64 protein-coding genes, 3 pseudogenes and 1 riboswitch (2 of these 68 cut by a window edge) are annotated in these 55782 nt (G+C 69.9%); of the genes and pseudogenes, 5 read left to right on the top strand and 62 right to left on the bottom strand.

Features of this window, described 5'->3' with window-relative positions:
* From ACXN5W_RS03535 to ACXN5W_RS03520, 4 genes and pseudogenes are all read left to right on the top strand, one after another.
* Window positions 1-551: the end of a pyridoxal phosphate-dependent aminotransferase gene (locus ACXN5W_RS03535; RefSeq protein ID WP_473156663.1), read on the top strand. The gene continues 643 nt to the left of window position 1, outside the view; 551 of the gene's 1194 nt are visible here — the last part of the coding sequence; its start codon lies off the left edge, out of view; it ends in the stop codon at window positions 549-551.
* A 119-nt stretch (window positions 552-670) separates the two neighbouring features.
* Window positions 671-883: an RNA polymerase subunit sigma-70 gene (locus ACXN5W_RS03530; protein ID WP_473156662.1), complete on the top strand. Its 213-nt coding sequence runs from the start codon at window positions 671-673 to the stop codon at window positions 881-883.
* A pseudogene (locus ACXN5W_RS03525) lies at window positions 883-1083 on the top strand (Clp protease N-terminal domain-containing protein); the annotation flags it as partial. The gene ACXN5W_RS03530 and the pseudogene ACXN5W_RS03525, both read left to right, overlap by 1 nt.
* 180 nt (window positions 1084-1263) lie before the next feature.
* A pseudogene (locus ACXN5W_RS03520) lies at window positions 1264-1482 on the top strand (Clp protease N-terminal domain-containing protein); the annotation flags it as partial.
* 293 nt (window positions 1483-1775) lie between these two features.
* Here ACXN5W_RS03520 and glmM read toward each other — a convergent pair.
* The 6 genes from glmM to ACXN5W_RS03490 form a co-directional block, all read right to left on the bottom strand.
* Window positions 1776-3131: a phosphoglucosamine mutase gene (glmM, locus tag ACXN5W_RS03515; protein ID WP_473156661.1), complete on the bottom strand. Its 1356-nt coding sequence runs from the start codon at window positions 3129-3131 to the stop codon at window positions 1776-1778.
* Between the two features lie 107 nt (window positions 3132-3238).
* The gene (gene rpsI / locus ACXN5W_RS03510; RefSeq protein ID WP_473156660.1) at window positions 3239-3718 is read right to left on the bottom strand and encodes a 30S ribosomal protein S9; all 480 of its coding nucleotides are present in this window, start codon (window positions 3716-3718) and stop codon (window positions 3239-3241) included.
* A 20-nt stretch (window positions 3719-3738) separates the two neighbouring features.
* A complete protein-coding gene (gene rplM / locus ACXN5W_RS03505) occupies window positions 3739-4182 on the bottom strand; it encodes a 50S ribosomal protein L13 (RefSeq protein ID WP_473156659.1) in 444 nt (147 codons plus the stop codon).
* A 167-nt stretch (window positions 4183-4349) separates the two neighbouring features.
* Window positions 4350-4643 carry a type II toxin-antitoxin system PemK/MazF family toxin gene (locus ACXN5W_RS03500; RefSeq protein ID WP_473156688.1) on the bottom strand — a complete coding sequence of 98 codons (294 nt, stop codon included), beginning with the start codon at window positions 4641-4643 and terminating at the stop codon, window positions 4350-4352.
* Window positions 4633-4905 (bottom strand): DUF6364 family protein, encoded by a 273-nt coding sequence (locus ACXN5W_RS03495; protein ID WP_473156658.1) that lies wholly within the window; start codon window positions 4903-4905, stop codon window positions 4633-4635. Before ACXN5W_RS03495 ends, ACXN5W_RS03500 begins: the two co-directional genes overlap by 11 nt.
* A 145-nt stretch (window positions 4906-5050) precedes the next feature.
* Window positions 5051-5458: a roadblock/LC7 domain-containing protein gene (locus tag ACXN5W_RS03490; RefSeq protein ID WP_473156657.1), complete on the bottom strand. Its 408-nt coding sequence runs from the start codon at window positions 5456-5458 to the stop codon at window positions 5051-5053.
* A gap of 348 nt (window positions 5459-5806) precedes the next feature.
* Here ACXN5W_RS03490 and ACXN5W_RS03485 point away from each other — a divergent pair, with 348 nt between their 5' ends.
* On the top strand, window positions 5807-8296 hold the full coding sequence (locus ACXN5W_RS03485) for a DNA polymerase III subunit gamma/tau domain-containing protein (protein WP_473156656.1): 2490 nt from the start codon (window positions 5807-5809) through the stop codon (window positions 8294-8296).
* Window positions 8297-8435: 139 nt separating this feature from the next.
* Here the strand turns inward: ACXN5W_RS03485 and thiC are convergent, their stop codons facing one another.
* From thiC to rplA, 56 genes and pseudogenes are all read right to left on the bottom strand, one after another.
* Window positions 8436-10019: a phosphomethylpyrimidine synthase ThiC gene (gene thiC / locus ACXN5W_RS03480; RefSeq protein ID WP_473156655.1), complete on the bottom strand. Its 1584-nt coding sequence runs from the start codon at window positions 10017-10019 to the stop codon at window positions 8436-8438.
* Window positions 10020-10036: 17 nt separating this feature from the next.
* A complete protein-coding gene (gene thiD, locus ACXN5W_RS03475) occupies window positions 10037-10825 on the bottom strand; it encodes a bifunctional hydroxymethylpyrimidine kinase/phosphomethylpyrimidine kinase (protein ID WP_473156654.1) in 789 nt (262 codons plus the stop codon).
* A 248-nt stretch (window positions 10826-11073) separates the two neighbouring features.
* Window positions 11074-11643 (bottom strand): annotated as a pseudogene (locus ACXN5W_RS03470) (thiamine phosphate synthase); the annotation flags it as partial.
* Between the two features lie 185 nt (window positions 11644-11828).
* Complete coding sequence (locus tag ACXN5W_RS03465; protein ID WP_473156653.1) at window positions 11829-12602, bottom strand: thiazole synthase; 774 nt, start codon at window positions 12600-12602, stop codon at window positions 11829-11831.
* Between the two features lie 5 nt (window positions 12603-12607).
* Window positions 12608-12808, bottom strand: a complete 201-nt coding sequence (gene thiS / locus ACXN5W_RS03460) for a sulfur carrier protein ThiS (protein WP_473156652.1) — start codon at window positions 12806-12808, stop codon at window positions 12608-12610.
* Complete coding sequence (gene thiO, locus ACXN5W_RS03455; protein ID WP_473156651.1) at window positions 12799-14028, bottom strand: glycine oxidase ThiO; 1230 nt, start codon at window positions 14026-14028, stop codon at window positions 12799-12801. The genes thiS and thiO overlap by 10 nt, the downstream gene beginning before the upstream one ends.
* The gene (locus ACXN5W_RS03450) at window positions 14022-14648 is read right to left on the bottom strand and encodes a thiamine phosphate synthase (RefSeq protein WP_473156650.1); all 627 of its coding nucleotides are present in this window, start codon (window positions 14646-14648) and stop codon (window positions 14022-14024) included. The genes thiO and ACXN5W_RS03450 overlap by 7 nt, the downstream gene beginning before the upstream one ends.
* Window positions 14642-14750: riboswitch (TPP riboswitch) on the bottom strand. It overlaps the preceding gene by 7 nt.
* A gap of 195 nt (window positions 14751-14945) precedes the next feature.
* On the bottom strand, window positions 14946-15890 hold the full coding sequence (locus ACXN5W_RS03445; protein WP_473156687.1) for an aldo/keto reductase: 945 nt from the start codon (window positions 15888-15890) through the stop codon (window positions 14946-14948).
* A 104-nt stretch (window positions 15891-15994) separates the two neighbouring features.
* Window positions 15995-17674 carry an ABC-F family ATP-binding cassette domain-containing protein gene (locus ACXN5W_RS03440; RefSeq protein ID WP_473156649.1) on the bottom strand — a complete coding sequence of 560 codons (1680 nt, stop codon included), beginning with the start codon at window positions 17672-17674 and terminating at the stop codon, window positions 15995-15997.
* 160 nt (window positions 17675-17834) lie between these two features.
* Window positions 17835-18440 carry a class I SAM-dependent methyltransferase gene (locus ACXN5W_RS03435; protein ID WP_473156648.1) on the bottom strand — a complete coding sequence of 202 codons (606 nt, stop codon included), beginning with the start codon at window positions 18438-18440 and terminating at the stop codon, window positions 17835-17837.
* A gap of 26 nt (window positions 18441-18466) precedes the next feature.
* A complete protein-coding gene (gene truA, locus ACXN5W_RS03430; protein ID WP_473156647.1) occupies window positions 18467-19297 on the bottom strand; it encodes a tRNA pseudouridine(38-40) synthase TruA in 831 nt (276 codons plus the stop codon).
* Window positions 19298-19646: 349 nt separating this feature from the next.
* Window positions 19647-20204, bottom strand: a complete 558-nt coding sequence (rplQ, locus tag ACXN5W_RS03425; protein WP_473156646.1) for a 50S ribosomal protein L17 — start codon at window positions 20202-20204, stop codon at window positions 19647-19649.
* 33 nt (window positions 20205-20237) lie between these two features.
* A complete protein-coding gene (locus ACXN5W_RS03420) occupies window positions 20238-21260 on the bottom strand; it encodes a DNA-directed RNA polymerase subunit alpha (protein WP_473156645.1) in 1023 nt (340 codons plus the stop codon).
* A gap of 216 nt (window positions 21261-21476) precedes the next feature.
* Window positions 21477-22103 carry a 30S ribosomal protein S4 gene (rpsD, locus tag ACXN5W_RS03415; RefSeq protein WP_473156644.1) on the bottom strand — a complete coding sequence of 209 codons (627 nt, stop codon included), beginning with the start codon at window positions 22101-22103 and terminating at the stop codon, window positions 21477-21479.
* A 14-nt stretch (window positions 22104-22117) separates the two neighbouring features.
* A complete protein-coding gene (gene rpsK, locus ACXN5W_RS03410) occupies window positions 22118-22525 on the bottom strand; it encodes a 30S ribosomal protein S11 (RefSeq protein WP_007073011.1) in 408 nt (135 codons plus the stop codon).
* 54 nt (window positions 22526-22579) lie between these two features.
* A complete protein-coding gene (rpsM, locus tag ACXN5W_RS03405) occupies window positions 22580-22960 on the bottom strand; it encodes a 30S ribosomal protein S13 (RefSeq protein ID WP_473156643.1) in 381 nt (126 codons plus the stop codon).
* A gap of 234 nt (window positions 22961-23194) precedes the next feature.
* Window positions 23195-23308, bottom strand: coding sequence for a 50S ribosomal protein L36 (gene rpmJ / locus ACXN5W_RS03400; RefSeq protein ID WP_012184307.1), 114 nt, complete (start codon window positions 23306-23308; stop codon window positions 23195-23197).
* Between the two features lie 86 nt (window positions 23309-23394).
* Window positions 23395-23616, bottom strand: coding sequence for a translation initiation factor IF-1 (gene infA, locus ACXN5W_RS03395; RefSeq protein ID WP_007073013.1), 222 nt, complete (start codon window positions 23614-23616; stop codon window positions 23395-23397).
* Between the two features lie 228 nt (window positions 23617-23844).
* Complete coding sequence (locus tag ACXN5W_RS03390; protein ID WP_473156642.1) at window positions 23845-24432, bottom strand: DUF1707 SHOCT-like domain-containing protein; 588 nt, start codon at window positions 24430-24432, stop codon at window positions 23845-23847.
* 215 nt (window positions 24433-24647) lie between these two features.
* Window positions 24648-25499: a type I methionyl aminopeptidase gene (gene map, locus ACXN5W_RS03385; RefSeq protein ID WP_473156641.1), complete on the bottom strand. Its 852-nt coding sequence runs from the start codon at window positions 25497-25499 to the stop codon at window positions 24648-24650.
* Between the two features lie 86 nt (window positions 25500-25585).
* Complete coding sequence (locus tag ACXN5W_RS03380) at window positions 25586-26239, bottom strand: adenylate kinase (protein WP_473156640.1); 654 nt, start codon at window positions 26237-26239, stop codon at window positions 25586-25588.
* Window positions 26240-27571 (bottom strand): preprotein translocase subunit SecY, encoded by a 1332-nt coding sequence (gene secY / locus ACXN5W_RS03375; RefSeq protein ID WP_473156639.1) that lies wholly within the window; start codon window positions 27569-27571, stop codon window positions 26240-26242.
* 240 nt (window positions 27572-27811) lie between these two features.
* Window positions 27812-28255, bottom strand: a complete 444-nt coding sequence (rplO, locus tag ACXN5W_RS03370; RefSeq protein ID WP_473156638.1) for a 50S ribosomal protein L15 — start codon at window positions 28253-28255, stop codon at window positions 27812-27814.
* Window positions 28255-28437 carry a 50S ribosomal protein L30 gene (gene rpmD, locus ACXN5W_RS03365; RefSeq protein ID WP_473156637.1) on the bottom strand — a complete coding sequence of 61 codons (183 nt, stop codon included), beginning with the start codon at window positions 28435-28437 and terminating at the stop codon, window positions 28255-28257. The genes rplO and rpmD overlap by 1 nt, the downstream gene beginning before the upstream one ends.
* The gene (rpsE, locus tag ACXN5W_RS03360; RefSeq protein WP_473156636.1) at window positions 28437-29051 is read right to left on the bottom strand and encodes a 30S ribosomal protein S5; all 615 of its coding nucleotides are present in this window, start codon (window positions 29049-29051) and stop codon (window positions 28437-28439) included. The genes rpmD and rpsE overlap by 1 nt, the downstream gene beginning before the upstream one ends.
* Before the next feature lie 69 nt (window positions 29052-29120).
* A complete protein-coding gene (gene rplR / locus ACXN5W_RS03355) occupies window positions 29121-29510 on the bottom strand; it encodes a 50S ribosomal protein L18 (protein WP_473156635.1) in 390 nt (129 codons plus the stop codon).
* On the bottom strand, window positions 29507-30049 hold the full coding sequence (rplF, locus tag ACXN5W_RS03350; protein WP_473156634.1) for a 50S ribosomal protein L6: 543 nt from the start codon (window positions 30047-30049) through the stop codon (window positions 29507-29509). Before rplF ends, rplR begins: the two co-directional genes overlap by 4 nt.
* A gap of 16 nt (window positions 30050-30065) precedes the next feature.
* A complete protein-coding gene (rpsH, locus tag ACXN5W_RS03345; protein ID WP_473156633.1) occupies window positions 30066-30473 on the bottom strand; it encodes a 30S ribosomal protein S8 in 408 nt (135 codons plus the stop codon).
* Window positions 30474-30568: 95 nt separating this feature from the next.
* On the bottom strand, window positions 30569-30754 hold the full coding sequence (locus tag ACXN5W_RS03340; protein ID WP_007073023.1) for a type Z 30S ribosomal protein S14: 186 nt from the start codon (window positions 30752-30754) through the stop codon (window positions 30569-30571).
* A 4-nt stretch (window positions 30755-30758) separates the two neighbouring features.
* Entirely contained in the window at window positions 30759-31328 is a 570-nt protein-coding gene (rplE, locus tag ACXN5W_RS03335) for a 50S ribosomal protein L5 (RefSeq protein ID WP_473156632.1), read from the bottom strand.
* Complete coding sequence (rplX, locus tag ACXN5W_RS03330; RefSeq protein ID WP_473156631.1) at window positions 31328-31648, bottom strand: 50S ribosomal protein L24; 321 nt, start codon at window positions 31646-31648, stop codon at window positions 31328-31330. Before rplX ends, rplE begins: the two co-directional genes overlap by 1 nt.
* Window positions 31645-32013 (bottom strand): 50S ribosomal protein L14, encoded by a 369-nt coding sequence (gene rplN / locus ACXN5W_RS03325; protein ID WP_007465279.1) that lies wholly within the window; start codon window positions 32011-32013, stop codon window positions 31645-31647. The genes rplX and rplN overlap by 4 nt, the downstream gene beginning before the upstream one ends.
* Before the next feature lie 82 nt (window positions 32014-32095).
* Window positions 32096-32377 carry a 30S ribosomal protein S17 gene (rpsQ, locus tag ACXN5W_RS03320; RefSeq protein ID WP_473156630.1) on the bottom strand — a complete coding sequence of 94 codons (282 nt, stop codon included), beginning with the start codon at window positions 32375-32377 and terminating at the stop codon, window positions 32096-32098.
* On the bottom strand, window positions 32374-32610 hold the full coding sequence (gene rpmC, locus ACXN5W_RS03315) for a 50S ribosomal protein L29 (RefSeq protein WP_473156629.1): 237 nt from the start codon (window positions 32608-32610) through the stop codon (window positions 32374-32376). Before rpmC ends, rpsQ begins: the two co-directional genes overlap by 4 nt.
* Complete coding sequence (rplP, locus tag ACXN5W_RS03310; RefSeq protein ID WP_473156628.1) at window positions 32610-33035, bottom strand: 50S ribosomal protein L16; 426 nt, start codon at window positions 33033-33035, stop codon at window positions 32610-32612. Before rplP ends, rpmC begins: the two co-directional genes overlap by 1 nt.
* Window positions 33036-33039: 4 nt before the next feature.
* Window positions 33040-33906, bottom strand: a complete 867-nt coding sequence (gene rpsC, locus ACXN5W_RS03305; protein WP_473156627.1) for a 30S ribosomal protein S3 — start codon at window positions 33904-33906, stop codon at window positions 33040-33042.
* On the bottom strand, window positions 33906-34409 hold the full coding sequence (gene rplV, locus ACXN5W_RS03300) for a 50S ribosomal protein L22 (protein ID WP_473156626.1): 504 nt from the start codon (window positions 34407-34409) through the stop codon (window positions 33906-33908). The genes rpsC and rplV overlap by 1 nt, the downstream gene beginning before the upstream one ends.
* Before the next feature lie 40 nt (window positions 34410-34449).
* Window positions 34450-34731: a 30S ribosomal protein S19 gene (gene rpsS / locus ACXN5W_RS03295; RefSeq protein ID WP_473156625.1), complete on the bottom strand. Its 282-nt coding sequence runs from the start codon at window positions 34729-34731 to the stop codon at window positions 34450-34452.
* A gap of 12 nt (window positions 34732-34743) precedes the next feature.
* A complete protein-coding gene (gene rplB / locus ACXN5W_RS03290) occupies window positions 34744-35583 on the bottom strand; it encodes a 50S ribosomal protein L2 (RefSeq protein WP_473156624.1) in 840 nt (279 codons plus the stop codon).
* A 12-nt stretch (window positions 35584-35595) separates the two neighbouring features.
* Entirely contained in the window at window positions 35596-35898 is a 303-nt protein-coding gene (gene rplW, locus ACXN5W_RS03285) for a 50S ribosomal protein L23 (RefSeq protein WP_473156623.1), read from the bottom strand.
* Window positions 35895-36572, bottom strand: a complete 678-nt coding sequence (rplD, locus tag ACXN5W_RS03280; RefSeq protein WP_473156622.1) for a 50S ribosomal protein L4 — start codon at window positions 36570-36572, stop codon at window positions 35895-35897. Before rplD ends, rplW begins: the two co-directional genes overlap by 4 nt.
* Window positions 36569-37231 carry a 50S ribosomal protein L3 gene (gene rplC / locus ACXN5W_RS03275; protein WP_473156621.1) on the bottom strand — a complete coding sequence of 221 codons (663 nt, stop codon included), beginning with the start codon at window positions 37229-37231 and terminating at the stop codon, window positions 36569-36571. The genes rplD and rplC overlap by 4 nt, the downstream gene beginning before the upstream one ends.
* Before the next feature lie 11 nt (window positions 37232-37242).
* Window positions 37243-37551: a 30S ribosomal protein S10 gene (rpsJ, locus tag ACXN5W_RS03270; RefSeq protein WP_007073037.1), complete on the bottom strand. Its 309-nt coding sequence runs from the start codon at window positions 37549-37551 to the stop codon at window positions 37243-37245.
* A 371-nt stretch (window positions 37552-37922) separates the two neighbouring features.
* Window positions 37923-39116 (bottom strand): elongation factor Tu, encoded by a 1194-nt coding sequence (gene tuf, locus ACXN5W_RS03265; RefSeq protein WP_473156620.1) that lies wholly within the window; start codon window positions 39114-39116, stop codon window positions 37923-37925.
* 269 nt (window positions 39117-39385) lie between these two features.
* The gene (gene fusA, locus ACXN5W_RS03260; protein ID WP_473156619.1) at window positions 39386-41482 is read right to left on the bottom strand and encodes an elongation factor G; all 2097 of its coding nucleotides are present in this window, start codon (window positions 41480-41482) and stop codon (window positions 39386-39388) included.
* A 36-nt stretch (window positions 41483-41518) separates the two neighbouring features.
* The gene (gene rpsG / locus ACXN5W_RS03255) at window positions 41519-41989 is read right to left on the bottom strand and encodes a 30S ribosomal protein S7 (RefSeq protein WP_473156618.1); all 471 of its coding nucleotides are present in this window, start codon (window positions 41987-41989) and stop codon (window positions 41519-41521) included.
* Window position 41990: 1 nt separating this feature from the next.
* Window positions 41991-42365 carry a 30S ribosomal protein S12 gene (rpsL, locus tag ACXN5W_RS03250; protein WP_007465318.1) on the bottom strand — a complete coding sequence of 125 codons (375 nt, stop codon included), beginning with the start codon at window positions 42363-42365 and terminating at the stop codon, window positions 41991-41993.
* 464 nt (window positions 42366-42829) lie between these two features.
* A complete protein-coding gene (locus ACXN5W_RS03245; RefSeq protein ID WP_473156617.1) occupies window positions 42830-43720 on the bottom strand; it encodes a DUF4190 domain-containing protein in 891 nt (296 codons plus the stop codon).
* Between the two features lie 424 nt (window positions 43721-44144).
* Window positions 44145-44504 (bottom strand): hypothetical protein, encoded by a 360-nt coding sequence (locus ACXN5W_RS03240; RefSeq protein WP_473156616.1) that lies wholly within the window; start codon window positions 44502-44504, stop codon window positions 44145-44147.
* 108 nt (window positions 44505-44612) lie between these two features.
* On the bottom strand, window positions 44613-48500 hold the full coding sequence (locus tag ACXN5W_RS03235) for a DNA-directed RNA polymerase subunit beta' (protein ID WP_473156615.1): 3888 nt from the start codon (window positions 48498-48500) through the stop codon (window positions 44613-44615).
* Between the two features lie 126 nt (window positions 48501-48626).
* Entirely contained in the window at window positions 48627-52067 is a 3441-nt protein-coding gene (gene rpoB, locus ACXN5W_RS03230) for a DNA-directed RNA polymerase subunit beta (protein ID WP_473156614.1), read from the bottom strand.
* A 510-nt stretch (window positions 52068-52577) separates the two neighbouring features.
* Window positions 52578-52961 (bottom strand): 50S ribosomal protein L7/L12, encoded by a 384-nt coding sequence (rplL, locus tag ACXN5W_RS03225; RefSeq protein WP_473156613.1) that lies wholly within the window; start codon window positions 52959-52961, stop codon window positions 52578-52580.
* A gap of 54 nt (window positions 52962-53015) precedes the next feature.
* The gene (rplJ, locus tag ACXN5W_RS03220; protein WP_473156612.1) at window positions 53016-53585 is read right to left on the bottom strand and encodes a 50S ribosomal protein L10; all 570 of its coding nucleotides are present in this window, start codon (window positions 53583-53585) and stop codon (window positions 53016-53018) included.
* 382 nt (window positions 53586-53967) lie between these two features.
* Window positions 53968-54663 carry a hypothetical protein gene (locus ACXN5W_RS03215; RefSeq protein WP_473156611.1) on the bottom strand — a complete coding sequence of 232 codons (696 nt, stop codon included), beginning with the start codon at window positions 54661-54663 and terminating at the stop codon, window positions 53968-53970.
* Window positions 54664-54780: 117 nt separating this feature from the next.
* Window positions 54781-55524, bottom strand: coding sequence for an ATP-binding cassette domain-containing protein (locus ACXN5W_RS03210; protein WP_473156610.1), 744 nt, complete (start codon window positions 55522-55524; stop codon window positions 54781-54783).
* Between the two features lie 79 nt (window positions 55525-55603).
* A protein-coding gene (gene rplA / locus ACXN5W_RS03205) for a 50S ribosomal protein L1 (protein ID WP_473156609.1) crosses the window boundary here: on the bottom strand, window positions 55604-55782 show its 3' portion. 532 nt of this gene lie beyond the right edge of the window; only the last 179 of its 711 coding nucleotides appear in the window; its start codon lies beyond the right edge, outside the window; its stop codon occupies window positions 55604-55606.

The following is a 55782-nucleotide window of genomic DNA, read 5'->3' as shown; positions in this document are numbered from 1 at the left end:
CGGACGCCGCCGCGCCACACATCCCGCTGGCCACCCTGCCCGGAATGCGCGACCGGACGTTGCGGGTGTCCTCGGCCGGCAAGACGTTCTCGTGTACCGGCTGGAAGATCGGCTGGGTCAGCGGCCCCGCCGCGCTGGTCGGGGCGACGCTGCGGGTGAAGCAGTTCCTGACCTACGCCGGCGGTGCGCCACTGCAACCCGCGGTAGCGGTCGCGCTGGGCCTGCCGGACAGCTACTACGCCGACTTCCTGGCCGGTCAACTGGATCGGCGGGACCGGCTCGTCGCCGGACTGCGCGACGCGGGCTTCGAGGTGCTGCGACCGGAGGGCACCTACTTCGTGACGGCTGGCATCGGCGGGCTCGGCGGGCGGGACGGCATCGAGTTCTGCCGGGAACTGCCGGCCCGCTGCGGCGTGGTGGCGGTGCCCACCCAGGTCTTCTACGACGACGCCGAGGCCGGTCGCCGGCTCGTCCGGTTCGCCTTCTGCAAACGCCCCGAGGTGCTCGCCGAGGCCGTCATGAGACTCCGCGGACTCCGCCAGCCCAACTGACCCGCCGGCCACCGCCCCCACCCGATGCCCCCATCGCAGCACCCACCGACCAGCCGCGCGCACGTCCAATAGTCAACTTAGGTTGACGAATCTCCTCCGGGTCAACTAAAGTTGACGACATGGAGAACGCATCCGAGGTTGCCGCGGCGGCCAGTAGCGCCGACCCTCAGGTCGGGTTACGCGCCGTCGTCGCCCTGCACCGGCTCGCCGACGCGCTTGAGACGCTCCAGGTCGACAACGCCCGACGGCACGGCTGGTCCTGGCAGGAGATCGCGGACGCGCTGGGGGTCAGCAAACAGGCCGTACACAAGAAGCACTCTGGGAGGTTCTGATGTTCCAACGGTTCAGTCAGCCGGCCCGGACGGTGGTCGTCGAGGCACGGGGCGCGGCCGAACGGTGGCACCACCGGCGGATCGGCACCGAGCACCTGCTGCTCGCACTGTCCCAGGGCGACGACGGCGCCGCCACGGCGCTGCGCGATGCCGGAGTCACCGAGCAGGCCATCGAGGCGGCGATCGTGCGCTATCACAGCGACGCACCCGGCGCTCTCGGCGCGGAGGACGCCGCCGCGCTACGGACGATCGGGATCGATCTGGCCGCCATTCGTGATCGACTCGAACACACCTTCGGCCCCGACGCCCTCACCCCACCGGACGAGGAGCCCCGCCGGTGGTTCGGGTTGCGCCGGTCCGGTCGAGTCGAGCGCTCGGGCGGGCACCTGCCGTTCGCTCCCCGCAGCAAGAAGGTGCTGGAGCTGTCCCTGCGCGAGTCGCTGCGGCTCGGGCACAGGTTCATCGGGTCCGAGCACATCCTGCTCGGGCTGCTGCGAGAGAACGGCGGTCTGGCGGCGCGCATCCTGGCGGACGCCAACGTCGACTTCGCCGCCCTCCGCCACCGCGTCGAAACGACGCTGCAGGCCCCCGCCGCCTGAGCCCCGAGGCCTTCCCAGCCAGCCCACCTCGCCCCGGCCGCCCAGAACCGCCCGGCACCGTGCCCGAGGTTCGCCGCTGCCCACCCACGACGGGATCAAGCCTGACCGCCCAGAGTGGGTGGGCAGCGGCGAACCCCCAACCACGCCACGCCGCCAACCCTGACCGCCCAGAGTGGGCGGGCAGCGGCGAACCCCCAACCACGCCACGCCGCCAACCCTGACCGCCCAGAGTGGGCGGGCAGCGGCGAACCCCCGACCGCGCCACCACGCAGCGGCGAGCCCAAAACCGCGGTTCAGCCGGCCGGGCTCGCCTTACCAACCTCGGCGGCGATCCGCTCGGCGGCCGTCCGGGCCTCCTCTTCGGTGGCCGCCTCGACCATCACCCGTACCAGTGGCTCGGTGCCGGACGGACGGAGCAGTACCCGGCCCGTCTGGCCCAGCTCCGCCTCGACCGCCGCCACGGCCGCCAGTACGGCGGGCGCCTCGGCGCCGACTGCGCGGTCACCGACCGGCACGTTGATCAGGACCTGTGGCAGCTTGGTGACCACCGAGGCGAGTTCGGCGAGCGGCCGGCCGGTGGCCGCCATCCGGGCCATCAGGTGCAGTCCGGTCAACACTCCGTCCCCGGTGGTGGCATGGGCTGCGATCACGATGTGCCCGCTCTGCTCACCGCCGAGCGCCAGGTTCGCGGCGCGCAGCTCGTCCAACACGTACCGGTCACCGACCCTGGTCTCGACCAGGCGGATCCCTTCCGCGGACATCGCCAGCCGGAGGCCGAGGTTGCTCATCACGGTGGCTACCAGGGTGTCCTCGGTGAGGGTGCCGGCCTCCCGCATGGCCAGGGCGAGGATCGCCAGGATCTGGTCGCCGTCCACCTCGGCGCCGTCCGCGGCGACCGCCACGCACCGGTCGGCGTCGCCGTCGTGTGCGATGCCGAGGTCGGCACCGTGGCGCAGGACGGCTTCCCGCAACCCGTCGAGGTGGTTGGACCCGCAGTTGTCGTTGATGTTCAGACCGTTGGGTTCGGCGTTGAGGGCGATCACCTCGGCGCCGGCCTCCCGGTACGCCACCGGGGCCACCTCCGAGGCCGCGCCGTTGGCGCAGTCGACGACCACTTTCAGGCCGGTCAACGGCTGGTCGATGGTGCCCACGAGGTGCTGGATGTAGTGCTCGGCGCCGTCCAGCAGGTCGTGTACCCGTCCCACGCCGGCACCCGTGGGCCGCTCCCAGGTCGGCGTGCTGTTGGCCTCGATCGTCGCCTCGATCCGCAGCTCCACGTCGTCGGGAAGCTTCTGCCCGCCGGCCGCGAAGATCTTGACACCGTTGTCCGGCATCGGGTTGTGCGACGCGGAGAGCATGACGCCGAAGTCGGCCTTCGCCTCGCTGACCAGGAACGCGACGGCCGGCGTCGGCAGCACACCGACCCGTACCACGTTGGCTCCGGCACTGGCCAGCCCGGCGACGACCGCGGCCTCCAGCATCTCGCCGCTGGCCCTCGTGTCCCGGCCGACCACCGCGAGCGGCGAGTGGCTGTGGTCCGTCTCGGCCAGGGTGTGCGCGGCTGCCACCGCGACCGCCATCGCCAGTTCGGGTGTCAGGTCGGCGTTCGCCCGTCCGCGTACGCCGTCAGTGCCGAACAACCGCCCCATGCGCGCGAACCTCCGCCGGTACGTGAAAGGAAAAAGCGAAACGGCTGGGACCGCCACTGTGGGAGGGGGACCCAGCCGTTTCGTCGTAGCAGAAGAAAGCGCTCGAATCAGCGCTTCGAGTACTGCGGAGCCTTACGAGCCTTCTTGAGACCGTACTTCTTGCTCTCCTTGACCCGGGCGTCCCGGGTCAGGAAGCCGGCCTTCTTGAGCGACGGACGGTCGTCCGGCTCGTTGATGATGAGCGCGCGGGCGATGCCCAGCCGCAGCGCACCGGCCTGGCCGGTGATGCCGCCACCACGCAGGTTGGCGATCACGTCGAATGCCTCGGCCTTCTCGGCGGTCACCAGCGGCTCACGGATGAGCTGCTGGTGGACCTTGCTCGGGAAGTACGCCTCGAGGTCCCGGCCGTTGCAGGTGATCTTGCCACTGCCCGGGACGATACGGACCCGGACGATGGCCTCCTTGCGGCGGCCGACGGTCTGGATCGGGCGGTCACCGCGGGGGCGGGTGACCGGGGCGGCCGTGACGGCGGGCGCCGGGGCCTCGGCCTCGGTCTCGGCGGTGGCGGTCGCGCTGATATCGGTCATGCTGGTTCCTTCGTCCGCGCTCACTGCGCGATCTGCTTGATCTCGAACGGCACCGGCTGCTGCGCGGCGTGCGGGTGCTCGGCACCGGCGTAGACCTTCAGCTTCTTGATCAGCTGGCGGCCGAGCTTGTTGTGCGGAAGCATGCCCTTGACGGCCAACTCGACCGCCCGGTCGGGCCGCTTGCTCAGCAGCTCCTCGTACCCGACCTGCTTGAGGCCGCCCGGGTAACCGGAGTGCCGGTAGGCGATCTTCTGCTGCCGCTTGTTGCCGGTCAGGGCCACCTTGCCGGCGTTCACGATGACAACGAAGTCACCGGTGTCGACGTGCGGCGCGAAAGTCGGCTTGTGCTTGCCGCGCAGGAGCGTTGCGACGTGAGTGGCCAGACGGCCCAGCACGACATCGGAAGCGTCGATCACGTGCCACTGACGCTCGATCTCACCCGGCTTCGGGCTGTACGTACGCACAGGTCTACCTTGTCTCGTCGTCGGTCTGGAGGTCGCGCGCCGGAACACACCAGGCACGCCGAGGCGACCAAGCGTACCGGATGAGCACGCTCTGGGTTTTGCACACCAGCAGGCAACGATACCCGGGGGTGCGCCGCTGGGTCAAAACGGGGTGGGCGGGGGGTCGGTCACAGGTTCTGCAGTGTCCGCAGCGCCCGAGAGACTCGCGCCATCGTACCGCCGTCCGCGACATCCACGACCTCGGTGAACCATTTCTTCATCGGCGAGGAGATCCGGTCGGGCATGATCACATAGTCACCCATCGGTACGGCGAGCGGGGAGTCGCGCAGCAGCTCCTCCGCCACCACCTCGACCACGATGACGATCGGCACGTCCGTGGCGTTGTACACGTCCGAACTGATCACCAGGCCGAGGCGCTTCCGGGCCCCCTCGATGTGCCAGATCTCGCCCCTACGCAGCACGCCGACGCCCGCGCCCACCCGCCGGTCCGAACAGCGCCGTGTCCACCATTTCGCCCTCCCGCTCGTCGGCGAGGGCGGCGGACTCCAGATCCAGTCCCGCCCGACCGATCGCGGCGGCGTGCGCGGTGAAGACCTCCCGCAGGGCCTTCTCCCGGGCCGCGAGGTCCATCCAGGCGGAGAGGGACATGCCCTCCTGCTGCGCGAACCGTCGCGCCTGCTCGATGGTCTCGTCGGAAAAGGAGAGGGTCACCTTGGCGGTCATGCCGTCAAGCGTACCGCCGGTATGACTGGCGGTCATCCGACCGCCGACCGACCCGGTTTCACCCACCCGACCTGCCGACCCGGTTTCATGTGAAGGTCGAAAAACACCCCGGCTGGACTCCCGGGCCGATACCGGACTGCCGGCCTCAGCCTCGGCTGTTCTCCCGGGGCTTCGGCGACAGCGCCGCACCCACCCGTTCCACCAGCAACGCCATCTCGTACCCGACCTGGCCCACGTCGCAGCTGCGCGCCGCCAGGACGGCCATCGACGATCCGTCGCTGATCGACATCAGGAAGAGATAGCCGCTGTCCATCTCGATGACGGTCTGCAGCACGCCGCCGGCACTGAACATCCGAGCGGCACCCTCGGTGAGGCTGACCACCCCGGAGGTGATCGCGGCGAGCTGGTCGGCCCGGTCCGGGGGGAGGTCCCGGGACTGCGCGAGCAGCAGGCCGTCGGCCGAGACCGCCACCACGTGAGCGATCCCCGCCACACTGTCGGCGAAGTTGCTCAACAGCCAGCCCATGTCCTGCATCGCAGGTGGCCTGTTCATGTCGCTCGTCTCCTTCGATGAGGGGTGCGATCGCGATGAGGGGTGCGATCGCCGCCGGGGCAGTGGCGAGCCGCCGGATCGGGCACGGCGACGGTGGCCGGGACCCGCCTGGCGGTCCGCGGTCACCGGGGATCGTGCCCTGACGTGACGGCGCCTGATCATGCCACAGTGGCCGGTGAGCGCACCAAGGCCGCCACGTACGGTAGCGGTCGGGCAGCGCGATGCCACCCGGTCCCGCCATCTGAACACGGTACGACGCCGCCGGCCGGCGCGGTACGGGACGACGTCGGGAAACCCTGCTCGTACGCAGGGTGGCGGTCCCCCTCGGGGCACCGTAACCTGCCGGACGTGATTGGCTTTCACACCCCGGGCAGGGACCGGGGCCGGCCACCGCTGATCGCCCTTGGCCTGGGCATGCTGGCCGGAGCGGGCCAACTGGGTCTCGCGTACGGCCTCGGCGTCGTGCGACTCACCCGTTCGTTCGCGGACGCGACGCACCCAGAATGGCCGGCCCAGCTGGCCTGGATCGGCTGGTTCGCCGCCGTCGCCGCAGTGCTCGGCGCCCTGCTGGCCCGCCGGTTGACCTACCGCGCCGCACCGGCCGGCCCGATGGCCCAGGCGGGGCTCGCGGTCGCCGCCGGGCTCGGGGCCGCCATCGTGGTCCCACTCGCCATGGTGCCCGCCCGGCTCGCCCAGGTACCCGGGATCGAGCCGGCGACCGCGGCCGGAATCGCCGCCGGACTGGGCGCTGTCGCCGGGACGGTCGCCGCCGCGACCGCCCTACGCTGGTGGCCGGTCGCGCTGAATTTCGGCGTGGTCACCGCCGGCCTCTGGCTTCTCACGCTGATCTCCGTCTCGCCGTCCCTCGGCCCGGACGACCCGTTTCCAGCCGTACGCCTGGGCGCGCTGGACCCCCGGTGGCTCGACAGCGGGCTGGCGGACCGGCTGGCCACGGTGTTGCCGCCGGCGCTCGCCCTGCTGGCCGGTGCCGGCGTCGCCCTGCTCGCCCGCCGCCGGGGCCAACCGGCCCCCGTGGTGGCGACCGCCGGGCTCGCTGGCCCGGCCCTGCCGGCCATCGCGTACCTTGCGGCCGGATCCGGTACGAGCTATCAGGCGATGCCCTGGTGGGGCGCGCTGATCGCGGTGGCGGCCGGCGTGCTCGGCTCGGTGCCGACCGCCCTGCTGTCCTGGCCCCCGATCCGGCTCGGCCGGGGCACCGCACCGGCGGAGTCCCTCGAAGGACCCCCGGCCGAAGGCACCGGCCAGGCCGCGTCGACCGCGATCGAGCCCTCGGACATCCTGCGACCGATCCCGGGCGACCGTATCGCGCCGACCGACCGGCGGGGCTGGCACGTCCCCCGGCACGCCGGTCCGGCCGAGTCGCCCGCCCTGCCGGCAGATGAACCCCCCGCCGATGGCCCGACGGGACCCACCGTGGCCACCGCCACCACCGGAACGACGTCCGCGGACAGCCCGGCACCGGACTGGTCTCCGAACGACGGCCGCAGCTTCCTGAAGCCGCTGAGTCGGGCACCGCGAACCGAGGACTTCTGGCCGACCGGAGCACCGTTCGCGGCCGACCCGGACACCGACCCCACCGAGCCCCAGCCCGAGCCCGATACCGAACTCACCGAGCCCGACAACGACACCGACCGCACTGGCGCTGATAGCTCAGACGGCCACACCGGGCCCGGCCCGCACGGCTCAGGCCACCACGCCGAGTCCGACCCGAACGATTCGGGCCACCGTTGGGACGCCCTCTCCACCCGGCCGGCCGAGCCGATGCCTGACAGCGGGGACGGTTGGGACGCTTTCGCAACAGCCGGCGACCGGAACCAGATCAAGCGGATCGGCCGGACCGGTTGGCGCCGCCGGCTGGGTCTCGGGCGCGCCGCACCGACTGGGCAATCGGCCCCGGCCGAGGACTCGACCTCGGCCGGGAAGCCGGCCGGTGCCGAAGTAGCGGCCCGGGCCGAGGCCACAGACAAGCCCGAGGAACGGGTCTCTCCCGCGAAGGCAGCCCCGGCCGGAGGACCCGCGGAAGGACAAACCGCCGCCACGGTGGAACCGACGAAGCCGGCCGACCGTCCGAAACCCACCTCGATCGCACCGAGCCCAGTTACCACCCCGGCCACCCCGGCCACCCCGGCCACCCCGGCCACCCCGGCCACGACGATCGTCCCAACCGCTGAGGCCACCGACGCCCCCCAGCCGGCCACGGTGACCGGAACCGGCCCGGACCCTTCCAGCATCGTCGGGGAGCCGGCCGTCGAACCTGCTCCGGCCGAGCGGGCCCGGCGCGGGCTGTTCCGGCGCAACCGACCGGCCCGGACGGAACCGGCAACCCGGACCGGGCCAGCGGACCCGACCGACTCGACGGCCTCAACCGAATCAGCGGACCCGACCGACTCAATGGCCTCGACCGAATCAGCGGCCCCGAGGGAGCAGGTGGCTCAGCAGACGGCGCCGAAGACAGCGGCGGCCGAAACCGATCGGGCGGCCGAAATTCCGGCCGGACGGCCAACCGACCGCCCGAACGAACATCCGGCCGGTGGCCCGGTCGAAGGCCCCGCCGAAGGGCGCGCCGACACCCCGGCCGAAGGGCGCGCCGAAGCTCCGGCCGAAGGCTCCGTCGAGCACCCGGCCGGTGCCCCGGCGGAAGGCCCCGCCGAGCGCCCGGTCAAGGGGCGCGGACGAGGCCGCCGGAAGGCCAAGGCGGGGGACGATGAGTACGTGGACTGGGTGGCCGGCCTGTCCAGCCCTCCGTCCGAACCACCACCCCGGGACCCCGGCCCACGCCGATCGCTGCGGTCCCCCGGCCGACCCGACCCGGAATAGCGCACGCGGACGTACGGACCGGGCCTCCGGCGGCCACACCAGTCGGGCCACCGCCCAGACAGGCATGCCGCAAACGAGACCAGGCGGGCCGCCGGCCAGACCCAGACAGTCGGGCCGCCGGCCGCACCGAGCGATGGGGTCAGGCCAGCGGCAGGTACACCCGGCCGCCGCCGGCCAGGAACTCCGCCGACTTCTCCTGCATGCCACGATCGGCGTACGCCTTCAGCTCCTGACTGATCTTCATCGAGCAGAACTTCGGGCCGCACATCGAGCAGAAGTGTGCGGCCTTCGCGGGCGCGGCCGGCAGCGTCGCGTCGTGGTACGCCCGGGCGGTGTCGGGGTCCAGCGAGAGGTTGAACTGGTCCTCCCAGCGGAACTCGAACCGGGCCTTGGACAGCGCGTCGTCCCAGGCCTGGGCGCCCGGATGACCCTTGGCGAGGTCGGCGGCGTGCGCGGCGATCTTGTACGCGATCACCCCGGCCTTCACGTCGTCCCGGTCCGGCAGCCCCAGGTGCTCCTTCGGGGTGACGTAGCAGAGCATGGCGGTGCCGTACATGCCGATCATCGCGGCGCCGATGGCCGAGGTGATGTGGTCGTACGCCGGCGCGATGTCGGTGGTCAGCGGGCCGAGCGTGTAGAACGGCGCCTCGTGACACAGTTCCCGCTGGAGGTCCACGTTCTCCTTGATCTTGTGCATCGGCACGTGGCCGGGGCCCTCGATCATGACCTGGGCACCGTGCTCCCAGGCCACCGTGGTCAGCTCACCGAGGGTACGCAGCTCGGCGAACTGTGCCTCGTCGTTGGCATCGGCGATCGAGCCCGGCCGCAGCCCGTCGCCGAGCGAGAACGTGATGTCGTACCGGGCCAGCAGTTCGGACAGCTCGGCGAAGTTGGTGTAGAGGAAATTCTCCTCATGGTGGGCGAGACACCACGCCGCCATGATCGAACCGCCCCGGGAGACGATGCCGGTGACCCGGTTCACGGCCAGCGGGACGTACCGCAGCAGCACCCCCGCGTGCACCGTCATGTAGTCGACGCCCTGCTCGGCCTGCTCGATGACGGTCTCCCGGAACACCTCCCAGGACAGCTTCACCGGGTCACCGCCGACCTTCTCCAGCGCCTGATAGATCGGCACCGTGCCGATCGGCACCGGCGAGTTGCGGACGATCGCCTCACGCGTCTCGTGGATCCGGCTGCCGGTGGACAGATCCATCACGGTGTCCGCGCCCCACCGGGTGGCCCAGGTCAGCTTCTCCACCTCCTCGTCCACCGACGAGGTCACGGCCGAGGTGCCGATGTTGGCGTTCACCTTCACCAGGAACCGGCCACCGATCACCATCGGCTCGGATTCCGGGTGGTTGACGTTCGCCGGCAGCACGGCCCGCCCCGCGGCGATCTCGTCCCGTACGACATCGGCCGGAACGCCCTCCCGGACGGCGACGAACTCCATCTCCGGGGTGATGATCCCGGCCCGCGCGTAGACGAGTTGGGTGGGCCGCTGTCCCGCCAGCGGGCTGCCGGCCCCCCGTACCGGCGCCACGTCACCGCGCTCGGCGATCCAGGGCCCGCGCAGCGGCGGCAACCCGACGACCGGCTCCGAGCCGGGCCCCGAGGTGTCGTACAGCCGCACCGGCGGTTCGTTCCCACCGAGCACGACCTCCGCGAACGGCACCCGTACATCGGGCCGTGGCCCCTCCACATAGACCTTCCGGCGAGCTTCCATTTTGCTGCCTCCTGTCGTCATCGGGACCATCCGAAGTGATCGAGCGGGCCGTGGCCGCCGCCCAGTTCCCACGCCCCCGCGCCGGCGATGGCACGGGCGACGTACTCCTTCGCGAAGCTCACCGCCGCTGGCACGTCGTCCCCGGCCCCGAGCCGGACGGCGAGCGCGGCGGAGAACGAGCAGCCGGTGCCGTGCGTGTTCCGGCCCGGCAGCCGGGGCGCGGACAGCAACCGGCCGCGTCCGCCGTGCCAGAGCGCGTCAACGGCCTCGGTACCGTCCGGCAGGTCACCGCCGGTCACCACCACCGCCGCCGGTCCGCCGGCCGCCAGCTCCCGGGCCGCCGCCAGCATGTCGTCGGGGGTTCGCACCGGGCCACCGACCAGCGCCTCGGCCTCCGCCCGGTTCGGGGTCGCCACCACCGCGTACGGCAGCAGCCGGCGCACCGTTTCCACCGCGCCGAGCCGGGCGCCGGTGGTGGCCACCAGGACCGGGTCGACGACAAGGTTGGGCAGCCGACCCGCCTCGGCCCGGGTCGCCACCACCTCGGCGATCCGCGCGTCGCCCAGCATGCCGGTCTTCACCGCCCGGATCCGGAAATCGGCCAGCACGGCGTCCAGCTGGGCCGCCACCACCTCGGCCGGCACGGCGTGTACGGCGGTCACCTCCCGGGTGTTCTGCGCGGTCACCGCAGTGATCACCGAGGTGCCGTACCCGCCGAGCGCGGCGATGGTCTTGAGGTCAGCCTGGATGCCCGCACCGGCGCCGGAGTCGGAGCCGGCGATCGTGAGCAGGGCCTGGGGCGTCACGGCTGTAACCCATCGATGGTGGCCGATACCGCCGCCCCGTCGTGGCGATCCAGCGTCCGGGCACGGTCGGCCGCCGCCCCGTCGTGGCCATCCAGCGTCCGGGCGTGGGCGTTCGCAGTCCTGTCGGAGGCCTCCGGCGTCCGGGGGTGGGCGTTCGCTAGCCCGGCGTTGGCGTTCACTGGGCGGGGATGGGCGGTCGACGGGTGGGTGCTGGCGCTTCGCGTCACCGGGGCTGGTGGCTGGGCCAGGGCGTTCAGCAGGGCGGCGACCGTTTCCGCTGGGTCGTGGGCCCGCATGATGGCGCCGAGGACGGCCACTCCGGCCGCCCCCGCGTCGACGCACGCGGCTGCCTGGGCGGGGGTCTCGATGCCGCCGAGGGCGATGGCCGGGACGGGGCTGTGCCGGATCAGCTCGGCGAGTCCGTCGGGACACAGCGGCGGGCCGTACCCGGGCTTGGTGCGGGTGGGGAAGACCGGCGACAGCGTCACGTAGTCCTCGGTGCTGAGGCGGGTCAGCTCGGTCCGGTCGTGACAGGACCGGCCCACCAACCCCAGCCGGGGCGGCGGGTACGGGCCGGCGGCGGTCAGGTGTACGGCGTCCCCGCCCAGCGGGTCCGGCCCGGACACCAGCAGGGTGCCCCCGACTTCGGCGAGGATCCGGCGCAGCGCGTCGGCCAGCGTCGCCCGCTCGGCGCGCGGCAGGTCACGCTCGCGCAGCACGACGTACCGGGCCCCGCCGTCTACCGCCGCACGGATCACCTCGGGCAGCGGGCGGTAGGCCAGCCGACGGTCGGTGAGCACCAGCAGCCCGGAGGGCACGCCGACCACGGTCTCGGCCGGATCCGCCCACGACGAGATCAAGCCCGACCGCCCAGAGTCGACGGCTTCGACGGAAACACCAGCGGCGGTCTTCGCCGGGCCCGCCCACGGCGAGTTCAAGCCTGACCGCCCAGAGTGGGCGGGTCCGGCGAAGACCGGTGGCTCATCCGCGGGATCCCGGCCGGTCACAGGTCCGGCCGCCCCTCGTCCGGAGTGGAGGCGAGCGCGTGGTACCGCCGGGGAATCCGGCCGGCCCCGGCGGCCAACCACCCCGCCGTCACCGCGTGGCGCATCGCCACGGCCATCCGTTCCGGGTCGGCGGCCCGGGTGACCGCGCTGGCCAGCAGCACCCCGTCGCACCCCAGCTCCATCGCCAGGGCCGCGTCGGAGGCGGTGCCGATGCCCGCGTCGAGGATCACCGGCACCGACACGCTCTGCCGGATCAGCCGGATGTGGTGCGGGTTGGCGATGCCCAGGCCCGAGCCGATGGGAGCACCGGCCGGCATCACCGCCGCACAGCCGAGGTCGGCCAGCCGGCGGGCGAGTATCGGATCGTCGTTGCTGTACGGCAGGACCGTGAACCCGTCCGCGACCAGGCGCTCGGCGGCGGCGAGCAGTTCGGCGCCATCGGGCAGCAACGTCCGCTCGTCGCCGATCACCTCCAGTTTGACCCAGGTGGTGTCGAACGCCTCCCGGGCCAGTTGGGCGGTCCGGACCGCCTCGGCCGCGGTACGGCAGCCGGCGGTGTTGGGCAGCACCCGTACCCCGCACGAGGTGAGCAGGTCGAGCAGCCCCCCGCCGCCCACGGCGGCGGTGTCGACGCGACGGAGTGCGACCGTGACGAGTTCCGTACCGGACTCCCGGATCGCCCGGCCCAGCACCTCCAGGTTGCTCGCTCCCCCGGTGCCGAGAATGAGCCGGGAGGTGAACCGCTGCCCCGCGATGATCAGTTCAGTCATCCCGGTCACCCGCCCTGGGTCGCGGTCAGCACCTCGACCCGGTCGCCGGCACGCAGCACCGTGTCCGGCCACTGCGCCCGCGGCACCACGTCACCGTTCACCGCGGCGGCGACTCCCCGGGGCAGCGTGGTGACCGTGCCGACCAGCTCGGCCAGGGTGGTGGCCGGCCGCAGCGTCCGGGCCGTCCCGTTCACGGTCAGCTCCATCGGGTTGCTCCCTCCTCGACTGGTTGGGCCGGTCCACCGCGTACGCCCAGCGCGGGCTCGGCCGGGCGGCGGCCGGCTTCGGTGCCGAACCGGTCCGGCCGGAACGGCGCCAGCACAACCGACACGTCCTCGCCGGTGAGGGCGTCGGCGATCAGGTCGGCGGTCACCGGGGTGAGCACGATGCCGTGCCGGTAATGCCCCCCGGCCACGAACACCGGGCGACGACCGACGGCGCCCGTGCCGCCGAGGCGGTCCGGCAGCGGGCCGAGCACCGGCAGGTTGTCCGGCGTGCCGGGACGGACCGCGGCCCGCGCCTCGACCAGCTCGTACTCGCCCAGTTCCGGCACCAGTTCGGTGGCCGCCCGGAGCAGGTCCAGGACCGCCCCCGCCGTAACGGTCCGGTCGGTCCGCTCCTCCACGGTGGCACCCACCACCACCTCGCCGTCGATCCGCGGCACGAGGTAGACCGACCGGCCGTCGGCCTGGCCGCGCAGCACATGCCGCAGCACCCCCTGAGCCCCGGTGGGAGCGCGGAGGCGGAGGATCTGGCCCTTCACCGGGCGGATCGGCAGGCCGGTGAGCGCGGCCGTACCGGTCCCGGCGGCGACCACCACCGTGCCGGCCGGTATCTCGGCCAGCCGTTCCACCGGTCGCCGGACCAGTGTGACGCCGGCCGCCCGGGCGGCGTCGGCCAGCGCGGGTACCAGCCGGCGCGGGTCCACCTGATGGTCGTCCGGCGCGTACGCCCCGGCCCGTACCCGCGGGCTGAGCCCCGGCTCGCGGTCCCGGAGCTGGCCGGGCAGCAACTGCCGCAGCGGCAGCCCGCACTCCTGCTGGTACGTCCACAGTCGTCGGGCCTCGGCGGCGTCGTCGGCGGTGAGCGCCACGATCAGGGTGCCCTCGGTCCGGTAGCCGATGTCCCGGCCGCTGGCCGCCGTCAGCTCGGCGGCGAACGCCGGCCAGCGCCGCGCCGAGTCGACCAGCAGCGGGGTCAGGTCCCGCTCGCCGAAGGTGGTCTCGCTGACCGGTGACAGCATCCCGGCGGCGACCGCCGAGGCACCCGACCCGGGCTCCGGGTCGTACAGCGTCACCCGCAGTCCCCGAACGGCGCAGCGCCACGCGACGGCCAACCCGATGGGCCCCCCGCCAACCACCGCCACGTCTGAAAGGAAGGGCCCCCTGTTATCGCTTTTCGTATAGGAAGGGCCCCCTGTTAACACGGCAGTCCCCGCAGCAGGTCCCGGGTCGCCCGCGCCGGGTCGGCGGCACCGCTGAGCGCAGCGATCACCGCGACCCCGTACGCCCCGGCCGCCACCAGCTCCGGCACCCGTTCCGGGGTCACTCCGCCGATGGCGATCACCGGTACGTCCACGGACCCCGCGACGGCCCGCAGACCCACCGGCCCGAGCGGTTCCGGCAGGCCGTCCTTGCTGGACGTCGGATAGCACGGTCCGACCCCGAGATAGGAGGCTCCCTCGGCCACCGCCGCCCGCGCGGCCACCGGCTCCCGGGCGGTGCCGCCGAGTACGGCGGCCGGCCCGAGCACCCGCCGGGCCGCCGCCACCGGCAGGTCGAGGGCGCCCACATGTCCACCGGCGGCACCGGCCGCGAGCGCGACGTGCAGCCGGTCGTTCACCAGGCAGGTGGCGCCGACCTCGGCGCAGGCCGCGACCAGCGCGGTGGTCAACTCGTACGCCGTCCGGTCCGGCATGTCGTCCTCGACCCGGACCTGGACCGCCAGTCGGGGACCGGCCACGGCGAGCGCCGCGCGGGCGACGCCGAGTGGGTCGCGTCCGGGACGGGTGTCGGTGACGAGATGCAGTCGTGCCAGGGCTGGCATGCACCACTCCTCCCTGCGCCGGCATTACCCGGATCAGGTTCGACGGTCGGGGGCCGCAGCCCCCCTCTCAGCCCGGTGCGCCGGGCTCCCGTGGGGTTCTTCCTGGCCGACGGTACGGTACGGCGGCGACCGCTGCCAAGCCCTCGTCCGATGGGTGGACGTCGAAGTGCCCGGCAACCGGGCCGCCGGGACCGCGCCGTCCACCACCGGTCAGCAGCCGACCGCCGTCGAGAACACCGCCGCCGCCAAAGGCACCGGCCGTCAGAGGTGCGCCGTCTGTCAGAGGTGCACCGTCTGTCAGAGAAGGTCGCGCAGGGCCGTCAGGTCGTCGTCGTTCGGCTCCCAGCTGCCGGCCTCGGCGTTCGCCCGCACCTGATCCGGTGTGGTCGCCCCGGCGATCACGGAGGTCACGGCCGGTTGCGCGGCCAACCCGCCGATCGCTACCTGGAGCATCGACAGATCGCGCTCGGCCGCGTACTTCTCGATTGCCTCGATGGTGTCCCACGGCGCGGCGGCGAACCGCTGGGCGTACCGGCCGCCGCCGGCCAGCCGGCTGCCTTCCGGCGGCGCCTCGTCCCGCTTGTACTTGCCGGTCAGCAGCCCGTTGGCCAGCGGGAAGAACGGCAGCAGACCGAGCCCGAACCGCTCGCAGGCCGGCGCGATCTCCGCCTCCACCCCGCGCTCCAGCAGGTTGTAGTGGTTCTGCGCGCTGATGAACGGGGTGTAGCCGCCGGACCGCGCCGTCCAGTCGGCGTCCGCGATCTGCCAACCGGCGAAGTTGGAGTTGCCGAGGTAGCGGACCTTCCCGGCCCGCACCAGGTCGTCGAGGGCGGCCAGGGTCTCCTCGATCGGCGTACCAGGGTCGGGCTCGTGCAGTTGGTAGAGGTCGATGTAGTCGGTTCCGAGCCGGCGCAGCGACGCCTCGACGGCCCGCACGACGTACCGGCGGGCGCCCCGGGCACCGTGGTCGGGCCCGTTCATCCCGGACATGTCCATGCCGAACTTCGTGGCCACCACCACGTCGTCCCGGCGACCCTTCAGCGCCGCGCCGAGCTGTTCCTCGGAGCCACCGTGCGGCTCGCCGTAGATGTCGGCGGTGTCGAAGAAGTTGATCCCGGCGTCCAGGGCCGCGTCCACCACGGCCCGGGTGCCGTCCGCGTCGAGCTTCCGGCCGAAGTTGTTGCAGCCGATGCCGACCACGGACACCACGAGGCCCGAGTCGCCCAACCGGCGATAGGTCATCTCAGTCACGCGATCAACCCTATGCCGCCGACCCGTGCGGCACCGATGTCACCCGGGAACGACCGTGACCGGCCACCGGGCCCGGTCGGTGGGGCAGGAACGGCTCATCCCACGTCCCAGACGGGCTCGGTGGTCTCCTTCACCTCGCCGTCGCCGGCGAACAGCAGGAACCGGTCGAACGACCGGGTGAACCAACGGTCGTGGGTGACCGCGATCACCGTACCCTCGAAGGCCCGCAGACCGGCCTCCAGCGCCTCGGCCGAGGCCAGGTCCAGGTTGTCGGTGGGCTCGTCGAGCAGCAGCAGGGTCGCCCCGGACAGCTCCAGCAGCAGCACCAGGAACCGCGCCTGCTGCCCGCCGGAGAGCGAGCCGAACCGCTGGTCGCCCTGGCCGGCCAGCTCGTACCGGGACAGCGCCGCCATGGCCGCGTGCCGATCCATCCCGGCCCGATGGTCATCCCCCCGCCACAGCACCTCCACCAGGGTCTTCGCCATCAGCTCGGGCCGGTCGTGGGTCTGCGAGAAGTGCCCGGACCGGACGCGGGCGCCCAGTCGGGCCACCCCGTCGTGCGCCACCGGCGCCAGCGCCGGACCCACGTCGACCGGCGCGTTCGCCGGATCCGGGTCGGTGCCGCCCCGGGCCAGCAGCCGCAGGAAGTGCGACTTTCCCGTCCCGTTCGCGCCGAGCACCGCCAGCCGGTCGCCGTACCAGAGTTCCAGGTCGAACGGGTACGTCAGGCCGTCCAGCTCAAGCTGCTCGCAGATCACCGCGCGCTTGCCGGTCCGCCCACCGGCCAGCCGCATCCGGATGTCCTGGTCCTTCGGCGGTACGGGCGGCGGCCCGGCCTCCTCGAACCTGCGCAACCGGGTCTGCGCCGACTGGTAGCGCGAGGCCATGTCCGAGTTGTACGCGGCCTTCTGCTTGTACATCAGCATCAGCTCACGCAGCTTCTGGTGCTCCTCGTCCCAGCGCTTACGCTGCTCGTCCAGCCTGGCGTGCCGGGCCACCCGGGCTTCGTGCCAGCTCGCGAAGCTGCCGGGATGGATCCACGCGGACCCGCCCTCCACGGCCACCACCCGATCGCTGGTCTGGGCCAGCAGCTCCCGGTCGTGCGAGACGTACAGCACCGACTTGGCCGACTCGCGCAGCCGCCGCTCCAGCCAGCGTTTCCCCGGTACGTCGAGGAAGTTGTCCGGCTCGTCCAGCAGCAGCACCTCGTCGGCACCACGCAGCAGCAGTTCGAGGGCGAAGCGCTTCTGCTGACCGCCGGACAGGGTCCGCACCGGACGGTCCCGGCAGGCGTCCCAGGGCAGGCCCAGGACGATCGTGGCGACCGTGTCGAACAGCACCTCGGCGTCGTACCCGCCGGCCTCGCCCCAGACGCCCAGCGCGTCCGCGTACCCGAGCTGGGCCTTGCCGGCCGCGGTGCTGTACTTACCGCGCAGCTCGGCCGCGTGCAGGGTCCGTTCGGCTTCGGCCAGTCGCTCGCCGGCGGTCCGCAGCGTCGGCTCGGCGAGCGACAGCGCCAGGTCCCGCAGCGTGGTGTCGTCGCCGATCATGCCGATGAACTGCCGCATCACGCCGAGTCCACCGGACCGGGCGACGGTGCCGGTCCGCACCGGCAGATCGCCGGCGACCATGCGGAGCAGCGTGGTCTTGCCCGCACCGTTCGGACCGACCAGGGCGACCTTGGCGCCCTCGCCCACCCGGAACGACACGTCGGCGAACAGCTCCCGACCGTCCGGCAGCACATGCCCGACCCCGGCGATGTCGATGTAGCCCACGCCGGAATGGTGCCTGAGGAAACCAGGCAACGCCCACCCAATTACCGGTCGGTCACGAGCGGCCGGATGGTCGCCGAGCAGGGGCCTCGCCGGTCAGCGACGCAGCCGGCCTGCCGGGCCCCGCCGGTCAGCGACGTCCCCGTCTGCCAGGCCCCGCCGGTCAGCGGCTCACCCGCAGCACCCGGAAGCCCTTCTGGCTGGCCCGCCGCTCGACCGTCCAGTTCCGCTCGACGAGCCAGCGGTGCAACGAGTCGCCGCCCAGGTTGCGGCCGACCACCAGCCAGGCCACCCCGTCCGGGGCGAGCCGGGACAGCCAGCGCAGCAGCAGCCCGTGCAGCTCGGCCTTGCCGACGTGGATGGGCGGGTTCGACCAGATCTCCGCGAACTCGACTCCGGCCGGCACGTCGTCCGGGCCGGCCACCCGGACCCGGTCGGCCAGGCCCAGCCGTCCGGCGTTGGCGGCGGTCAACTCACGCGCCCGCTCGTTGACGTCCACCGCCCACACCGTGGCGGCGGTCGCCCTGCTGGCCAGCACGCAACTGATCGGGCCGTACCCGCAGCCGAGATCGAGGAACGGACCGGCCGCGCCGGGCCCCGGCAGGTCGGCCTTGCGCAGCAGTACGGCGGTGCCGAGGTCGAGCCGGTCCGCCGAGAAGACTCCGGCGGCGGCGGTCAGGGTGTAATCCCGGTCCGCCACCCGGAACTCGACATCCCGCTCCCGGGGCGCCGAGCCGGGCTGCGCGGTGAAGTAATGGTCGCCGGTCACGTCGGGCATTCTGTCAGCATCCGTACTCAGGCTTCGGCCGGTAGCCGGAGCCGGCGGGTGGCGTCGGCCCGCCGGGCGTACTCGGTGGGATCGTCGGGGTAACCGACGGCGACCAGGGTGAGTCCGTGCGCCGGGACCACCGTCACCTCGGAGGCCCGTTCCCGCCGCCGCAGCAGGCTGGCCGGCCACTCGGGCGGACGCCGCCCGTCGCCGACCACCAGCATCGCGCCGACCAGGCTGCGCACCATCGACTGGCAGAACGCGTCGGCCTGCACGGTACCGATCACCAGCCCGTCCGGATCGCGCCGCCAGTCCAGCCGGGTCAGCTCCCGCACGGTGGTGGCGTGCTCCTTGCGCCGGCAGTACGCGGCGTAGTCGTGCTCGCCGACCAGGCCCAGGGCGGCGGCGTTGAGCGCGGCCAGGTCCAGCGGGCGGGGCCAGGCGAGCACCTCGTGCCGGCGCAGCGGTTCGGCCCCGAACTCCGCGTCGGTGACCCGGTATTCGTACCGACGGAAGGTGGCCGAGAAACGCGCGTCGAACTCCGCCGGCACCTCGGTCACCGCCCGCACCCGGACGTCGGCCGCGAGTACGGCGTTGAGCCGGCGTACCAGGGTGGTGGCCACCGGTCGCCAGGCGGCATCGGTGAGGTCGACGTGGCAGACCTGCCCGCTGGCGTGTACCCCGGCGTCGGTCCGGCCGGCCACGGTCAGCCCGGTCGCTGCGCCGACTCCGAGCAACTGGTCCAGCGCCGCCGCGAGCAAACCGGCGACGGTACGGCGACCCGGTTGAGCCGCCCATCCGGAGAAGTCAGCCCCGTCGTACGCCACATCCAGCCGTACCCGAATCCCCTCGCCCACCACACTCTCTCCCCTCTCCCCTCTCCCCTCTCCCCACACCCCTCCCCCGCGCACCCCTCCCCCCGGTTGATCATGAAGTTAGCTGACGAAATCGAGCCGATTTCGTCAGCTAACTTCATGATCAACGCGCCGGTCGGGGGGACCGCGCCGGTCCGGGGGGGCGCGTCGGTCCGGGGAGGGCCGCGCCGGTCCGGGGAGGGCCGCGCCGGTCCGGGGAGGGCCGCGCCGGTCCGGGGGGCCGGGTGGGAGGGGGCTGGTGGGGGGAACGGGGCGGGCCCGGCACCTGTGGAGGGTGCCGGGCCCGGCTCGTCACGTGCTGCCGAACCGACGCCGGCGCATGCGGGATGGTTCAGGACTTGCTGGTGTCGGCCTCGTCGGTGTCCTCACGGGCAGCCGCGGTGTCACCGGAAACCGACTCCGGAGCCTCCGAGTCCTGGTCCGCGACCGACGACGGCACCTGCTCCTCGGGAGCGAGCGCCTCGACCTTGTCCTGCTGGGCGGCCTTTCGGGCGGTGGCCTTCTTGGTCGCCTTCGCGGGCGCCGCGGCGACCAGTTCCTCGACCAGCTCGATGATCGCCATCGGAGCGGCGTCACCCTTGCGCGGACCGGTCTTCACGATCCGGGTGTAGCCGCCGGGCCGGTTGGCGTACCGCGGCGCGATCTGGTCGAACAGCGCGTAGACCACGTCCTTGTCCCGCACGACGGCCAGCACCCGACGACGGGAGGCCAGGTCGCCGCGCTTCGCCTTGGTGATCAGCTGCTCGGCGAGGGGACGCAGCCGCTTGGCCTTCGTCTCGGTGGTCTGGATCTTGCCGTGCTGGAACAGCGCGGTGGCCAGGTTCGCCAGCATCAGCCGCTCGTGCGCGGGGCTGCCGCCGAGGCGGGGGCCCTTGGTGGGCGTGGGCATTGTTGGTGCTCCTCAGTGGTGGCGGCAGCCGGACTAGAGCTGCTCGGTCTCGCGGTAGTCGTCGGTGTCGTAGTCGGCCTCGCCGAAGGAGTCCACGACCTGCGCCGGGTCGAAGTTCGGGGCCGAGTCCTTCAGCCCCAGACCCATCCCGGCGAGCTTCATCTTGACCTCGTCGATCGACTTCTGACCGAAGTTCCGGATGTCGAGGAGGTCCGCCTCGGTCCGCCCGATGAGCTCACCAACGGTGTTGATGCCCTCGCGCTTGAGGCAGTTGTAGGAGCGGACGGTCAGGTCCAGCTCCTCGATCGGCAGCGCCAGGTCCGCGGCCAGCTGGGCGTCCTGCGGCGAGGGGCCGATGTCGATACCCTCGGCGGTCTCGTCCAGCTCGCGGGCCAGGCCGAACAGCTCGACCAGGGTCGAGCCGGCGGAGGCCAGCGCGGTACGCGGGCCGATCGACGCCTTGGTCTCGACGTCGATGACCAGGCGGTCGAAGTCGGTGCGCTGCTCGACACGGGTCGCCTCGACCCGGTACGTCACCTTGAGCACCGGCGAGTAGATCGAGTCGACCGGGATGCGGCCGATCTCGGCGCCGGCCTGCTTGTTCTGCGCGGCGGTCACGTAGCCCCGACCCCGCTCGACGGTCAGCTCCATGTCGAGCCGGCCCTTGCCGTTCAGGGTGGCGAGCTTCAGGTCCGGGTTGTGCACCGAAACGCCGGCCGGGGGCTGGATGTCACCGGCGGTGACGTCGCCCGGGCCCTGCTTGCGCAGGTACATGCTGACCGGCTCGTCGTGCTCGGAGCTGACGCACAGCTCCTTGATGTTCATGACGAGCTCGACCACGTCCTCCTTGACCCCCGGGATGGTGGTGAACTCGTGCAGCACACCGTCGATCTTGATCGAGGTGACCGCCGCGCCCGGGATGGAGGAGAGCAGGGTCCGCCGGAGCGAGTTCCCCAGGGTGTAGCCGAATCCCGGCTCAAGCGGCTCGATGGCGAACCGGGAGCGGGTCTCGTTGATGGACTCCTCGGACAACGAGGGCCGCTGGCTGATGAGCATGACTTCTCTTTTCGTTCGGGGCACCCGCTATTTGATGCCCAAACTCAGTTTCCGAGTCGCCGGCGGACCGGCGAGCCGGCCGTGGCGGGCAGCGGTCCCCGAAGGGATGACCGCGGCCCGTCCCGGCGCGACGTGCCACTGGGTGGGGGCGGCGATGACCCCGAAGGGATCAAGCCGGACCGCCGGGGCGGTTACCGCCGCCCCACCCAGCGACCGTTACTTGCTGTAGAGCTCGACGATCAACTGCTCCTGGACCTGCGTGTCGATGACCTGGCGGGCCGGGAGCGTGTGGACCAGAACCTTGAGCTGGCTGGGGATCGTTTCCAGCCAGGCCGGCACCGACCGGGAACCGGCCTCCGCCTGCGCCACGACGAACGGGGTGAGCTCCTTGGACTTGGCCCGGACCTCGACGATGTCGTGCTCCTTGACGCGGTACGACGGGATGTCGACCTTCTTGCCGTTCACCGTCAGGTGGCCGTGCTTGACCAGCTGCCGGGCGTGGTCCCGGGACTTGGCCAGGCCGGCCCGGTAGACCACGTTGTCGAGCCGCGACTCGAGGATCTGCAGGAGGACCTCACCGGTCTTGGCCTGCTTGGCCACGGCCTCCTCGTAGTAGCCGCGGAACTGCTTCTCCAGCACGCCGTAGACACGGCGGGCCTTCTGCTTCTCACGAAGCTGGAGCAGGTACTCCGTCTCCTTGGTCCGACCGCGGCCGTGCTGTCCGGGCGGGAACGGCCGGGACTCGAACGGGCACTTCGGGCCATCGCACTTGCTGCCCTTGAGGAACAGCTTCATCTTCTCCCGCCGGCAACGGCGGCAGTCAGCACCGGTGTAACGAGCCATCTCTTCCTAACCTCTCAGACCCGACGACGCTTCGGCGGACGGCACCCGTTGTGCGGCTGCGGGGTCACGTCGGAGATCTGCCCGACCTCGAGACCCACTGCCTGCAGCGACCGGATGGCGGTCTCCCGGCCGGAACCGGGACCCTTGACGAACACGTCGACCTTGCGCATGCCGTGCTCCATGGCCCGGCGCGCGGCTGCCTCGGCGGCCAGCTGCGCGGCGAACGGAGTCGACTTGCGGGAGCCCTTGAAGCCCACCTGGCCAGCGGAGGCCCAGGAGATGACGGCACCGGTCGGGTCCGTGATGGACACGATGGTGTTGTTGAAGGTGCTCTTGATGTGCGCCTGCCCGTGGGCGACGTTCTTGCGTTCCTTGCGCCGAACCTTCTTGACGGCGGCTCCGGCGCGAGCCTTCGGTGGCATAAGTCTGTGCGCTCCTATGGAAAATCTCGGCTGTCCGGCACGAGTCCGGCGGGATTACTTCTTGCCGGCCTTCTTCTTGCCGGCGACCGTCCGCTTCGGGCCCTTCCGGGTCCGGGCGTTGGTGCGCGTCCGCTGACCACGGACGGGCAGTCCCCGGCGGTGCCGGATGCCCTCGTAGCAGCCGATCTCCACCTTACGGCGGATGTCCGCGGCGACCTCGCGGCGCAGGTCACCCTCGACCTTGTAGTTGCCCTCGATGTGGTTCCGCAGCTGCAGCAGTTCTTCGTCGGTCAGGTCCCGGGCCCGCTTGTCGGCCGAGATGCCGGTTGCGGTGAGCATCTCCAGCGCGCGGGTGCGGCCGATTCCGAAAATGTAGGTGAGCGCGATCTCCATCCGCTTCTCGCGGGGGAGGTCGACGCCGACTAGACGTGCCATGTGTGGGCGTACTCCTCGTGGTGTTGTCGCGGAGGTCTGTGCCCGACCCACCCCGTTCCGGTCATCCTCGCCTGGACGCGCGATGCGCGTCGCGGCCAGCGACGACCGTTGCCCGAACGGGCCCCGGCCTCCGACCGGGGGTCAGCCACGACAACGAGTACGAGTGCGCCTCGGTGCTCGTGGCTGGGACGAGCTTGTGTTCTGTGCTGCGGTCTGCTGCGGCTGGGACTGGTGTCAGCCCTGGCGCTGCTTGTGACGCGGGTCGGTGCAGATGACCATGACCCGGCCATGCCGTCGGATCACCCGGCACTTGTTGCAGATCCGCTTGACGCTCGGCTTGACCTTCACGGTTGCCTTACTCTCCATGACGCCGACGACGTGCGCCTTCGGCTTCGAGGACGGACACGGGACATCCCGGCCGTCGTCAGGTTCGGTTACTTGTAGCGGTAGACGATGCGCCCGCGGGTGAGATCGTACGGCGACAACTCGACGACGACCCGGTCCTCGGGCAGGATGCGGATGTAGTGCTGCCGCATCTTTCCGCTGATGTGGGCCAGCACCTTGTGGCCGTTGGCCAACTCCACCCGGAACATCGCGTTCGGGAGGGGCTCGATGACCCGACCTTCGATCTCGATGGCTCCGTCTTTTTTCGGCATGTACTCCGCTGTCCTGACGTCGGTTTCTCCGGACGGCTCACAACATCCTTTCCCGGACCGGAGTCCGGGCCAGCCGCGGCTCCAGGGACCCATCGAAGCGCGGGATGGGCATGCCGGAGTGGACGCTGTGCGCCGATCAACCAGTGTACGCCGCTCGGGGATCGACACCAAACCGAGTCCCCGGGTCGGCTTCGTCACGTCCAGTTGATCTAGCTCCGGGTGACCCGTTCAGCCTCGGCCCCGGGATCGGCGGCGGGCGTCCCGGGCCGCGTACCGGGCCCTGCGCGCCGCCTCCCGAGCCTGCCGCCCGGGATGACCGTGGCCGTGACCAGCCCAGTGCCGGTGCGGCGCCCCGCCGAGCAAGCCGGTGATCGTGGAGACCAGCAGCACCGCTCCCCACGGCCCGGCCACCCAGACCGGCCAGAAGTAATGTCGCTCGCCCGAGGCCAGGCAGGTCACCAGCCAGATCGCCGAGGTGATCGCCACCACACTCAGGTAGCTGCTCCAGGTGGCCAGGAGCCAGCCGCGGGTCACTGCCGACCGCGCGTCGCGGCTCGGGCCGGCCGGGGCCTCGGGCGGCTGCGGCGCCGATCCGGGACCGGCGGCCGCGACCTGGGACCGCTGCGGCGGCACCGTGCCGGGCAGGTCGGTGAGCAGGCCGTCCAGATCGCCGTACGTCTTGGCCGCGTACGTCCGTTGCAGGCGCTCGTCGTATTCGGGCAGGTCGAGCCGACCCTCGTTGAGAGCGCTCCGAAGCTGCTCTGCGACGGCCTCGCGATCGGCGTTCGAGGCGCGCATGTCGGCACGCGGATTCATACCGTCGAGCATGCCACCGGGATGCCACCGACCGCGAGCCCGTGGAGGTCCCGGGCCCGGGCCCCAGCGAGCCGACGGAGCCCACCGGACCTCGGGACGGGTTCCGGGAGCCGACCGCGAGCCCGCCGTGCCCCGGGACGGGCTTCGGAGGTCGACCGTGAGCCCGCTGGGCCGCGTCGTGGGCTTCCAGGAGCCGACCGCGGTGCCTCGGACGGTCAGGCGGAGGACGAGTTGACCGGCTGCCGGCTGGTCACCAACTCGCCGAGCCGGCCCCGACCACCGTCGACCGCGGTCAGCACCCAGACGCCGTCATCGAGCAGCGCCATCGAGTGCTCGACGTGCGCGGCCACCGAGCGGTCCCGGGTCACCACGGTCCAGCCGTCGGAGAGTTCCACGGTCCGGGGTGAGCCCATGGTGATCATCGGCTCGATCGCCAACGCCATCCCGGAGACCAGGCGTGGCCCACGCCCGGGCCGGCCGTGGTTGAGCACATGCGGGTCCTGGTGCATCTCGGTGCCGATGCCGTGCCCGCCGTACCCGTCGACAATGCCGTAGCGGCCGCCCTTGCGGACCGCGGACTCGACCGCGGCGGAGATGTCGGTGAGTCGGCCGGTGCCTTTGGCCGCGCCGCGCGCGGCGGCGGCGATGCCGGCCCACATCGCGTCCTCGGCGACCTGGGCCATCCGCAGCAGTCCGGGAGCGGTCTCCCCGACCCCGACGGTGATCGCCGCGTCGCCGTGCCAGCCGTCCAGGATCGCGCCGCAGTCGATCGAGATCAGGTCGCCCTCGGCGAGCACCTGTTTGGCGGACGGGATCGCGTGGACCACCTGCTCGTTGACGGACGAGCAGATCGAGGCGGGATAGCCGTGGTAGCCCAGGAAGGACGGGATGGCTCCGGCGTCCCGGATCACCGTTTCGGCGATCGTGTCCAGATCGGCCGTGCTGATCCCCGGCCGGACGGCGTCGCGCAGCGCGCCCAGCGCCGCCGCCACCACCAGGCCGGCGGCCCGCATCTTGTCGAGCTGCTTCGGAGTCTTCAGCTGGATGTCCAGCTGTTGACGACGCATCTGCTGTCTGCCTTTCGTTGCCCCGACCGCGGGTCGGCTGGTGGCCAGGGTCGCCACCGGCCGTCGTTCCCGCGGCCCGTTCGAGCCTATCCCCCGTACGAGCGCAGCGCGTCTATCGCGCGGACCGTGACGTCCTCCACGGGCCCGGTGGCGTCGATGCCCACCAGCTTGCCCTGGGCGCCGTAGTAGTCGACCAGGGGTGCCGTCTTGGCCGCGTACTCCCGCAGCCGCTCGGCGATGGTTTCCGGCTTGTCGTCGTCCCGCTGGAACAGCTCCGAACCGCACCGGTCACAGATGCCCTGCCGGTTCGGAGCGTCGAACTCGATGTGCCAGATCTTGCCGCAGCCCCGGCAGGTCCGCCGGCCGGACAGCCGGCGGATCACCTCGTCGTCGTCCACGACGAGTTCCATCACCAGGTCGAGCGCCGTGCCCAGGTCGGCCAGCAGCTTGTCCAGCGCGGCCGCCTGGGGCGTGGTCCGCGGGAAGCCGTCCAGCAGGAAACCCTCACCGGCGTCGGGCTCGGCGAGCCGGTCCCGGACCATGTTGATGGTGACCTCGTCCGGGACCAGCTTGCCGGCGTCCATGTACCGCTTGGCCTCGACACCCAGCGGCGTGCCCTGCGAGACGTTCGCCCGGAAGATGTCCCCGGTCGAGATCTTGGGCACGGCCAGGTGGGCGGCGATGAACTCGGCCTGGGTCCCCTTTCCCGCCCCGGGGGGACCGACCAGAACGAGTCGCATCTACCGCAGGAACCCTTCGTAGTTGCGCTGCATGAGCTGGCTCTCGATCTGCTTCACGGTCTCCAGACCGACACCGACCATGATCAGCACAGCCGTACCACCGAACGGGAAGTTCTGGTACTGCTGGGTGTCCAGCCAGATGAAGAAGAAGTTGGGCAGGATCGAGATGAGGCCCAGGTACAGCGCACCCGGAAGGGTGATCCGGCTGAGGATGAAGTCGAGGTACTCGGCCGTCGGCTTGCCCGGCCGGATGCCCGGGACGAAACCGCCGTACTTCTTCATGTTGTCCGCGACCTCGGTCGGGTTGAACGTGATCGAGACGTAGAAGTACGTGAAGAAGATGATCAGCAGGAAGTAGACCACGATGTACGTGACCGCGCTCGGCTTGACGAGGTGGTCCTGCACCCACAGCTGCCAGCCGTGCAGGTTGTTGCGGTCGAAGAACTGGAGGATCAGCTGCGGCAGGTAGAGCAGCGAGGAGGCGAAGATGACCGGGATGACACCCGCCTGGTTGACCTTGAGCGGGATGTAGGTCGAGGTGCCGCCGTACATCCGGCGACCGATCATCCGCTTGGCGTACTGCACCGGGATCCGGCGCTGCGCCTGCTCGATGAAGACCACCAGCGTGATGATCACGATCACCAACGCCAGCACCAGGAGGAACCAGCCCCAGCCCTTGGAGGTCTTGATCTGCCAGCCCTCGCCGGGGAGACGGGCGGCGATCGAGGTGAAGATCAGGACCGACATGCCGTTGCCGACGCCGCGGTCGGTGATCAGCTCGCCGAGCCACATCACCACACCGGTACCGGCGGTCATCGTGATGACGAGGGTGCCCAGGGTGAGCCAGTTCGGCAGGCCGTGCCCGGGGGGGATGATCGGGTACTGGTCACACAGGCCGTTGAAGAGCTGACCCGACTTGGCCAGCGCCACGAACGCGGAGGCCTGCAGGATGCCCAGACCGAGCGTGAGGTAACGGGTGTACTGGGTGATCTTGGCCTGTCCCGCCTGCCCCTCCTTGCGGAGCTGCTCCAACCGCGGAATCACCACGGTGAGCAGCTGCAGGATGATCGAGGCAGTGATGTAGGGCATGATGCCCAGCGCGAAGACCGAGAGGTGCAGCAGCGCGCCACCGGAGAAGAGGTTCAGCAGCGTGAAGACGCCGGTCTGGTCGGCAGACTTGGTGGCATCGATGCACTTCTGCACGTTGCCATAAGAGACGCCCGGGCTGGGCAGCGTGGCCCCGAGCCGGTAGAGGGCGATGATGCCGACCGTGAACAGCAACTTCTTGCGCAGGTCAGGCGTCCTGAACGCGCTGACAAAGGCGGAGAGCAACTTCTTCCTCCTGCGCGGAGCGGCCCGCCGGAGTTTCGTGGCGGGACGGGGTGGTTGTCGGGCGACTACCCGAAATCCCTAGCTGGGATTCGGACTCTAACAGTCCGGTGCGGTTACGGGCAGGTGTGCCCGACAACATACACCAAGTCCTATGTCACTAGGCCCGGCCGGCACGGCCCGGGTAGACATCGTGGCGCCCGCCAGTCGTGTCAACTGAACGGGCGCCACGAAACGGACGTCCTACAGCTCGGTGGCCGAGCCACCCGCGGCGGAGATCTTCTCCTTGGCCGACGCGCTGAAAGCGTGCGCCGACACCTGGATCGCGACTCCGCCGAGGTCGCCACTGCCGAGCACCTTGACCGGCTGGCCCTTGCGGACCGCGCCCGCCTCAACCAGCTCGGCCGGCCCGACCTGGCCGCCGTTGGGGAACAGTTCGGCGAGCCGGTCCAGGTTGACCACCTGGAAGACCACCTTGAACTTGTTCTTGAAGCCCTTCATCTTGGGCAGCCGCATGTGGATCGGCATCTGCCCACCCTCGAAGCTGGCGGGGACGTTCTTCCGCGCCTTCGAGCCCTTGGTACCGCGACCGGCGGTCTTGCCCTTGGAGCCCTCACCGCGACCCACCCGGGTCTTCTCGGTCTTGGCCCCCGGCGCCGGGCGCAGGTGGTGAACCTTGATCGTCATCAGTCGACCTCCTCGACCGTCACGAGGTGGTTCACAGCGAAGATCATGCCCCGGATCTCGGGGCGGTCCTCCTTGACCACCACGTCATTGATCCGCTTGAGACCGAGCGACCGCAGCGAGTCCCGCTGGTTGCTCTTGGCCCCGATCTTGGATCGGATCTGGGTGACCTTGAGCCGCGCCATCAGGACGCCACCCCCGCCCGCGACGCGAGCATCGCGGCTGGCGCGACGTCCTCGACCGGCAGCCCGCGACGCTTCGCGACGGCCTCCGGCGACTCGAGCCCCTTCAGCGCCGCGACGGTCGCGTGCACGATGTTGATCGGGTTCGACGAGCCGAGGCTCTTCGAGAGCACATCGTGGATCCCGGCACACTCCAGTACGGCACGCACCGGGCCACCGGCGATGACGCCGGTACCGGCGCTGGCCGGCTTGAGCAGGACCACACCGGCGGCGTCCTCGCCCTGCACCGGATGCGGGATCGACGACGCGATCCGCGGCACCTTGAAGAAGTGCTTCTTGGCCTCCTCGACGCCCTTGGCGATCGCCGCGGGCACCTCCTTGGCCTTGCCGTAGCCCACGCCCACGGTGCCCTCGCCGTCGCCGACGATCACCAGGGCGGTGAAGCTGAACCGACGACCACCCTTGACGACCTTCGCGACACGGTTGATCGCGACGACCCGCTCGAGGTGCGGCGTCTTCTCGACGGGCGCGTTTCCGCGACCGCCCTCACGGCGGTTGTCGCGGCGACCACCCTCGTTGCCACCGGACCCGCCGCCACGGCGCTGTTGACCTGGCATCAGCAGCCTTCCTTCTCTCTCGTGACGGGGTTGCTTAGTTGCGATCCTCGTCCGACTCGCATCGAACGCCTAGAACTTGAGCCCGGCTTCGCGGGCGGCGTCGGCCAGCGCGGCGATCCGCCCCGCGTACCGGTTGCCACCGCGATCGAAGACGACCTTCTCGATGCCGGCTGCCATGGCCCGCTCGGCCAGCAGCGCACCGACCTTACCGGCGAGAGCGCTCTTGTCGCCCTCGGTGCCCCGCAGCGAGGGGTCCATGGTCGAGGCGGACGCCAGGGTGTGTCCCTTGATGTCGTCCACGACCTGGACCGTGATGTGCCGCAGCGAGCGGGTGACGACCAGGCGCGGGCGCTCGGCCGTACCACTGACGTTCTTGCGGACGCGGAAGTGCCGACGCGCCCGCCCGACGGCGCGCTTGGCGGCAACGCCGCGACGGCGCTTGAGCAGGGTCGCGCTCACTTCTTGCCTGCCTTTCCAGCTTTACGGCGGATGACCTCGCCCTGGTACTTGACGCCCTTGCCCTTGTAGGGCTCCGGCGGGCGGATCTTCCGGATGTTGGCGGCGACCTCACCGACCTGCTGCTTGTCGATGCCGGCCACGTGGAACAGGGTCGGCCGCTCCACCGTGAAGGTGATCCCCTCCGGCGCCGGGACGGTCACCGGGTGCGAGAAGCCGAGGGCGAACTCGAGGTCCTTGCCCTTGGCCGTCACCCGGTAGCCGGTGCCGGCGATCTCCAGGGTCTTGCGGTAACCCTCGGTCACGCCGGTGATCATGTTGGCCACCAGCGTCCGGCTGAGTCCGTGCAGTTCCTTGGCGCGGCGCTCGTCGTTGGGTCGGCTGACGTTCAGCACGCCGTCCTCGCCCCGCTCGATCGTGATCGGCGCGGCCAGGGTGTGCGACAGCTCGCCCTTGGGGCCCTTCACCTTGACGGTGGGCCCGTCGATCGTGATGTCGACTCCGGACGGCACCGGGATCGACTTGCGTCCAATTCGGGACATTTCTACCAGTCTCCCGTTACCAGACGAAGGCGAGGACTTCCCCGCCAACGCTCCGCTTGCGGGCCTGCCGATCGGTCAGCAACCCCTGGGACGTCGAAATGATCGCCACACCCAGCCCACCGAGCACCCGGGGGAGCTCCTCCGACTTGGCGTACACCCGCAGACCGGGCTTGGACACACGCTTGATGCCGGCCAGGCTCCGCTCGCGGTTCTGGCCGTACTTCAGCTCGACGATCAGTCGCTTGCCGACGACACCCTCAGCGGGCTCCTCGACGGCCCAGGTGCTGATGTACCCCTCCGCCTTCAGCACCTCGGCGATGTTCGCCTTGAGCTTCGAGTAGGGCATCGTCACCCGGTCGTGGTACGCCTGGTTGGCGTTGCGCAGACGCGTGAGCATGTCTGCGATCGGGTCGGTCATCGTCATGGATTTCGTCAGCCTTTCTCGCCGTGGTTCCCGGGCGTTGCGCCGGTGGGCCTACGGCGAAGAGGTGTTACAGCGTCAACTTGCGGACTCAGGCGTTACCAGGAAGCCTTCGACACACCCGGCAGCTCGCCGCGGTGGGCCATCTCCCGGATGCAGACCCGGCAGAGACCGAACTTGCGGTAGACCGCCTTCGGACGCCCGCACCGCTGGCAGCGGGTGTACGCGCGAACCGAGAACTTCGGCTTCGCGGCGGCCTTGAGGATCAGCGCCTTCTTGGCCATTCGCTCAGTTCTCCTTGAACGGGAAGCCCAGGAGCTTGAGCAGCGCCCGGCCCTCATCGTCGGTCTTGGCGGTCGTGACGACCGTGATGTCCATGCCCCGCTGCCGATCGATCCGGTCCTGGTCGATCTCGTGGAACACCGACTGCTCGGTCAACCCGAACGTGTAGTTGCCGTGCCCGTCGAGCTTGCGCCCGTCGAGGCCCCGGAAGTCGCGGATACGCGGCAGCGCGATCGACAGCAACCGGTCCAGGAACTCCCACATCCGGTCACCGCGGAGGGTCACCTTCGCGCCGATCGGCATGCCCTCGCGCAGCTTGAACTGCGCGATGGACTTGGTCGCCCGACGGACCTGCGGCTTCTGGCCGGTGATGGTCGCCAGGTCCCGCACCGCCCCGTCGATCAGCTTCGCGTCGCGGGCAGCCTCGCCGACACCCATGTTGACGACGATCTTGACCAGACCCGGCACCTGCATGGGGTTGCCGTACTGGTACTGCTCGCGCAGCTGGGCGACGATCTCGTTGCGGTACCGCTCCTTGAGCCGCGGCAGGGTCTTCGTTTCGGTAGCCGTGGTCATCACAGGTCCTTACCGGTGCTACGCGCGATGCGGACCTTCTGGCCGTTGTCGTCGAACCGGTAGCCGACCCGGGTCGGCTTGCCGTCGGAGTCCAGGATCATCACGTTCGAGACGTGGATCGGGGCCTCCTGCGTGACGATGCCGCCGGTCTTGGCGCCGCGCTGGGTGGTGGTGATGCGGGTGTGCTTCTTGACCCGGTTCACGCCCTCGACCAGGATCTTGTCCTGCCGCGGGTAGGCCGCGATGACCTTGCCCTTGGCACCCTTGTCCTTACCGGCGATGACGACGACCGTGTCGCCTTTACGAATCTTCACGGTCACAACACCTCCGGCGCGAGAGAAATGATCTTCATGAACCGCTTGTCCCGCAGCTCCCGGCCCACCGGGCCGAAGATGCGGGTGCCGCGCGGGTCGCCACCATCCTTGATGATGACCGCGGCGTTCTCGTCGAAGCGGATGTACGAGCCGTCCGGGCGCCGCCTCTCCTTCGCGGTGCGGACGACGACCGCCTTGACGACGTCGCCCTTCTTCACACCCGCGCCCGGGATGGCGTCCTTGACCGTGGCCACGATGACATCGCCGATGCTCGCGTAGCGCCGACCGGAGCCGCCGAGTACCCGGATGCACAGGATCTCCCGAGCACCCGTGTTGTCGGCGACGCGCAGTCGCGACTCCTGCTGAATCACGTCTATCTCCTATGTCTGCCAGTTCTCGACCGGCGGCGCCGGTCGAGCTTGGCGGAACCGATGAGCCTGCTGATGCGCGCTCTTACTTGGCCTTCTCGAGGATCTCCACGATCCGCCACCGCTTGGTGGCGGACAGCGGTCGGGTCTCCATGATCAGCACCCGGTCGCCGATGCCGGCCGAGTTCTGCTCGTCGTGCGCCTTCAGCTTGCTCGTACGGCGCATGACCTTGCCGTACAGCGCGTGCTTGACGCGGTCCTCGACCTCGACGACCACGGTCTTTTCCATCTTGTCGCTGACCACGAGGCCCTCGCGCACCTTGCGCCGGCCCCGCACGACAGCGGCGTTCTCGTTGACTTCGCTCATGATGCGGTCACCTCAGTCGGCGCGGCCGAAAGCCCAAGCTCACGCTCACGCATGATCGTGTAAATCCGGGCGATGTCCCGACGGATGATCTGCAACCGGCGGTTGTTGTCCAACTGACCGGTCGCGGACTGCACGCGGAGATTGAACAGCTCCGCCTTGGCCTCACGCAGCCGCCCGACCAGCTCCTCATCGGAGAGCTCGCGCAGCTCGCCGGCCTTAACGCCCGCTGCCATCAGGATTCACCCACTTCGCGCGTCACAATGCGGCACTTCATCGGGAGCTTGTGGATCGCGCGGCGCATCGCCTCACGCGCGATCTGCTCGTTCGGGAACGACATCTCGAACAGGATCCGGCCCGGCTTCACGTTCGCGACCCACCACTCGGGAGAGCCCTTACCGGAACCCATCCGGGTTTCGGCCGGCTTCTTGGTGAGGGCCTGGTCCGGGAAGACCTGGATCCACACCTTGCCGCCACGCTTGATGTGGCGGGTCATGGCGATACGGGCCGACTCGATCTGCCGGTTGGTCACGTACGCGGGCTCGAGTGCCTGGATCCCGAACTCGCCGAAGACCACCCGGTTGCCGCCCTTCGACGCGCCACTGCGGTCGGGGTGGTGCGGCTTGCGGAAGCCCTTCGGAGGCTTGCGCGGCATCAGCATCTTCTCAGCCCTCCTGCTGCTGTTCTGCCGGAGCCGGGGCGGCGGCGACAGCCGCGCTGTCGACCGACTCACCGGCGGGGGTGTCGCCACCCCGCGCGAGGTTGCTGGCCGCCGCGCGTCCGGCCTCGGTACCGCCGGCGGTCGTGCCCGACGAACCCGACCGACCACGACGCGGCCGCTCAGGCCGGTCGCCACGGTCGCGGCGAGGCCGCGCCGGACCGGTCTCGGCCGGAGCCTCACGACCGGGCACGGCGTCGCCCTTGTAGATCCAGACCTTCACGCCGATCCGGCCGAAGGTGGTCCGGGCCTCGAAGAAGCCGTACTCGATGTTGGCCCGCAGCGTGTGCAGCGGAACCCGACCCTCACGGTAGAACTCCGTGCGGCTCATCTCCGCGCCGCCGAGACGGCCGGAGACCTGAACCCGGATTCCCTTGCAGACCGGGTTCTTCATGGCCGACTGCATGGCCTTGCGCATCGCCCGACGGAAGCTGACCCGGCTGGACAGCTGCTCGGCCACGCCCTGGGCCACCAGCTGTGCGTCCGACTCCGGGCTCTTCACCTCAAGGATGTTGAGCTGGACCTGCTTGCCGGTCAGCTTCTCCAGCTCACCGCGGATCCGGTCGGCCTCCGCGCCCTTACGGCCGATCACGATGCCCGGCCGGGCGGTGTGGATGTCGACCCGCACCCGGTCCCGGGTGCGCTCGATGTCGACCTTCGAGATACCGGCCCGCTCCAGACCCTTGGACATCATCCGGCGGATCTTGACGTCCTCGCCGATGTAGTCCTTGTAGAGCTTGTCCGCGAACCAGCGGGACTTCCAGTCGGTCGAGATGCCGAGCCGGAACCCGTGCGGGTGAACCTTCTGACCCATTACTCGGCACCTTCCGTGTTGCTCTGCGTGTCAGCGGCCTCCGCCGACCCCGCGGACTCCGCGGCCGGCGCGGCCGGCTGGGCCTTCTTCGCCGCGGTCGCCTTCTTGGCGGGTGCGCCCGTCCGGGCCGGCGCGGCGGGGGCGACAGCCTCCACCGCGATGGTGATGTGGCAGGTGCGCTTGCGGATCCGGTACGCCCGGCCCTGCGCACGCGGCCGGAACCGCTTCATGGTCGGTCCCTCGTCCACGAACGCCTCGCTGACGAGCAGCGCGTCGGGGTCCAGCCGCTCGTTGTTCTCCGCGTTGGCGATCGCGCTGGCGAGCACCTTGTAAACCTGCTCACTGGCCGCCTGCGGCGCGAACTGAAGCACCGTGAGCGCCTCCTTCGCGGGCAGACCGCGGACGAGGTTGACCACCCGGCGCGCCTTGGTCGGCGAGATGCGCACGTGCCGCGCAACCGCCCGCGCGCCCGGAAGCACCGGAGCGTCGCCCTTAACTGGCATCGCTGTAACCCCTTGATCCTCTATCCGTATGCCCGCGGCGTCAGCGCCGGCGGCTCTTCCGGTCGTCCTTTTCGTGACCCTTGAACGTCCGGGTCAGCGCGAACTCGCCGAGCTTGTGCCCGACCATCGCCTCGGTGATGAACACCGGGACGTGCTTGCGGCCGTCATGCACGGCGATCGTGTGCCCGAGCATCTCCGGGATGATCGTCGAGCGCCGCGACCAGGTCTTGATGACGTTCTTCGAGCCCTTGTCGTTCTGCGTCTCCACCTTCTTGATCAGGTGGTCGTCGACGAACGGGCCCTTCTTCAGGCTGCGAGGCATCTCTTATCTCCCTCAGCCGCGCTTACGCGTGGCGTAGCGGCGGCGGACGATCATCCGGTCGCTCGGCAGACCCTTGCGCCGGGTACGTCCCTCCGGCTTACCCTGCGGGTTCACCGGGTGGCGACCGCCGGAGGTCTTACCCTCACCACCACCGTGCGGGTGGTCGACCGGGTTCATGGCGACACCACGTACGGTCGGGCGCTTGCCCTTCCACCGCATGCGGCCGGCCTTACCCCAGTTGATGTTCGACTGGTCGGCGTTGCCGATCTCGCCGACGGTGGCCCGGCAGCGCACGTCGACGCGCCGGATCTCACCCGAGGGCATCCGGAGGGTGGCGTACGCGCCCTCCCGACCCAGCAGCTGGATGCCGACACCGGCCGAGCGGGCCAGCTTGGCCCCGCCACCCGGGCGCAGCTCGACACCGTGGACCGTGGTACCCACCGGGATGTTGCGCAGCGGCAGGTTGTTGCCCGGCTTGATGTCGGCGCCCGGACCCGACTCCACCCGGTCGCCCTGCTTCAGGTCACGCGGGGCGAGGATGTACCGCTTCTCGCCGTCGGCGTAGTGCAGCAGCGCGATGCGCGCGGTCCGGTTCGGGTCGTACTCGATGTGCGCGACCTTGGCCGGCACGCCGTCCTTGTCGACCCGCTTGAAGTCGATGATGCGGTACTGCCGCTTGTGGCCGCCGCCCTGGTGCCGGGTGGTGATCCGGCCGTGGACGTTACGCCCACCCTTCTTCGGCAGCGGCGCCAGCAGGGACTTTTCCGGCGTGGACCGGGTGATCTCAGCGAAGTCGGCGACGCTGGAGCCTCGCCGGCCCGGCGTCGTCGGCTTGTATTTACGGATAGCCATTGTCTACACCCCTCAGCTGACCGGGCCGCCGAAGGCCTCGATACGGTCACCGTCAGCCAGCTTCACCATCGCCCGCTTGGTGTTCTTGCGCTTGCCGAACCCGGTACGGGTCCGCTTGCGCTTGCCCTCGCGGTTGAGGGTGTTCACCGTCAGGACGCGGACGTCGAAGATCTGCTGGATAGCGATCTTGATCTCGGTCTTGTTGGCGTCCGGGTGCACCAGGAAGGTGTACCAGTTACGGTTCAGCTCGCTGTAGCTCTTCTCCGAGACGACCGGCGCCACGATGATGTCGCGCGGGTCAGCGATGGTCGTCACTTGCCATCCTCCTCGGTGATCTCGGCCGACTCAGCAGCCCGGCCGGCTGCCGCCGGCAGCCCCAGGAACTCGTCGAGCGCGTCACGGGTGAAGATCACGTCGTCGGCGACCAGCACGTCGTAGGTGTTGAGCTGGCCGGCCTCGAGCAGGTGCACCGACGGCTCGTTACGGAGCGAGAGCCAGTTCAGCTCGTCGGCGCTGCTCAGCACGACCAGCGCCCGCCTGGCCTCGGTGATCTTGCGCAGTGCGCCGAGAGCCGCCTTGGTCGACGGCTTGTCGCCGTCCACGAACGCCTCGACCACGTGGACCTGGCCCGCCCGGGCCCGGTCGGAAAGCGCGCCCCGCAGGGCAGCGGCCTTCATCTTCTTCGGGGTCCGCTGGCTGTAGTCCCGCGGCACGGGGCCGTGAACCACACCGCCGCCGGCGAACTGCGGGGCCCGGATCGAACCCTGTCGGGCCCGGCCGGTGCCCTTCTGCTTGTACGGCTTCACGCCACCGCCGGAGACCTCACCTCGGGTCTTCGCCTTGTGCGTGCCCTGCCGGGCCGCCGCGAGCTGAGCCACCACGACCTGGTGCATCAGCGGTACGTTGGCCTGCACATCGAAGATGTCCGACGGCAGCTCGACCGAGCCGCTCTTGGCGCCCTCGACGTTCAACACGTCAACCGTGGTCACTTCGTCGCACCGCCCTTCACCTGGGCCTTGGCCGCCGTGCGGACCAGGACCAACGCGCCCTTCGGGCCGGGGATCGCGCCCCGGACCAGCAGCAGGTTGTTCTCCGGGTCGACCGCCTGGATCTTCAGGTTCTGCACGGTGTAGCGGACGCGACCCATCCGGCCAGCCATCTTCATACCCTTGAAGACCCGGCCCGGGGTGGCGCAGCCGCCGATGGAGCCCGGCGAACGGTGCTTGCGCTCGACACCGTGGCTCGCGCGCAGACCGTGGAAGCCGTGCCGCTTCATCACACCGGCGTAGCCCTTGCCCTTGGTCTTGCCGGTCACGTCGATCACGCCGCCCGGCTGGAACGCCTCGACGGTGACCTCCTGACCGAGCTCGTAGTCGCCGGCGTCGGTGGTCCGCAGCTCGACGAGGTGCCGGCGCGGAGCCGCACCGGACTTCGCGAAGTGTCCGGCCACCGGCTTGTTGACCTTCCGCGGGTCGATCGCGCCGTACGCCAGCTGGACCGCGGAGTAGCCGTCCTTGTCGGCGGTACGGACCTGGGTCACGACGCACGGGCCGGCCTGCACCACGGTCACCGGGACAACACGGTTGTTGTCCCAGACCTGGGTCATGCCGAGCTTGGCGCCCAGGATGCCCTTAACTTGCCTGTCCATTAGTCCGGTCCCTACAGCTTGATCTCGATGTCGACGCCAGCCGGCAGGTCGAGGCGCATGAGCGAGTCGACCGTCTTCGGGGTCGGGTCGATGATGTCGATCAGACGCTTGTGCGTGCGCATCTCGAAGTGCTCGCGCGAGTCCTTGTACTTGTGCGGCGAACGGATCACGCAGAAACGGTTGATCTCCGTGGGCAGCGGCACCGGGCCCGCGACCTGCGCCCCGGTACGCGTCACCGTCTCGACGATCTTCCGCGCCGAGGAGTCGACGACCTCGTGGTCATAGGCCTTGAGCCGGATGCGGATCTTCTGTCCCGCCATGGTGGCTTCTGTTCCTTCTCTCGATGCCGCTGTTGTGCGAGCGTCCGCCGGCTGGCTGGACCCCGCTCCGCCGACCCCCGCGGTCGGGCGTGTCGCGCCCTCGCTTCGCGCTCCGGTCCACCGGAAATTCGCGATCGGTTCCGGCCCACCGCCGATCGACGGTGGCCCGGCACACGCGGACCGTCCGGGAAGCTCCGTGCGGAGCCACCCCGAGGCCCATGCATGGGGTCGGGGGCGCCGGGATCGTCGTGCTTGAACCCGGACGCCGAACGAGGGTGGTTGGCCACCAGGGCAGCCAACCACCCGTCGCCTACGCAACCTGACCAGTATGCCGTACTACCGCACGGCAACGCTAATCGGGGTTACCTTACTCACTTGAGAATCTTGGTGACGCGACCCGCGCCAACCGTCCGGCCACCCTCACGGATCGCGAACTTGAGGTTGTCCTCCATCGCGATGGGCTGGATGAGCTTGACGGTCATCGAGGTGTTGTCGCCCGGCATGACCATCTCGGTGCCCTCGGGCAGCGTGACGACGCCGGTGACGTCCGTGGTCCGGAAGTAGAACTGCGGACGGTAGTTCTGGAAGAACGGGGTGTGCCGGCCGCCCTCCTCCTTGGAGAGGATGTAGACCGTCGCCTCGAACTCCGTGTGCGGGGTGTTCGAGCCCGGCTTCACCACGACCATGCCACGCTCGACCTCGTCGCGCTTGGTACCACGCAGCAGCAGGCCGACGTTCTCACCTGCGCGGGCGTCGTCCAGGGTCTTGCGGAACATCTCGATCGCGGTGACCTTGGTCTTGAAGCCCTTCTCCTTGATGCCGACGAGCTCGACATCCTCGTTCGGCAGGAGAACGCCGCGCTCCACCCGACCGGTGACGACGGTGCCACGACCGGTGATCGTGAACACGTCCTCGACCGGCATCAGGAACGGCCTGTCGACCTCGCGCTCCGGCTGCGGGATCGCGGTGTCGACCGCGTTCATCAGCTCCAGGAGCCGCTCGGTCCACTCCGGGTCGCCCTCGAGCGCCTTGAGCGCCGAGACGCGCACGACCGGCAGGTCGTCGCCCGGGTACTCCTGCGACGAGAGCAGCTCGCGGACCTCGAGCTCGACGAGCTCCAGCAGCTCCTCGTCATCGACCATGTCGCTCTTGTTGAGCGCCACGACGATGTACGGCACGCCGACCTGGCGGGCCAGCAGCACGTGCTCGCGGGTCTGCGGCATCGGACCGTCGGTCGCGGCGACCACCAGGATCGCGCCGTCCATCTGGGCGGCACCGGTGATCATGTTCTTGATGTAGTCGGCGTGCCCGGGGCAGTCGACGTGCGCGTAGTGCCGCGCCTCGGTCTGGTACTCGACGTGCGCGATCGAGATCGTGATACCGCGGGCCTTCTCCTCCGGCGCCTTGTCGATCTCGTCGAACGGCGTGTAGGGGTTGATGTCCGGGTACTTGTCGTGCAGGACCTTGGTGATGGCCGCCGTCAGCGTCGTCTTACCGTGGTCGATGTGACCAATGGTGCCGATGTTGACGTGCGGCTTAGTCCGCTCGAACTTCGCCTTCGCCACTGGTGTCCTCCTCAAGGACTTCTTGGTTCGTACGCCCGGCACGCCCTGCGGCGTTGGGACTCTGTCGACAGCCCTTCCGGCCCTGGGGGCCGGGAAGCACTGGCTTTCCGGAGCGGATGCCCGCGCCGGACAGCACTGGGTCTTGCGGCGGCGAAACCATCAGGTCTGATCTCGCGCAGCTCGCCCCGTGCCGGTCGCGGGCGAGGTTACCCGCCCGCGACCAGTGCGGTGTCACCGGACCCGGTGACCCGCGAGGTCGGCCCGAAGCCTCACTCGCCGGTCGCCTTCGCGATGATCTCCTTCGCCACATTGGTCGGAACCTCGGCGTAGGAGTCGAACTGCATGCTGTAGCTCGCCCGGCCCTGGGTCTTGGACCGCAGGTCCCCGACGTAGCCGAACATCTCGGACAGCGGCACCAGGGCCCGGACGACACGGGCGCCGCTGCGCTCCTCCATCGCCTGGATGATGCCGCGCCGCGAGTTGAGGTCGCCGATCACGTCGCCCATGTTCTCCTCGGGCGTGGTGACCTCGACCGCCATCATCGGCTCGAGCAGCGCCGGGTCGGCCTTGCGGGCCGCCTCCTTGAGCACCATCGAACCGGCGATCTTGAACGCCATTTCCGACGAGTCGACCTCGTGGTACTGGCCGTCCAGCAGCGTCAGCTTCAGGCCCACCAGCGGGAAGCCGGCCAGGATGCCGTACTGCATGGCGTCCTGGGCGCCGGCGTCGACCGAGGGGATGAACTCCCGCGGCACCCGGCCACCGGTGACCTCGTTGGAGAACTCGTACGTCGGCGAGTCGTTGCCCATGGGCAGCGGCTCCAGGCTGACGATGACGCGGGCGTACTGACCCGAACCACCGGTCTGCTTCTTGTGGGTGTACTCGACCTTGTCCACCTTGCGGCGGATGGTCTCGCGGTACGCCACCTGCGGCTTACCGATGTTCGCCTCGACGTTGAACTCGCGGCGCATCCGGTCGACCAGGATGTCCAGGTGCAGCTCGCCCATGCCCGAGATGACCGTCTGACCGGTCTGGTCGTCGAGCTTGACCCGGAAGGTCGGGTCCTCCTCGGCGAGCCGCTGGATCGCGGTGCTGAGCTTCTCCTGGTCAGCCTTGGTCTTCGGCTCGATGGCCACCTCGATGACCGGCTCGGGGAACGTCATCGACTCCAGGATCACCGGGTTGGCCGGGTCGCAGAGCGTGTCGCCGGTGGTGGTCTGCTTGAGGCCCTGGACGGCGATGATCTCGCCGGCCGCGGCGCTCGAGCGCTCCTCACGCTTGTTGGCGTGCATCTGGTAGATCTTGCCGATCCGCTCCTTGCGGTCCTTGGTGGAGTTGACCACCTGGGACCCGGACTCGACCGTGCCGGAGTAGACCCGGACGTAGGTGAGCTTTCCGAGGTGCTTGTCGGTCTGGATCTTGAAGGCCAGGCCGGAGAACGGCTCCGAGACCGACGGCTTCCGCTGCAACGGCGTCTCGCCGTCGGTCGCGGTGCCCTCGATCGCCGGGACGTCCAGCGGCGACGGCAGGTAGTCCACCACGGCGTCGAGCATGGGCTGCACGCCCTTGTTCTTGAACGCCGAGCCGCAGACGACCGGGTTGGCCTTGCCCGCGATGGTGGACCGACGGATCGCGTGCTTGATCTCGTCGATCGACAGTTCCTCACCCTCGAGGTACTTCTCCATGACGGAGTCGTCCACGTCGGCGAGGGTCTCGATCAGCTTCTCCCGCCACTCGGCCGCGCTGTCCGCGAGGTCGGCCGGGATGTCCTCGATCGTGTAGTCCTCACCCTTGACGGTCTCGCCGCGCCAGGTGAGGGCCCGCATGCCGACCAGGTCGACGACGCCGATGTGGTCGCCCTCGAGTCCGATCGGAATCTGCAGGACCAGCGGGGTGGCGTGCAGCCGGTCGATCATCATCTGGACGCAACGGAAGAAGTCCGCGCCCGTCCGGTCGAGCTTGTTGACGAAGCACATCCGGGGGACGTTGTACTTGTCCGCCTGCCGCCAGACGTTCTCGGTCTGCGGCTCCACCCCGGCCACACCGTCGTAGACCGCCACCGCGCCGTCGAGGACCCGCAGCGACCGCTCGACCTCGACCGTGAAGTCGACGTGGCCGGGCGTGTCGATGATCTGGATCGTGTGGCCCTTCCACTCACACTTGGTCGCGGCGGAGGTGATGGTGATCCCCCGCTCCTGCTCCTGCTCCATCCAGTCCATGACGGCAGCGCCCTCGTGGACCTCACCGATCTTGTACGTGATGCCGGTGTAGAACAGGATCCGCTCAGTAGTGGTGGTCTTACCGGCATCGATGTGCGCCATGATGCCGATGTTGCGTACCTTGGCGAGCGCTTCTGCGGCGGCCACTTCAATCCCTACTTATCGTCGTCTCGATGACTGGGTTCACCAGCGGTAGTGCGCGAAGGCCTTGTTCGACTCGGCCATCTTGTGCGTGTCCTCGCGCCGCTTCACGGCAGCACCAAGACCGTTGCTCGCGTCGAGCAGTTCGTTCATCAGACGCTCGACCATGGTCTTCTCACGACGCGCCCGCGAGTAGGAGACCAGCCAACGCAGACCCAGCGTGGTCGCCCGAGCCGGCCGGACCTCGACCGGGACCTGGTACGTCGCGCCACCGACGCGACGGCTGCGGACCTCGAGGGTGGGCTTCACGTTGTCCATCGCGCGCTTGAGGGTGACGACGGGATCGGTTCCCGACTTCTCCCGGCAGCCCTCAAGGGCGGCGTAGACGATCGTCTCGGCGAGCTGGCGCTTGCCACGAAGGAGGATCTTGTTCACCAGCTGGGTGACCAACGGCGAGTTGTACACCGGGTCAGCGACCAGCGGACGGCGCGGAGCGGGGCCCTTACGCGGCATGTCAGCTCTTCTCCTTCTTGGCGCCGTAGCGGCTGCGGGCCTGCTTGCGGTTGCGGACACCCTGGGTGTCCAGCGAACCGCGAACGATCTTGTAGCGAACGCCGGGGAGGTCCTTCACCCGGCCACCGCGGACGAGCACGATGGAGTGCTCCTGCAGGTTGTGCCCGACACCGGGGATGTACGCGGTGACCTCGATCTGACTGCTCAGCTTGACACGAGCGACCTTGCGCAGCGCCGAGTTGGGCTTCTTCGGGGTGGTGGTGTAAACGCGCGTGCACACGCCGCGCCGCTGCGGGCTGCCCTTGAGCGCCGGCGTCTTGGTCTTCGTCGTCTTAGCCTGGCGGCCCTTGCGGACCAGCTGCTGGATCGTTGGCACCGGGTTTCTCCGCTCCCTTCGGCCACCGCGATGGCCGCGCCTTCTGCCTCGGTCACCCGGACGGGCGACCCTCCTACATTCCGAACCGGGACCCCCGAAGCGGCGGTCTCGGCACCCGCGGTCGGGCGTGTCGCCCGCCCACGGTTTCCCTTCGCACGTTCGCACCTGCTCGGGGATCTTCTCCGCGCGCGCCCACCGGCACGCGTCCTTGTGGCTGTCGCGCGCCGCCTGCGGTGTGACACTCTGGCCAGCACGAGCGCACGCGCGAAATGCTCGGGCGAACCCGAGCGCAGGAAAAGCGTACCCACCAGACGGGCACAGGTCAAAACGGGATACCCGGGGAGAGTGTGCGATGGCTCTCGTCCGGCCCGTACACCGTGCCACCCGCAGCAATGGGCGGCTCCAGCCAACCAGTGTAGCGCTTATCCGGGCACATCGCCCAGTCAGGCCGAGGACGACGCGAGTCAGCTGACGGTGGCGACCAGGGAGGCCACGAAGGCCAGCAGCGTCAGCCCCAGGCCGACCGCACCGCAACTGATCCCCGCCAGGGCAAGGCCGCGCCCGGTGAACCGGACCGCCGGCGGCGGCGCCGGCCGGTTGATCCGCCGGCGTCCGACCAGACCCAGCAGAATCCCGGCCACGCCGGCCATTGCGCTGAGTACGGCGAACGCACCCGCGGCCCAGGCTCCCCAACCGGCACGGGCACCACTCAGCCCGAAGCAACCGACGAGCAGCGCGATCAGAATGGATCCGATCCCGATGAGCAGCGAACCGATGGCCGGCCCTGAGGTGACCGGCGGCACCTCCAGCTGCACCACCCCGAACGGCGTACCGGGAACCGGGTCGACTCGCCGGGGTACCCGGACCCCGTCGGTCGGTGGCGGTACCGAGGGCCGGGCCGCCGGATAACCACCGAACTGACCGTAGCCACCGAGCTGACCGTAGCCACCATTCCCACCGGCCTGGCCGTAGCCACCGAGCTGACCGTAGCCACCATTCCCACCGGCCTGGCCGTAGCCACCGGGCGGACCGTAACCACCGGGCGGGCCGTATCCGCTGGTCGCGTCGAATCCGCCGGGTTGGGCCCCGTCGCCCGGTCGAGCCGGCCAGGCCGGCGCGGGCGGTTGCCCAGGACGGCCGGCACCGGGGTGGCCGACACCAGCCGGGATCGGCGCAGCCGGACCCGTCCCGACCGGACCCGTCCCGACCGGACTCGGCGCGACCTGACCCGTCCCGACCTGGCCCGGCGCGGGCGGCTCGGCACCGGGTCGAAGGGCGGCCGACGCGGCGTACCAGTCCGGCTGCGGCGCGTCGGACCGCGGGCCGCTCCCGGGTGCACCGGTCCCCGAAGCCACCGGCGAGGCGTCCACTGGGTGACCCCACGGCGGGCCCGACCCCGCGGCCGGTGGTGACGCGGCCGCGCCCGGGTAGACCCACGGTGCCGCGGGCGCGTGCGCAACCGGCTCGTCGGACTGTCCGGCCTGGCCGGGTGTGCCCGGCTCGACTGCCGGAGCCGGCGGTTCAGGGTCCACGGCCGGGGCCCTCGACCCGTCCGGCGGCGCAGCGGAATCCGTCACGTCCCGCGACGGCTGCTCGTCCTGCGCCAACGGATCCTCCCCTGCCGTGCCGGGTTTCCCGGGCTTCAGGTTACCGCCGGTGCCACCGCACCGAGGGCGGCAGCCCGAACATGATCGACATGGCCAGCGTCGCAGGATCGGAACGCGGGCGTTAACAAGGGGCCCTTGCTATACAAAAAGCGATAACAAGGTGCCCTTCCTTTCAGTTGACGGTGGGGGCGAAGTCCCGGCCGCCCGCGCCGCCCACGAAATGGAGTATCCCGATGATCAGCGCCAGCACGAGGGTCGTGGCGGCGAGGGTCAGGCCGATCCAGGCCAGTCGCTCACCCCGGCGCAACAGTGCGCCCCCGGTGAGGTAGCCACCGGCCGCGTACGCCTGGCGGCGGGCCTGACGGGCGAGCACCAGGGCGAGCGTCGCCGGCACCACACCGCCGATGAACAGCCCGGTCAACATCGCCACCACGCCGAGCGCGAGCACCGTGGGCGCCTTGGTGGACCGGACCGGGTCCGGGTCGAAACGGTGACGCGGCCAGGCCGGCACGGTCCCCGGAAGGTTCTCCACCCGACCACCCTACAAAGGCGCCAGGCGCCCCACCCACCGGATGACGGTGAGCGGGACGCCTGGCGTCCGTGCGTCGTGGGTCCCCCGGTCGATCGACCGGGGAGCCCGTCAGCGGTACGACCCGAAGTCGAAGTCGTCCAGCGGCACAGCCTGGCCGCTGGCCGGCCCGAATCCGTAGTCGGTCTCGGGGTATCCGGTCATTGAGTAGACCTTGGCCTTCGCCTCCTCGGTCGGCTCGACCCGGATGTTGCGGTACTTGCTGATGCCCGTACCGGCCGGGATGAGCTTTCCGATGATGACGTTCTCCTTGAGACCGATCAGCGAGTCGCTGCGGGCGTTGATCGCCGCGTCCGTCAGCACCCGGGTGGTCTCCTGGAACGAGGCCGCCGACAGCCACGAGTCGGTGGCCAGCGACGCCTTGGTGATACCCATCAGCTGCGGACGTCCGGCGGCGGGCTCGCCACCCTCGGACACCAGCCGGCGGTTCTCCGACTCGAAGACCGCGCGGTCGACCAGCACACCCGGCAGGAACTCGGTCGAGCCGGAGTCGATGACCGTCACCCGCTTGAGCATCTGGCGGATGATGATCTCGATGTGCTTGTCGTGGATGAGCACACCCTGGGACCGGTAGACCTCCTGGACCTCCTGGGTCAGGTGGACCTGGACGGCCCGCGGGCCAAGGATCCGCAGCAACTCGTGCGGGTCGATGGTGCCCTCGGTGAGCTTCTCCCCGACGTCGACGTGGTCGCCGTCGTGGGCCCGCAGCCGGACCCGCTTGGAGATCTTGTCGTAGACGATCTCGTCGCTGCCGTCGTCCGGCACCACGATGATCTTCCGCGACCGCTCGCCGTCCTCGATCCGGACCCGGCCCGGGGTGTCGGCGATCGGCGCCTTGCCCTTGGGGACACGGGCCTCGAAGATCTCCTGGACCCGGGGCAGACCCTGGGTGATGTCCTCACCCGCGACGCCACCGGTGTGGAAGGTACGCATCGTCAACTGCGTACCCGGCTCACCGATCGACTGGGCGGCGATGATGCCGACCGCCTCGCCGACGTCCACCGTCTTACCGGTCGGCAGCGAGCGGCCGTAGCACGCACCGCAGACGCCCAGCTTCGACTCGCAGGTCAGCACGCTGCGGACCCGGACCGTCTCGACCCCGGCTGCGACGATCTTGTCGACCAGGATGGAGTTGAGGTCCACGCCCCGCTCGGCCACGACGGTCCCGTCCGGGCCCTTGATGTCGTCGGCCAGGGTACGGGCGTGTACGCCGGTCTCGGCGTGCTCGTGTACCACGAGCTTGCCGTCGGCGTACTCGCCGATCTGCATCGGGATGGCCCGGTCGGTGCCGCAGTCCTCCTCGCGGATGATCACGTCCTGCGAGACGTCCACCAGACGACGGGTCAGGTAACCCGAGTCGGCGGTCCGCAGCGCCGTGTCCGCGAGACCCTTACGGGCACCGTGCGTGGAGATGAAGTACTCCAGCACGGACAGACCCTCCCGGTAGCTGGCCTTGATCGGCCGCGGGATGATCTCACCCTTCGGGTTGGCCACCAGACCACGGATCGCCGCGATCTGCCGGAGCTGGAGCAGGTTACCGCGGGCACCCGAGTTGATCATCTTCCACAGTGGGTTCTCCTGCGGCAGCGCGGTGTCCATCTCCTTGGCCACCTCGTTGGTGGCCTTGGTCCAGATCTCGATCAGCTCGCCGCGACGCTCCTCGGCGGTCATCAGACCACGCTGGTACTGCTTGTCGATCCGGTCGGCTTCCTTCTCGTACCGCTCCAGGATCTCGGCCTTGCGCGGCGGCGCGATGACGTCGCCCATCCCGATGGTGACACCCGACCAGGTGGCCCAGTGGAAACCGGCCTCCTTGAGGCCGTCCAGCGTCGCCGCCAGCGCGACCTTCGGGAACCGCTCGGCGAGATCGTTGACGATCGCCGAGAGCTGACCCTTGCGGATCTCGTAGTTCACGAACCGGTAGCCCTTGGGCAGGGTCTCGTTGAACAGCACCCGACCCAGAGTGGTCTCCACGGTCAGCTGCTCACCCGGGGTCCAGTCCTCGGGCGCGGTCCACGGCTGCGCGCCACGACCGTTGTCCACTTCCTCGATGTCACGCAGCCGGATCCGGACCGTGGCCTGCAGGTCCAACTCGCCCGCGTCGAACGCCATCCGCGCCTCGGCGTCGGAGCTGAACGCCCGGCCCTCGCCCTTGCCGCCCGCCGTGAGGTGGGTCAGGTGGTAGAGCCCGATCACCATGTCCTGGGTGGGCATGGTCACCGGCTTGCCGTCGGCCGGCTTGAGGATGTTGTTCGACGACAGCATCAGGATCCGGGCCTCGGCCTGGGCCTCGGCCGACAGCGGTACGTGCACCGCCATCTGGTCACCGTCGAAGTCCGCGTTGAACGCGGTGCAGACCAGCGGGTGGATCTGGATCGCCTTGCCCTCGACCAGCTGCGGCTCGAACGCCTGGATGCCCAGCCGGTGCAGGGTGGGCGCCCGGTTGAGCAGCACGGGGTGCTCGGTGATGACCTCTTCCAGCACGTCCCACACGACCGGCCGCTGCCGCTCGACCATCCGCTTCGCGGACTTGATGTTCTGCGCGTGGTTCAGGTCGACCAGGCGCTTCATCACGAACGGCTTGAACAGCTCCAGCGCCATCTGCTTGGGCAGGCCACACTGGTGCAGCTTGAGCCGCGGGCCGACCACGATGACCGACCGGCCCGAGTAGTCGACGCGCTTGCCGAGCAGGTTCTGCCGGAACCGGCCCTGCTTGCCCTTGAGCATGTCGGACAGCGACTTCAGCGGACGGTTACCCGGACCGGTGACCGGCCGGCCGCGGCGACCGTTGTCGAACAGCGCGTCGACGGCCTCCTGCAGCATCCGCTTCTCGTTGTTGACGATGATCTCGGGCGCGCCGAGGTCGATCAGCCGCTTGAGCCGGTTGTTCCGGTTGATCACCCGGCGGTACAGGTCGTTCAGGTCGCTGGTGGCGAACCGGCCACCGTCGAGCTGCACCATCGGCCGCAGGTCCGGCGGGATCACCGGTACGCAGTCGAGCACCATGCCCAGCGGGGAGTTGCGGGTGTTCAGGAACGCCGCCACGACCTTCAGCCGCTTGAGCGCCCGGATCTTCCGCTGCCCCTTGCCGGACCGGATGATCTCGCGCAGGTTCTCGGCCTCGGCGTCCAGGTCCATGTTCTGGACCAGCGCCTTGATCGCCTCGGCGCCCATGCCACCGGTGAAGTACTCGCCGAACCGGTCCCGCAGCTCGCGGTACAGCAGTTCGTCGGTGACCAGCTGCTTCGGCTCCAGCTTGCGGAAGGTGTCCAGCACCTCGTCCAGGCGGTCGATCTCGCGCTGCGCCCGATCCCGGATCTGGCGCATCTCCCGCTCGCCGCCCTCCTTGACCTTGCGGCGGACGTCGGCCTTGGCGCCCTCCGCCTCCAGGTCGGCGAGGTCGGCCTCCAGCTTGGCGGCGCGCTTCTCGATCTCGGAGTCGCGGCTGTTCTCCGCCTGCCGCTTCTCGGCCAGGATCTCGTTCTCGATCGTGGACAGGTCGCGGTGCCGCGCCTCCACGTCGACCCCGGTCACCACGTACGAGGCGAAGTAGATGATCTTTTCGAGGTCCTTGGGCGCCAGGTCGAGCAGGTAGCCCAGCCGGCTCGGCACACCCTTGAAGTACCAGATGTGCGTGACCGGCGCGGCCAGCTCGATGTGGCCCATCCGCTCGCGGCGGACCTTGGACCGGGTCACCTCGACGCCGCAGCGCTCACAGATGATGCCCTTGAACCGGACCCGCTTGTACTTGCCGCAGTAGCACTCCCAGTCCCGCTGAGGACCGAAGATCTTCTCGCAGAAGAGCCCGTCCTTTTCCGGCTTCAGAGTGCGGTAGTTGATCGTCTCGGGCTTCTTGACCTCGCCGTGCGACCACTGACGGATGTCGTCGGCAGTCGCCAGGCCGATGCGCAGCTCGTCGAAGAAATTGACGTCGAGCACGTTATGTGTCCCTCTGTCGTCTCGTAGTACCACTTAGCCGTCTGGCATTGGTCTGGGGCAGGGCGACCCGCGAGGGGATCAAGCCTGACCACCCGGAGCGGGTCGCCCTGCCCCAGACCGAACACCTCAGATCTCTTCGACGCTGCTGACGCCCTCGTTCGGACGCCGGGACAGGTCGATGCCGAGTTCCTCGGCGGCCCGGAACACCTCGTCGTCGGTCTCGCGCATCTCCAGGGCCACACCGTCGCTGGACAGCACCTCAACATTGAGGCACAGCGACTGCAGCTCCTTGAGCAGCACCTTGAACGACTCCGGGATGCCCGGTTCGGGGATGTTCTCGCCCTTGACGATCGCCTCGTAGACCTTCACCCGGCCGAGGACGTCGTCGGACTTGATGGTGAGCAGCTCCTGCAGGGCGTAGGCGGCGCCGTACGCCTGCATGGCCCAGCACTCCATCTCGCCGAACCGCTGGCCACCGAACTGTGCCTTACCACCCAGCGGCTGCTGCGTGATCATCGAGTACGGGCCGGTCGACCGAGCGTGGATCTTGTCGTCGACCAGGTGGTTCAGCTTGAGAATGTAGATGTAACCGACCGCGATCGGGTCGGGCAGCGGCTCGCCGGAACGCCCGTCGAACAGCTGCGCCTTGCCGGTCGACCCGATCAGCTGGTTGCCGTCCCGGTTGGGCAGGGTCGACGCGAGCAGACCGTGGATCTCCGCCTCCTTGGCGCCGTCGAAGACCGGCGTCGCCACATTGGTGTCGGGCTCCGAGGAGTCCGCGTCGATCGCGCGCAGCGCCTTCTTCCAGTCGGTGTCGTCGCCCTCGACCTTCCAGCCGGTCTTGGCGACCCACCCGAGGTGGGTCTCCAGCACCTGACCGATGTTCATCCGGCTCGGCACACCAAGCGGGTTCAGCACGATGTCGACCGGGGTGCCGTCCTCCAGGAACGGCATGTCCTCGACCGGCAGGATCTTGGAGATGACGCCCTTGTTGCCGTGCCGGCCCGCGAGCTTGTCACCGTCCTGGATCTTGCGCTTCTGGGCCACGTACACCCGGACCAGCTCGTTGACGCCCGGCGGCAGTTCGTCGCCGTCCTCGCGGGAGAAGGTACGGACACCGATCACCGTGCCGTTCTCACCGTGCGGCACCTTGAGCGAGGTGTCCCGGACCTCGCGCGCCTTCTCACCGAAGATCGCGCGGAGCAGCCGCTCCTCCGGGGTCAGCTCGGTCTCACCCTTCGGGGTGACCTTGCCGACCAGGATGTCACCCGGTACGACCTCGGCACCGATCCGGATGATGCCGCGCTCGTCGAGGTCGGCGAGCATCTCCTCGCTGACGTTCGGGATGTCGCGGGTGATCTCCTCCGGACCGAGCTTGGTGTCCCGGGCGTCGACCTCGTGCTCCTCGATGTGGATCGAGGTGAGGACATCCTGCTGCACCAGCCGCTGGGACAGGATGATGGCGTCCTCGTAGTTGTGCCCCTCCCAGGTCATGAAGGCGACGAGCAGGTTTCGCCCGAGCGCCATCTCGCCCTCGTCGGTGCACGGACCGTCGGCGACGACCTGGCCGGCCTCGACCCGGTCGCCCTCGAACACCACCGGCTTCTGGTTGACACAGGAGCCCGCGTTCGACCGGCGGAACTTGTGCAGCAGGTACGTCCGGCGGTGCCCGTCGTCCTGGTGCACGGTGATGTAGTCGGCGCACAGGTCCTCGACCACGCCACCGACCTCGGCCACCACCACGTCACCGGCGTCGACCGCGGCACGGTATTCCATGCCCGTGCCGACCAGCGGCGACTCCGCCTTGACCAGCGGCACCGCCTGCCGCTGCATGTTGGCGCCCATCAGCGCCCGGTTGGCGTCGTCGTGCTCCAGGAACGGGATCATGGCGGTCGCGACCGACACCATCTGGCGCGGCGAGACGTCCATGTAGTCCACGGCGTTCGGCGCGACGTCCTCGGTCTCGCCGCCCTTCCGGCGGACCAGCACCCGATCCTCGGCGAACGTTCCGTCGGGCCGCAGCGGCGCGTTGGCCTGGGCCTTGACGAACCGGTCCTCCTCGTCGGCCGTCAGGTAGTCGATCTGGTCGGTGACCCGACCCTCGACGACCTTGCGGTACGGCGTCTCGATGAAGCCGAACGGGTTGACCCGGGCGTACGCCGACAGGGCACCGATGAGGCCGATGTTCGGGCCTTCCGGCGTCTCGATCGGGCACATCCGGCCGTAGTGCGACGGGTGGACGTCCCGGACCTCCATGCCGGCGCGCTCCCGGGACAGACCACCCGGGCCGAGCGCCGAGAGCCGACGCCGGTGGGTCAGACCCGCGAGCGGGTTGGTCTGGTCCATGAACTGCGACAGCTGCGAGGTACCGAAGAACTCCTTGATCGCCGCCACCACCGGGCGGATGTTGATCAGGGTCTGCGGCGTGATCGCCTCGACGTCCTGGGTGGTCATCCGCTCACGGACGACCCGCTCCATCCGGGACAGGCCGACCCGGACCTGGTTCTGGATCAGCTCGCCGACGGTGCGCAGGCGACGGTTACCGAAGTGGTCGATGTCGTCCGCCTCGTAGCTGTCCTCACCGGCGTGCAGCCGGCACAGGTACTCCACGGTGGCGACGATGTCGTCCTCGGTCAGCGTGCCGGTGGTGATCGGCACCTCGATCTCGAGCTTCTTGTTGAACTTGTACCGACCGACCTTGGCCAGGTCGTACCGCTTGGGGTTGAAGAACAGGTTGTCCAGCAGCGTCTGGGCGTTCTCCCGGGTGGGGGGCTCGCCCGGACGCAGCTTGCGGTAGATGTCGAGCAGCGCCTCGTCCGCCCCGGCGATGTGGTCCTTCTCCAGGGTGGTCATCATCAGCTCGGACCAGCCGAACCGCTCGCGGATCTGCTCGCTGGACCATCCGATGGCCTTGAGCAGGACGGTTACGGCCTGACGGCGCTTGCGGTCGATGCGCACACCCACGGTGTCGCGCTTGTCGATGTCGAACTCCAGCCAGGCACCCCGACTCGGGATGACCTTGACGCTGGACAGGTCGCGGTCGGAGGTCTTGTCCGGCTGCTTGTCGAAGTAGACGCCCGGAGACCGGACGAGCTGGCTGACCACCACCCGCTCGGTGCCATTGATGATGAAGGTGCCCTTCGGCGTCATCATCGGGAAGTCACCCATGAACACCGTCTGGCTCTTGATCTCGCCGGTGGTGTTGTTGGTGAACTCCGCCGTGACGAACAGCGGGGCACAGTAGGTCAGGTCCTTCTCCTTGCACTCCTCGATCGAGGCCTTGACCTCGTCGAAGCGTGGGGCGGAAAAGGACAGCGACATGGTGCCGGAGAAGTCCTCGATGGGACTGATCTCATCGAGGATCTCCGCGAGACCCGAGCGGGCGTGCGGGTCGTCCGTCGACCGGCCCTGCCATGCCTCGTTGCCAACCAGCCAGTCGAAGGACTCGTTCTGGATGGCCAGGAGGTTGGGGACCTCAAGATGTTCCGTGATCCTGCCGAAAGAAACTCGGCGGGGAGCGAAAGCGCTCGACGTACGACTGGTCTTCGCAGGGCGGGAAGCTGCCAAGATGCGTCCTTCCGAGGACCGGTGCTGCAGAACGGCTGGTACGCGTGCACTCCAATGGCCCCACTCCAAACGCCCAAACCGGACATTCCGAGCAGGGGTCAAGTCGGAAGGCAGCGCAAACTAGCAGTGTAGCCGAGCGGCTAACCGCTGTCCAGCCCGCCACGGCATTGCGGTGCGGACGTGCCGCGACCCGAGGTCGCCGGACGCTCCAGAAAGAGCACCGGGCACGTCTCCGCACGCTTCCCGCGAGCCACCCGACCGGTACGCCGCAACGGCGCCTCCGGTGCCGCTGCCATTACCCGGTGGGTGGCCTTCGCAAGCGCGGAAGGTCTTGCTGATGTCAGCGTGCCTGCCTCCGCCTGCCGCGTCAAGGCCCGAGGCGGTTGTCGGACCGGTCTTTCAACCGACCGATCCCGGCGGAACGACGACGGGCGGTGATCCCCGTGGGGATCACCGCCCGTCACGCGGCGGTGGCGGAGCCGACTCAACGACCCGCCATCGGTCGCGAAACTACTTCAGGGTGACCTTGGCGCCCTCGGCCTCGAGCTTGGCCTTGGCCTTGTCCGCGGCCTCCTTGTTGGCCTTCTCCAGAACGGCCTTCGGCGCGCTCTCGACCAGGTCCTTGGCCTCCTTCAGGCCCAGGCCGGTCAGCTCACGAACGACCTTGATGACCTGGATCTTCTTGCCACCGTCGGCCTCGAGGACGACGTCGAACTCGTCCTTCTCCGGCTCGGCCTCGGCCGGGGCGGCAGCGGCAGCGGCGCCGGCCATCGCGACCGGAGCGGCGGCGGTGACCTCGAAGGTCTCCTCGAACTGCTTCACGAAGTCCGACAGCTCGATCAGCGTCATCTCCTTGAACGCGTCGAGCAGCTCGTCGGTGCTGAGCTTCGCCATGTCTGGCGTCCTTTCCTAAAAATCTTGCGGCTGGTGGGTGTGCGAGCGCCCGCGTCAGGCGGTCTGGTCTTGCTCGGGGGCCTGTTCGGCAGGCTGACCCTCCGCGCGCTTGTCCTGCAGGGCGGCCGCCAGACGGGCGGTCTTCGCCAGGGGCGCCTGGAACAGGGCGGCGGCCTTGCTCAGGTTGCCCTTCATCGCGCCGGCCAACTTGGCCAGCAGCACCTCGCGGGACTCGAGGTCCGCGAGCCGGGTCACCTCGGAAGCCGAGATGGCCCTGCCCTCGAACACCCCGCCCTTGATGACGAGCTGCGGGTTGGCCTTCGCGAAATCACGCAGGCCCTTCGCCGCCTCGACTACGTCGCCGTCGACGAAGGTGAGCGCGGTAGGACCGGTGAACAGCGTGTCGAGGCCGTTGATGCCCGCGTCCGTCGCGGCACGCTTCGCGAGCGTGTTCTTCGCGACGGTGTACGTCGTCTCGCGACCGAGCGACCGCCGCAGCTGGGTGAGCTGGGCGACCGTCAGGCCGCGGTACTCGGTCAGCACGGTGGCGCCGGCGTCGCGGAAACGCTCGGTGAGCTCGGCGACGGCCGTGGCCTTGTCGGCCCGAACCGGCTTGTCCGCCATGTCCCTCCTCTCTCGTTGCGTCATGCTGGTCTCCGCACCGGGCCCACCCGGGCGGAGAGTTCGACAGCGACCGGCGCAACGGAAAACGCCCCGGCGCAGGGCGCACGGGGCGAGGACGGCGGCGCTGGATGCGATCGTCGGACCGCACCACTGGACATGGTCGGCGGACCATGCGCACTGCCGGTGTTCGCTTACCGCCCTGCGCGGGTCGCCCGTCTTGACGGGGCCTTCGACCGTGCCGGAGCACGGTGACCAGCGGTCTCTGGGTGGAACTTCGCCGCAAGAGTACGTGAGGCCGCCCGGCATCACCAAATCTCTTGAGAGGAAGGGCCCCGGCGAAGCCTGGCGGCGCCGTCCCGACCCGGACCGACTGTGACGCTTCTCATGCCCAGCGGCGACGCAGCGCGATGTACCCGGCCAGCGCCGCGGCGGACCACAGCACGGCCTGACCGCTCAGCAGGATCACCGGGAGCGGGCCGCCGTGGCCCGTGCCGGCGGTCAGCCGGGCGGCCGACATCAGCGGTGGAGCCAGCCAGAACAGCGGCGAGTGCGGCAGGCCCAGCACGATCCCGCCGACCACGCCGCAGGCCAGCACCGTCAACCCGTACGCCACGCTGCGGGTCGCCGCCCGGCTGGCCAGCGCGCCCAGGGTGATCGCGGCCGGCACCGTCAGCAGGTGCGCCCAGCCGCCGAGCAGCAGCTGCACACCGAGCGGCGCGTCGGTGCTCCGCTGCGGGGTGGTGACTCCGCCGAGCAACCACGGCACCGCCAGGGCGAGCAGCACGGTCACGATCCCGGCCAACGCCGCGGCCAGCAGCCCGGCCGCCACCTCCCGGCGCCGGCCCACCGTCGTCACGGCCAGCCGGCGCTGCACGTCCGGCTCGATGTCCAGCAGCAGTTTCGACTGCCAGGCCAGCACCGGAAACAGCAGCACGGAGGAGACCGCGTACGCCTCACCGGCCTGGGCGCGACCGCCGCCGTTGAGGATCCCGAGTACGACCAGCCCGGCGATCAGCGGTGCCAGCGCCCGACCGGTCCGGACGAAACCCATAAGCCGCATCATGGTCAACGCGATCATTTGAGCCACCCTTCGTTCACGACTGCGGGGCTGGCAAACCCGGCCAGCTCCTCGCGCTCACTGAGCCACCCTTCGTTCACGACTGCGGGGCTGGCAAACCCGGCCAGCTCCTCGCGCTCACTGACTCGACTCCTGTCGTACCCGCCGGATCTGGTGGCCGGCGGCGCGCAACTCGGCGACGGCGCCGGCCGCCCGCGCGGTCGGCACCACGACCTCGACCACCGACCACCCGCCGTCGTCGGTCGACCCGCCGCCGACCTGGACCGTGCCATCCGAGACCATCCAGCTGATCGCGGTCGGAAACCGGGCCGTCTCGCCCCGGTGGTCGCTCACCAGCACCATCCCGCCGTCGTCCAGCACCTCGGCGACCAGCTCGGGTACGAGATCCCGGGTGGCGGCGTCCAGGCCCTCCCACGGCTCGTCCAGGACCAGCAGGCCCGGCCGGACCAGCAGCGCCTGGGCCAGGCCCACCTTCTGCGCGGTGCCCTTGGACAGTTCCGGCAGCTGCACGTCGCGGTACTGTCCCAGACCGAGCCGTTCGACCCACCGGTCCAGCGCCGGTACGACTGTCGCGCCGGTCAGCCCGGCCAGCCGACCCATGGCCGTGAGGTACTGCCGCACGGTGAACGGCTGGTCCGCGGGGAACCGTTCCGGTACCCAGCCGACCCGCCCGGGCCGGTCGAGCACCCGGCCCCGATCCGGTCGGAGCACGCCGACCGCGACCTGTAGCAGGGTGGACTTGCCGACCCCGTTCCGGCCGAGCACTGTGGCCACCTGCCCGGGTCCGACCGCCAGGCTCACGCCGCGCAGCACCCACGGGCCGCGGCGGCCGTATCGGGCCCACACCTCATCGAAACGCACGCCGCTAATCGTGGCAGAAACAACGGAATCGGGGCGCCCCCCGCTGGGGACGCCCCGATCGATGCCGCCGAGGTCCGGCTCAGGCCGGAACCTCCTGCAGGTTCTTCACCAGGTTCGGGTCGACCGGTACGCCCGGACCCATGGTCGTGGTCAGGGTGACCTTCCTCAGGTACTTGCCCTTGGCGGCCGACGGCTTGGCCCGGAGGACCTCGTCGAGCACGGCCACGTAGTTGTCCACCAGCTGCGACTCGGAGAAGG

Source organism: Plantactinospora sp. A48 (genome assembly GCF_055793945.1).
This window is presented reverse-complemented; position numbering and strand designations above follow the sequence as displayed.

Coding starts and splice junctions, on each gene's coding strand:
- ACXN5W_RS03530 (WP_473156662.1), top strand. CDS start 671: ATGGAGAACGCATCCGAGGTTGCCGCGGCGGCCAGTAGCGCCGACCCT.
- glmM (WP_473156661.1), bottom strand. CDS start 3,131: ATGGGGCGGTTGTTCGGCACTGACGGCGTACGCGGACGGGCGAACGCC.
- rpsI (WP_473156660.1), bottom strand. CDS start 3,718: ATGACCGATATCAGCGCGACCGCCACCGCCGAGACCGAGGCCGAGGCC.
- ACXN5W_RS03495 (WP_473156658.1), bottom strand. CDS start 4,905: ATGACCGCCAAGGTGACCCTCTCCTTTTCCGACGAGACCATCGAGCAG.
- ACXN5W_RS03490 (WP_473156657.1), bottom strand. CDS start 5,458: ATGAACAGGCCACCTGCGATGCAGGACATGGGCTGGCTGTTGAGCAAC.
- thiC (WP_473156655.1), bottom strand. CDS start 10,019: ATGGAAGCTCGCCGGAAGGTCTATGTGGAGGGGCCACGGCCCGATGTA.
- ACXN5W_RS03465 (WP_473156653.1), bottom strand. CDS start 12,602: ATGACTGAACTGATCATCGCGGGGCAGCGGTTCACCTCCCGGCTCATT.
- thiS (WP_473156652.1), bottom strand. CDS start 12,808: ATGGAGCTGACCGTGAACGGGACGGCCCGGACGCTGCGGCCGGCCACC.
- ACXN5W_RS03450 (WP_473156650.1), bottom strand. CDS start 14,648: ATGCCAGCCCTGGCACGACTGCATCTCGTCACCGACACCCGTCCCGGA.
- ACXN5W_RS03445 (WP_473156687.1), bottom strand. CDS start 15,890: ATGACCTATCGCCGGTTGGGCGACTCGGGCCTCGTGGTGTCCGTGGTC.
- rplQ (WP_473156646.1), bottom strand. CDS start 20,204: ATGCCCACGCCCACCAAGGGCCCCCGCCTCGGCGGCAGCCCCGCGCAC.
- ACXN5W_RS03420 (WP_473156645.1), bottom strand. CDS start 21,260: ATGCTCATCAGCCAGCGGCCCTCGTTGTCCGAGGAGTCCATCAACGAG.
- rpsD (WP_473156644.1), bottom strand. CDS start 22,103: ATGGCTCGTTACACCGGTGCTGACTGCCGCCGTTGCCGGCGGGAGAAG.
- rpsK (WP_007073011.1), bottom strand. CDS start 22,525: ATGCCACCGAAGGCTCGCGCCGGAGCCGCCGTCAAGAAGGTTCGGCGC.
- rpsM (WP_473156643.1), bottom strand. CDS start 22,960: ATGGCACGTCTAGTCGGCGTCGACCTCCCCCGCGAGAAGCGGATGGAG.
- infA (WP_007073013.1), bottom strand. CDS start 23,616: ATGCCGAAAAAAGACGGAGCCATCGAGATCGAAGGTCGGGTCATCGAG.
- ACXN5W_RS03390 (WP_473156642.1), bottom strand. CDS start 24,432: ATGAATCCGCGTGCCGACATGCGCGCCTCGAACGCCGATCGCGAGGCC.
- map (WP_473156641.1), bottom strand. CDS start 25,499: ATGCGTCGTCAACAGCTGGACATCCAGCTGAAGACTCCGAAGCAGCTC.
- ACXN5W_RS03380 (WP_473156640.1), bottom strand. CDS start 26,239: ATGCGACTCGTTCTGGTCGGTCCCCCCGGGGCGGGAAAGGGGACCCAG.
- rplO (WP_473156638.1), bottom strand. CDS start 28,255: ATGACGATCAAGGTTCACCACCTGCGCCCGGCGCCGGGGGCCAAGACC.
- rpmD (WP_473156637.1), bottom strand. CDS start 28,437: ATGGCGCGGCTCAAGGTCACCCAGATCCGATCCAAGATCGGGGCCAAG.
- rpsE (WP_473156636.1), bottom strand. CDS start 29,051: ATGCCAGGTCAACAGCGCCGTGGCGGCGGGTCCGGTGGCAACGAGGGT.
- rplF (WP_473156634.1), bottom strand. CDS start 30,049: ATGTCCCGAATTGGACGCAAGTCGATCCCGGTGCCGTCCGGAGTCGAC.
- rpsH (WP_473156633.1), bottom strand. CDS start 30,473: ATGACGATGACCGACCCGATCGCAGACATGCTCACGCGTCTGCGCAAC.
- ACXN5W_RS03340 (WP_007073023.1), bottom strand. CDS start 30,754: ATGGCCAAGAAGGCGCTGATCCTCAAGGCCGCCGCGAAGCCGAAGTTC.
- rplE (WP_473156632.1), bottom strand. CDS start 31,328: ATGACCACGGCTACCGAAACGAAGACCCTGCCGCGGCTCAAGGAGCGG.
- rpsQ (WP_473156630.1), bottom strand. CDS start 32,377: ATGAGCGAAGTCAACGAGAACGCCGCTGTCGTGCGGGGCCGGCGCAAG.
- rpmC (WP_473156629.1), bottom strand. CDS start 32,610: ATGGCAGCGGGCGTTAAGGCCGGCGAGCTGCGCGAGCTCTCCGATGAG.
- rplP (WP_473156628.1), bottom strand. CDS start 33,035: ATGCTGATGCCGCGCAAGCCTCCGAAGGGCTTCCGCAAGCCGCACCAC.
- rpsC (WP_473156627.1), bottom strand. CDS start 33,906: ATGGGTCAGAAGGTTCACCCGCACGGGTTCCGGCTCGGCATCTCGACC.
- rplV (WP_473156626.1), bottom strand. CDS start 34,409: ATGCCAGTTAAGGGCGACGCTCCGGTGCTTCCGGGCGCGCGGGCGGTT.
- rpsS (WP_473156625.1), bottom strand. CDS start 34,731: ATGCCTCGCAGCCTGAAGAAGGGCCCGTTCGTCGACGACCACCTGATC.
- rplB (WP_473156624.1), bottom strand. CDS start 35,583: ATGGCTATCCGTAAATACAAGCCGACGACGCCGGGCCGGCGAGGCTCC.
- rplC (WP_473156621.1), bottom strand. CDS start 37,231: ATGGACAGGCAAGTTAAGGGCATCCTGGGCGCCAAGCTCGGCATGACC.
- rpsJ (WP_007073037.1), bottom strand. CDS start 37,551: ATGGCGGGACAGAAGATCCGCATCCGGCTCAAGGCCTATGACCACGAG.
- rpsG (WP_473156618.1), bottom strand. CDS start 41,989: ATGCCGCGTAAGGGCCCCGCTCCGCGCCGTCCGCTGGTCGCTGACCCG.
- rplL (WP_473156613.1), bottom strand. CDS start 52,961: ATGGCGAAGCTCAGCACCGACGAGCTGCTCGACGCGTTCAAGGAGATG.
- rplJ (WP_473156612.1), bottom strand. CDS start 53,585: ATGGCGGACAAGCCGGTTCGGGCCGACAAGGCCACGGCCGTCGCCGAG.
- ACXN5W_RS03215 (WP_473156611.1), bottom strand. CDS start 54,663: ATGATCGCGTTGACCATGATGCGGCTTATGGGTTTCGTCCGGACCGGT.